The organism is Fulvivirga sp. M361, assembly GCF_007097395.1.
Lineage (GTDB): Bacteria > Bacteroidota > Bacteroidia > Cytophagales > Cyclobacteriaceae > Fulvivirga.
Map to the genome: position 1 here is coordinate 57,672 of NZ_VKDC01000020.1, position 57,671 is coordinate 115,342.

52 protein-coding genes and 1 riboswitch (2 of these 53 cut by a window edge) are annotated in these 57,671 nt (G+C 40.0%); of the genes, 30 read left to right on the top strand and 22 right to left on the bottom strand.

The genetic code is table 11. From position 1 onward, the window contains the following. The 3 genes from ileS to FNH22_RS20270 form a co-directional block, all read left to right on the top strand. A protein-coding gene (ileS, locus tag FNH22_RS20260; protein ID WP_143400263.1) for an isoleucine--tRNA ligase crosses the window boundary here: on the top strand, window positions 1-2,069 show its 3' portion. Its footprint begins 1,231 nt before the window's first position; the window shows 2,069 of its 3,300 coding nt (coding positions 1,232-3,300); its start codon lies off the left edge, out of view; it ends in the stop codon at window positions 2,067-2,069. A 5-nt stretch (window positions 2,070-2,074) separates the two neighbouring features. Next, window positions 2,075-2,725 carry a lipoprotein signal peptidase gene (locus tag FNH22_RS20265; RefSeq protein WP_143400264.1) on the top strand — a complete coding sequence of 217 codons (651 nt, stop codon included), beginning with the start codon at window positions 2,075-2,077 and terminating at the stop codon, window positions 2,723-2,725. A gap of 97 nt (window positions 2,726-2,822) precedes the next feature. After that, on the top strand, window positions 2,823-5,639 hold the full coding sequence (locus FNH22_RS20270) for a pitrilysin family protein (RefSeq protein ID WP_143400265.1): 2,817 nt from the start codon (window positions 2,823-2,825) through the stop codon (window positions 5,637-5,639). Between the two features lie 111 nt (window positions 5,640-5,750). On the opposite strand, the gene FNH22_RS20275 is transcribed toward FNH22_RS20270, so the two are convergent. The 12 genes from FNH22_RS20275 to recQ form a co-directional block, all read right to left on the bottom strand. Then, a complete protein-coding gene (locus tag FNH22_RS20275; RefSeq protein WP_143400266.1) occupies window positions 5,751-6,515 on the bottom strand; it encodes a lipocalin family protein in 765 nt (254 codons plus the stop codon). A 48-nt stretch (window positions 6,516-6,563) separates the two neighbouring features. Continuing rightward, window positions 6,564-8,327, bottom strand: coding sequence for a M4 family metallopeptidase (locus tag FNH22_RS20280; protein WP_143400267.1), 1,764 nt, complete (start codon window positions 8,325-8,327; stop codon window positions 6,564-6,566). Window positions 8,328-8,570: 243 nt separating this feature from the next. Then, window positions 8,571-9,206 (bottom strand): hypothetical protein, encoded by a 636-nt coding sequence (locus FNH22_RS20285; RefSeq protein WP_143400268.1) that lies wholly within the window; start codon window positions 9,204-9,206, stop codon window positions 8,571-8,573. Next, the gene (locus tag FNH22_RS20290; RefSeq protein WP_185154326.1) at window positions 9,203-10,075 is read right to left on the bottom strand and encodes a DUF4097 family beta strand repeat-containing protein; all 873 of its coding nucleotides are present in this window, start codon (window positions 10,073-10,075) and stop codon (window positions 9,203-9,205) included. Before FNH22_RS20290 ends, FNH22_RS20285 begins: the two co-directional genes overlap by 4 nt. A gap of 23 nt (window positions 10,076-10,098) precedes the next feature. Further along, window positions 10,099-10,788: a hypothetical protein gene (locus FNH22_RS20295; RefSeq protein WP_143400270.1), complete on the bottom strand. Its 690-nt coding sequence runs from the start codon at window positions 10,786-10,788 to the stop codon at window positions 10,099-10,101. A 20-nt stretch (window positions 10,789-10,808) separates the two neighbouring features. Next, a complete protein-coding gene (locus FNH22_RS20300; RefSeq protein ID WP_143400271.1) occupies window positions 10,809-11,345 on the bottom strand; it encodes an RNA polymerase sigma factor in 537 nt (178 codons plus the stop codon). A gap of 214 nt (window positions 11,346-11,559) precedes the next feature. Continuing rightward, window positions 11,560-13,014 carry a TrkH family potassium uptake protein gene (locus FNH22_RS20305; protein ID WP_143400272.1) on the bottom strand — a complete coding sequence of 485 codons (1,455 nt, stop codon included), beginning with the start codon at window positions 13,012-13,014 and terminating at the stop codon, window positions 11,560-11,562. Then, window positions 13,014-14,354 carry a Trk system potassium transporter TrkA gene (gene trkA / locus FNH22_RS20310; RefSeq protein ID WP_143400273.1) on the bottom strand — a complete coding sequence of 447 codons (1,341 nt, stop codon included), beginning with the start codon at window positions 14,352-14,354 and terminating at the stop codon, window positions 13,014-13,016. Before trkA ends, FNH22_RS20305 begins: the two co-directional genes overlap by 1 nt. Window positions 14,355-14,431: 77 nt before the next feature. After that, on the bottom strand, window positions 14,432-14,914 hold the full coding sequence (locus FNH22_RS20315; RefSeq protein ID WP_143400274.1) for a gliding motility lipoprotein GldH: 483 nt from the start codon (window positions 14,912-14,914) through the stop codon (window positions 14,432-14,434). Continuing rightward, a complete protein-coding gene (locus FNH22_RS20320; RefSeq protein ID WP_143400275.1) occupies window positions 14,915-16,063 on the bottom strand; it encodes a regulatory iron-sulfur-containing complex subunit RicT in 1,149 nt (382 codons plus the stop codon). A gap of 134 nt (window positions 16,064-16,197) precedes the next feature. Further along, window positions 16,198-17,487 carry a phosphoribosylamine--glycine ligase gene (gene purD / locus FNH22_RS20325; protein WP_143400276.1) on the bottom strand — a complete coding sequence of 430 codons (1,290 nt, stop codon included), beginning with the start codon at window positions 17,485-17,487 and terminating at the stop codon, window positions 16,198-16,200. Window positions 17,488-17,678: 191 nt separating this feature from the next. Beyond that, the gene (gene recQ, locus FNH22_RS20330; RefSeq protein WP_143400277.1) at window positions 17,679-19,877 is read right to left on the bottom strand and encodes a DNA helicase RecQ; all 2,199 of its coding nucleotides are present in this window, start codon (window positions 19,875-19,877) and stop codon (window positions 17,679-17,681) included. A 132-nt stretch (window positions 19,878-20,009) separates the two neighbouring features. Between recQ and FNH22_RS20335 the strand changes: the two genes are divergently transcribed. Together FNH22_RS20335 and FNH22_RS20340 are read left to right on the top strand one after the other, a co-directional pair. After that, window positions 20,010-20,975, top strand: a complete 966-nt coding sequence (locus FNH22_RS20335) for an SIS domain-containing protein (RefSeq protein WP_143400278.1) — start codon at window positions 20,010-20,012, stop codon at window positions 20,973-20,975. 69 nt (window positions 20,976-21,044) lie between these two features. Next, the gene (locus FNH22_RS20340; RefSeq protein WP_255518114.1) at window positions 21,045-22,121 is read left to right on the top strand and encodes a mannose-1-phosphate guanylyltransferase; all 1,077 of its coding nucleotides are present in this window, start codon (window positions 21,045-21,047) and stop codon (window positions 22,119-22,121) included. Between the two features lie 13 nt (window positions 22,122-22,134). Here FNH22_RS20340 and rlmB read toward each other — a convergent pair whose 3' ends face one another. Then, window positions 22,135-22,884 (bottom strand): 23S rRNA (guanosine(2251)-2'-O)-methyltransferase RlmB, encoded by a 750-nt coding sequence (rlmB, locus tag FNH22_RS20345; protein ID WP_143400279.1) that lies wholly within the window; start codon window positions 22,882-22,884, stop codon window positions 22,135-22,137. Continuing rightward, window positions 22,884-24,077, bottom strand: a complete 1,194-nt coding sequence (locus FNH22_RS20350) for a GWxTD domain-containing protein (RefSeq protein ID WP_143400280.1) — start codon at window positions 24,075-24,077, stop codon at window positions 22,884-22,886. The genes rlmB and FNH22_RS20350 overlap by 1 nt, the downstream gene beginning before the upstream one ends. A 92-nt stretch (window positions 24,078-24,169) precedes the next feature. On the opposite strand from FNH22_RS20350, the gene FNH22_RS20355 reads away from it, so the two are divergent. Continuing rightward, window positions 24,170-24,949, top strand: coding sequence for a bifunctional 2-polyprenyl-6-hydroxyphenol methylase/3-demethylubiquinol 3-O-methyltransferase UbiG (locus tag FNH22_RS20355; RefSeq protein ID WP_143400281.1), 780 nt, complete (start codon window positions 24,170-24,172; stop codon window positions 24,947-24,949). Here FNH22_RS20355 and FNH22_RS20360 read toward each other — a convergent pair whose 3' ends face one another. Further along, entirely contained in the window at window positions 24,950-25,486 is a 537-nt protein-coding gene (locus FNH22_RS20360) for a hypothetical protein (protein WP_143400282.1), read from the bottom strand. A gap of 454 nt (window positions 25,487-25,940) precedes the next feature. Here FNH22_RS20360 and FNH22_RS20365 point away from each other — a divergent pair, with 454 nt between their 5' ends. Then, a complete protein-coding gene (locus FNH22_RS20365; protein ID WP_143400283.1) occupies window positions 25,941-27,647 on the top strand; it encodes a sodium:alanine symporter family protein in 1,707 nt (568 codons plus the stop codon). Between the two features lie 4 nt (window positions 27,648-27,651). Here the strand turns inward: FNH22_RS20365 and FNH22_RS20370 are convergent, their stop codons facing one another. Both FNH22_RS20370 and FNH22_RS20375 read right to left on the bottom strand, forming a co-directional pair. Beyond that, a complete protein-coding gene (locus tag FNH22_RS20370; RefSeq protein WP_143400284.1) occupies window positions 27,652-29,043 on the bottom strand; it encodes a carboxypeptidase-like regulatory domain-containing protein in 1,392 nt (463 codons plus the stop codon). Beyond that, on the bottom strand, window positions 29,040-29,615 hold the full coding sequence (locus tag FNH22_RS20375) for an RNA polymerase sigma factor (protein ID WP_143400285.1): 576 nt from the start codon (window positions 29,613-29,615) through the stop codon (window positions 29,040-29,042). Before FNH22_RS20375 ends, FNH22_RS20370 begins: the two co-directional genes overlap by 4 nt. Window positions 29,616-29,704: 89 nt before the next feature. Between FNH22_RS20375 and FNH22_RS20380 the strand changes: the two genes are divergently transcribed. The 3 genes from FNH22_RS20380 (at window position 29,705) to FNH22_RS20390 (ending at window position 33,274) form a co-directional block, all read left to right on the top strand. Next, window positions 29,705-31,576 (top strand): VWA domain-containing protein, encoded by a 1,872-nt coding sequence (locus FNH22_RS20380; RefSeq protein WP_143400286.1) that lies wholly within the window; start codon window positions 29,705-29,707, stop codon window positions 31,574-31,576. Window positions 31,577-31,773: 197 nt separating this feature from the next. After that, window positions 31,774-32,253 carry a hypothetical protein gene (locus tag FNH22_RS20385; protein WP_143400287.1) on the top strand — a complete coding sequence of 160 codons (480 nt, stop codon included), beginning with the start codon at window positions 31,774-31,776 and terminating at the stop codon, window positions 32,251-32,253. Window positions 32,254-32,269: 16 nt separating this feature from the next. Next, window positions 32,270-33,274 carry a hypothetical protein gene (locus FNH22_RS20390; RefSeq protein WP_143400288.1) on the top strand — a complete coding sequence of 335 codons (1,005 nt, stop codon included), beginning with the start codon at window positions 32,270-32,272 and terminating at the stop codon, window positions 33,272-33,274. 32 nt (window positions 33,275-33,306) lie between these two features. On the opposite strand, the gene FNH22_RS20395 is transcribed toward FNH22_RS20390, so the two are convergent. Further along, window positions 33,307-34,035 carry a lipopolysaccharide core heptose(II) kinase RfaY gene (locus tag FNH22_RS20395; RefSeq protein WP_143400289.1) on the bottom strand — a complete coding sequence of 243 codons (729 nt, stop codon included), beginning with the start codon at window positions 34,033-34,035 and terminating at the stop codon, window positions 33,307-33,309. Between the two features lie 206 nt (window positions 34,036-34,241). Here FNH22_RS20395 and FNH22_RS20400 point away from each other — a divergent pair, with 206 nt between their 5' ends. The 8 genes from FNH22_RS20400 (at window position 34,242) to FNH22_RS20435 (ending at window position 41,658) form a co-directional block, all read left to right on the top strand. After that, a complete protein-coding gene (locus FNH22_RS20400; protein WP_143400290.1) occupies window positions 34,242-34,823 on the top strand; it encodes a sigma-70 family RNA polymerase sigma factor in 582 nt (193 codons plus the stop codon). Between the two features lie 7 nt (window positions 34,824-34,830). Beyond that, the gene (locus FNH22_RS20405) at window positions 34,831-35,118 is read left to right on the top strand and encodes a hypothetical protein (protein ID WP_143400291.1); all 288 of its coding nucleotides are present in this window, start codon (window positions 34,831-34,833) and stop codon (window positions 35,116-35,118) included. A 1-nt stretch (window position 35,119) separates the two neighbouring features. Next, window positions 35,120-35,695 carry a guanylate kinase gene (gene gmk, locus FNH22_RS20410; protein WP_143400292.1) on the top strand — a complete coding sequence of 192 codons (576 nt, stop codon included), beginning with the start codon at window positions 35,120-35,122 and terminating at the stop codon, window positions 35,693-35,695. Between the two features lie 35 nt (window positions 35,696-35,730). Beyond that, the gene (locus tag FNH22_RS20415) at window positions 35,731-36,420 is read left to right on the top strand and encodes a hypothetical protein (RefSeq protein ID WP_143400293.1); all 690 of its coding nucleotides are present in this window, start codon (window positions 35,731-35,733) and stop codon (window positions 36,418-36,420) included. A 32-nt stretch (window positions 36,421-36,452) separates the two neighbouring features. Beyond that, window positions 36,453-37,025: a nicotinate (nicotinamide) nucleotide adenylyltransferase gene (gene nadD, locus FNH22_RS20420; RefSeq protein ID WP_143400294.1), complete on the top strand. Its 573-nt coding sequence runs from the start codon at window positions 36,453-36,455 to the stop codon at window positions 37,023-37,025. 39 nt (window positions 37,026-37,064) lie between these two features. Further along, a complete protein-coding gene (locus tag FNH22_RS20425; protein WP_185154327.1) occupies window positions 37,065-39,671 on the top strand; it encodes a DUF5686 and carboxypeptidase regulatory-like domain-containing protein in 2,607 nt (868 codons plus the stop codon). Window positions 39,672-40,030: 359 nt separating this feature from the next. Beyond that, a complete protein-coding gene (locus FNH22_RS20430; RefSeq protein ID WP_143400296.1) occupies window positions 40,031-41,137 on the top strand; it encodes a hypothetical protein in 1,107 nt (368 codons plus the stop codon). 11 nt (window positions 41,138-41,148) lie between these two features. Further along, window positions 41,149-41,658: a YfiR family protein gene (locus tag FNH22_RS20435; RefSeq protein ID WP_143400297.1), complete on the top strand. Its 510-nt coding sequence runs from the start codon at window positions 41,149-41,151 to the stop codon at window positions 41,656-41,658. Window positions 41,659-41,754: 96 nt separating this feature from the next. On the opposite strand, the gene frr is transcribed toward FNH22_RS20435, so the two are convergent. The 3 genes from frr to FNH22_RS20450 form a co-directional block, all read right to left on the bottom strand. Next, entirely contained in the window at window positions 41,755-42,315 is a 561-nt protein-coding gene (gene frr, locus FNH22_RS20440) for a ribosome recycling factor (RefSeq protein ID WP_143400298.1), read from the bottom strand. 39 nt (window positions 42,316-42,354) lie between these two features. Continuing rightward, window positions 42,355-43,059, bottom strand: a complete 705-nt coding sequence (gene pyrH / locus FNH22_RS20445; RefSeq protein ID WP_143400299.1) for a UMP kinase — start codon at window positions 43,057-43,059, stop codon at window positions 42,355-42,357. Between the two features lie 73 nt (window positions 43,060-43,132). Then, window positions 43,133-43,627, bottom strand: a complete 495-nt coding sequence (locus FNH22_RS20450; protein WP_143400300.1) for a biotin/lipoyl-containing protein — start codon at window positions 43,625-43,627, stop codon at window positions 43,133-43,135. Window positions 43,628-43,746: 119 nt separating this feature from the next. Next, a riboswitch (TPP riboswitch) is annotated at window positions 43,747-43,877 on the top strand. A 43-nt stretch (window positions 43,878-43,920) separates the two neighbouring features. On the opposite strand from FNH22_RS20450, the gene FNH22_RS20455 reads away from it, so the two are divergent. From FNH22_RS20455 to rodA, 9 genes are all read left to right on the top strand, one after another. Beyond that, complete coding sequence (locus FNH22_RS20455; protein WP_143400301.1) at window positions 43,921-46,371, top strand: TonB-dependent receptor; 2,451 nt, start codon at window positions 43,921-43,923, stop codon at window positions 46,369-46,371. A gap of 122 nt (window positions 46,372-46,493) precedes the next feature. Next, window positions 46,494-47,372, top strand: coding sequence for a geranylgeranylglycerol-phosphate geranylgeranyltransferase (locus FNH22_RS20460; protein ID WP_255518115.1), 879 nt, complete (start codon window positions 46,494-46,496; stop codon window positions 47,370-47,372). 125 nt (window positions 47,373-47,497) lie between these two features. Then, on the top strand, window positions 47,498-48,091 hold the full coding sequence (gene purN, locus FNH22_RS20465; RefSeq protein WP_143400302.1) for a phosphoribosylglycinamide formyltransferase: 594 nt from the start codon (window positions 47,498-47,500) through the stop codon (window positions 48,089-48,091). A 95-nt stretch (window positions 48,092-48,186) separates the two neighbouring features. Next, window positions 48,187-49,710: a bifunctional phosphoribosylaminoimidazolecarboxamide formyltransferase/IMP cyclohydrolase gene (purH, locus tag FNH22_RS20470; RefSeq protein ID WP_143400303.1), complete on the top strand. Its 1,524-nt coding sequence runs from the start codon at window positions 48,187-48,189 to the stop codon at window positions 49,708-49,710. An 85-nt stretch (window positions 49,711-49,795) separates the two neighbouring features. Continuing rightward, window positions 49,796-50,821 (top strand): rod shape-determining protein, encoded by a 1,026-nt coding sequence (locus FNH22_RS20475; RefSeq protein WP_143400304.1) that lies wholly within the window; start codon window positions 49,796-49,798, stop codon window positions 50,819-50,821. Between the two features lie 48 nt (window positions 50,822-50,869). Continuing rightward, window positions 50,870-51,697, top strand: coding sequence for a rod shape-determining protein MreC (gene mreC / locus FNH22_RS20480; RefSeq protein ID WP_143400305.1), 828 nt, complete (start codon window positions 50,870-50,872; stop codon window positions 51,695-51,697). Next, window positions 51,694-52,209 carry a Rod shape-determining protein MreD gene (locus FNH22_RS20485; protein WP_255518116.1) on the top strand — a complete coding sequence of 172 codons (516 nt, stop codon included), beginning with the start codon at window positions 51,694-51,696 and terminating at the stop codon, window positions 52,207-52,209. Before mreC ends, FNH22_RS20485 begins: the two co-directional genes overlap by 4 nt. Next, window positions 52,206-54,020, top strand: coding sequence for a penicillin-binding protein 2 (gene mrdA, locus FNH22_RS20490; protein ID WP_143400306.1), 1,815 nt, complete (start codon window positions 52,206-52,208; stop codon window positions 54,018-54,020). The genes FNH22_RS20485 and mrdA overlap by 4 nt, the downstream gene beginning before the upstream one ends. Continuing rightward, on the top strand, window positions 54,017-55,288 hold the full coding sequence (rodA, locus tag FNH22_RS20495; protein ID WP_143400307.1) for a rod shape-determining protein RodA: 1,272 nt from the start codon (window positions 54,017-54,019) through the stop codon (window positions 55,286-55,288). The genes mrdA and rodA overlap by 4 nt, the downstream gene beginning before the upstream one ends. A gap of 43 nt (window positions 55,289-55,331) precedes the next feature. Here rodA and FNH22_RS20500 read toward each other — a convergent pair whose 3' ends face one another. Then, window positions 55,332-56,354: a hypothetical protein gene (locus tag FNH22_RS20500; RefSeq protein WP_143400308.1), complete on the bottom strand. Its 1,023-nt coding sequence runs from the start codon at window positions 56,352-56,354 to the stop codon at window positions 55,332-55,334. A 60-nt stretch (window positions 56,355-56,414) separates the two neighbouring features. Between FNH22_RS20500 and FNH22_RS20505 the strand changes: the two genes are divergently transcribed. The 3 genes from FNH22_RS20505 to FNH22_RS20515 form a co-directional block, all read left to right on the top strand. Beyond that, the gene (locus FNH22_RS20505; RefSeq protein ID WP_143400309.1) at window positions 56,415-56,738 is read left to right on the top strand and encodes a 2Fe-2S iron-sulfur cluster-binding protein; all 324 of its coding nucleotides are present in this window, start codon (window positions 56,415-56,417) and stop codon (window positions 56,736-56,738) included. Between the two features lie 62 nt (window positions 56,739-56,800). Continuing rightward, a complete protein-coding gene (locus FNH22_RS20510) occupies window positions 56,801-57,391 on the top strand; it encodes a thymidine kinase (RefSeq protein WP_143400310.1) in 591 nt (196 codons plus the stop codon). Further along, window positions 57,388-57,671, top strand: the beginning of a protein-coding gene (locus FNH22_RS20515) for a two-component regulator propeller domain-containing protein (RefSeq protein WP_143400311.1). 1,957 nt of this gene lie beyond the right edge of the window; the window shows 284 of its 2,241 coding nt (coding positions 1-284); its start codon is at window positions 57,388-57,390; its stop codon lies beyond the right edge, outside the window. The genes FNH22_RS20510 and FNH22_RS20515 overlap by 4 nt, the downstream gene beginning before the upstream one ends.

Genomic DNA, 57,671 nt, shown 5'->3' on the forward strand with positions numbered 1-57,671 from the left:
TACTAATAGCCATTAAGCTCAAAGAGGAAAACCGGGCCTTTAAAGTCGAAAAATATGAACACTCGTATCCACACTGCTGGAGAACGGACAAGCCTATACTTTATTATCCTTTGGATTCGTGGTTCATCAAAACTACAGCTCTGAAAGATAGACTAGTGGAGTTGAATAATACCATTAACTGGAAACCTGGCTCGACTGGCACCGGTCGTTTTGGCAACTGGCTGGAAAACCTGGTGGACTGGAACCTTTCCCGTTCACGTTTTTGGGGCACTCCATTGCCTATATGGGTGTCAGAAGATGGGAGTGAGCTGAAATGTGTTGGTTCTTTGAAGGAACTTAATGATGAAGTGCAACTGTCTATTGAAGCTGGCTTTATGATGGAGCCACTACCCAAGGATTTTGACCTTCATCGACCATTTGTAGATGATGTCGTGTTGGTGAGTGCCACAGGTAAGAAAATGTACCGTGAGCCGGATCTGGTAGATGTTTGGTTTGATTCCGGGGCTATGCCTTATGCCCAGTGGCATTATCCTTTCGAGAATAAAGACATATTTGAATCAAACTTCCCGGCTGATTTTATAGCGGAAGGCGTGGATCAAACCAGAGGTTGGTTTTTTACACTCCATGCCCTGGGCGTTATGTTACATGATAGTGTGGCATTCAAAAATGTAATTGCCAACGGGCTGGTACTGGATAAGAACGGGAATAAGATGTCCAAGCGACTGGGCAATGCGGTGGACCCTTTTAAAACCCTGGCTAAGCACGGTCCGGATGCCACACGTTGGTATATGATATCCAATGCTAACCCCTGGGACAACCTCAAATTTAATGTTGACGGTATTGTAGAGGTACAGCGCCGGTTTTTTGGAACATTACATAATACCTATTCTTTCTTTGCCCTGTATGCTAACCTGGATGGGTTCGATTATTCCGGGGAAAACATAGCTATGGCCAAAAGAACAGAAAGTGACCGATGGATACTTTCTAAATTAAATACTGTGGTAGAAAAAGTAGGAACGGCCTTTGAAGACTATGAACCTACCCGAGCAGCCCGATTGATACAAGACTTTACCATCGATGATCTTAGCAACTGGTATGTACGTTTGAACAGAAAACGTTTCTGGAAGGGAGAATACAATGAAGATAAAGAAGCTGCCTACCAGACCTTGTATACCTGTTTGATGACTATTGCCAAGTTAAGTTCACCGATAGCGCCTTTTTATACGGACCAGCTTTATCATGACCTGAATACTGTGACAAACCTAGAAGAACAGGTGTCTGTTCATTTAACAGATTTTCCTGAACCCGATCGTGCTATTATTGATCAGGAGTTAGAGGAGCGGATGGCTTCGGCACAAAATATTTCATCATTAGTGCATTCACTTCGCAAAAAACATATGATCAAAGTACGTCAGCCATTATCAAAGATTTTGGTACCTGTACTTAATGATCATTTTAAAGCCCAGGTAGAAGCGGTGGAAGACCTGATCCTGTCTGAGGTAAATATCAAGCAAATAGAATTTGTGGATGATCAATCTGGTGTATTGGTAAAAAACATTAAGCCTAACTTTCGTAAGCTGGGACAGCAGTACGGGCCTAAGTTAAAGGAAATAACGTCCGTCATCAATACGTTTAGTGAAGACCAGATAGCCATTTTGGAGAAAGAAGAAAAACTTGCTATACAGATCGCTTCGGGAGAGATAGTACTAACCCTTGAAGACGTCGAGGTAACCTATCAGGACATTCCCGGTTGGTCGGTTGCTTCAGAAGGAAGGCTTACGGTGGCATTGGACGTAACTATTTCTGAAGAGCTGAAGAAAGAAGGGATAGCCCGTGATCTGGTAAACAGGGTGCAAAACATGCGTAAAGATATGGGGCTGGAGGTACAAGATCGTATCACGATCAACATCGAAAAAAATACAGAACTCGTTAACGCCGCATTAAAGGCAAATAAGGAATATATTTGTCAGGAAACCCAGGCCCTTTCCCTGGAAATACCGGACCAGCTCGCGGACGGTATTCTTCTGGAAATGGATGAGCATAAATTGAAAGTAAAGATAGAAGCCTAGTATTCGTGAAGTTATATAAATATTTTCTGTTGGCATTAGGAGTAATTGTAATCGACCAAACCTCCAAACTTCTGGTGTATTACAATATGGACATGGGCACAGCAGGTGAGATAGAAGTTATTGGGGACTGGTTCAAACTTCATTACTTGCTTAATCCGGGTATGGCATTTGGCCTTAAGTGGAGTCATGAATTTGGCAAACTATTACTTACACTATTCAGGCTTGGAGCTATGGTAGGTATTGGTTATTACATCATTTACCTATACCGACAAAATGCGAAAACGGGCCTTTTATGGTGTATGGGTCTCATATTGGGGGGAGCAGTAGGTAACGTCATCGACAGTACTTTTTACGGAGTGTTTCTGGACAACGCGCCAGCGGATTCACCGACACCCTGGTTTCATGGACAAGTGATAGATATGCTTTTCTTTCCTTTGTTTGATGGCTATTATCCTGAATGGGTCCCGGTGATAGGGGGAGATTATTTTCTGTTTTTTAGCCCTGTCTTCAATATTGCGGATTCATCTATTTTTATAGGTGTGGTATTGATATTGATATTCCAAAAGAGGTATTTTAAGCATAAAGAGGATGTAAAAAGTTCAGCGCCTGATGTACCGGTTTCCAAGGAAAACTCTGATTCCCTTATTACATCATAACATTGTAAATTACTTCTGGTTTTCTTGTATTCCAGTATGCTAAGTTGCTATTTTCGAGCGCCTTAACATGAAAGTCAAATTTAAACCAACACCTGCCATGAGAACGATCCGTATATTATGTATCCTCTTTTTTTCCTTTTTCATTACCTCTATACAGGCGCAGAAAATTGCTGTAGAGCTTGATCTTAATATACCACTTCCTGTTGATAGTAATGTCCGCATAGGAAAACTTGATAACGGTCTTACGTACTACATCCGTAAAAATGCTAAGCCTGAAAACAAAGTGGAGTTACGATTAGTGTTGGATGCAGGGTCTATGCTCGAAGATGAAAGTCAACGTGGATTAGCACATTTTCTGGAGCACATGGCGTTTAATGGTACTAAGAATTTTGAAAAGAATGAGCTGGTGAATTACCTCCAGTCCGTCGGTGTGAAGTTTGGAGCAGATCTGAATGCTTACACCAGCTTTGACGAGACTGTATATATCCTGCCAATACCTTCAGATGATGAAGAGATCCTCAATAAAGGTTTAACAGTATTGGAAGATTGGGCTCAGAATATGCTGTTGGATGAGGAAGAGATTGACAAAGAACGTGGAGTAGTCATTGAAGAGTGGAGGTTAGGTCAGGGGGCCGACCAGCGGATGAGAGATCAATGGTTCCCGGTAATGTTTAAAGATTCGCGTTATGCAGATCGTCTGCCTATTGGTACGAAAGAAACGCTGGAAACTTTCAAGTATAACACCTTGCGTCAGTTTTATAAAGACTGGTATCGTCCGAATTTGATGGCTGTAATCGCTGTGGGAGATATTGATCCGGATGTTATGGAGCAAAAGATAAAAGAACGCTTTGGCAGACTTACTAACCCGAAAAAACCAAAAGAAAGGACTTTTTATAAAGTTCCTGATCATGATGAGACACTAACCAGTGTAGTTACGGATAAGGAAGCAGCTTTTACCAGGATACAACTGGTGTATAAGAAAGACAATAAGCCTACTGAAACATTGGCAGATTTTAAGCGTGATATGACCTATTTATTATATACAGGTATGCTCAACCAACGTCTGGATGAACTGAAGCGTGCAGCAGAACCACCGTTTATTTATGCTAATACCGGTTTTGGTAGTATGGTCAGGACCAAAGATAATTATACCTCATTTGCTGTGGTGGGTGCTGATGGTATCAAAAAAGGGCTTATGACATTGGTCATAGAAAATGAGCGTGCCAAACGTTTTGGATTTACGAAAGGTGAATTGGAAAGATTCAAAAAGATTGTGATCAATAGCCTGGAAAAAGCGATGAAAGAAGCAGATAAAACAGAATCTGAAGACTATGCAGATGAGTATATCAGAAATTTTTTATCAGCTGAACCGATACCCGGAATTGATTTTGAATATAATTTCTATAAAGATGTGTTGCCCTCGATCTCACTTAATGAGGTAAACCAGTTAGGAAAGCAATGGATAGGTAAAACCAACCGTGTAGTGGTGATCACTGGCCCGGAAAAAGAAGGTATAACCATGCCTACCGAGGAACAAGTCAATAAAATGATAAGAGAAGCTACTTTGGCCCACATCGAACCTTATGAAGACAAGCTAATACCTACGTCATTAATGGAAGCGCAGCCTCAGCCTGGCAAGGTGACAGAGACTAAAACATTAAAAACAGTAGAGGCCACCGAATTAATACTGTCTAATGGGTTGAAAGTAGTACTTAAATCCACTGATTTTAAAAACGACGAAATATTCATGGAGGCCTTTAGCTACGGGGGTGAATCACTTTATGAGTTAACTGATGAGCAAACTGCTGCCAATGCAGCCAGCGTAATCGCTGAGGGCGGAGTGAAAGACTTATCACCTACTGATATCCGTAAGGTACTCTCTGGTAAAACAGTAAATGCAGGCCCCTATATTAACAGGTTATCAGAGGGAGTGAGCGGAAGTACCTCGCCGGAGGATATCGAAATTATGCTTCAATTGGTGCACCTTTATTTCACTTCTCCCCGGAAAGATCGGGAGTCTTTTGAATCCTTCAAGTCTAAAAATGCTATGTTGTTGCAGAACCTGATGGCCAACCCCCAGTTTTTCTATACCGATCAACTTAGTAAAATAATGACGGATGATCACCCGAGAGGGGAAAGGTTCCCTACGCCGGAAGACCTGGAAAAGATAGATTTCAACAGAGCCCATGAGATCTATAAAGAACGTTTTCAAGATGCCGCAGATTTTACCTTCTTTTTTGTCGGCAGCTTTGATCAGGAAAAGCTTGTGCCGTTGTTGGAGGCTTATTTGGGTAGCTTACCTTCTATCGGATCAAAAGAAGAATGGAGAGATTTGGGCGTGAGGCCTCCGAAGGGAGTAGTAAATAAAGTTCTGAATAAAGGTACAGATCAAAAGAGTGATGTCACAGTTGTGTTTACAGGTGAGAAAACCTATGCAAAAAAAGAAAACTATCATTTACGATCTCTGGGAGAACACCTCACGAATCGGTTAATAGAAGTATTAAGAGAGGACAAGTCCGGTGTATATGGAGTCAATGCCCAAGGTAGTGCTTCTAAATATCCCTATGAAAATTATTCATTTGTAGTCAGTTTCTCATGTGGCCCGGAAAACGTTGATGAGCTCGTTAAAGCTGTATTTGATGAAATCGATAAGATCAAAGAGGATGGAATATCAGCAGAAGACCTTACCAAGATCACAGAAACTCAAAAGAGGGACCGAAAAGACCGTTTAAAAGAAAATAAATTCTGGATAAGCGCTTTGAAGTCCTATTATTTTAATGGTACTGATCTGGATACCTTCTATGAATATGAGGAGCAAATGAAAAAGCTGGCAGCTAAAGATATACAAAATGCAGCCAGAGAATACCTGAAAGAAGATGCCTATATAAAGGTAATCCTGATGCCTGAGGAATGATACGCCCTGTGGATTTTTCGGCAATTCATAGAACGTTAAAAAATTGAACGTCATACTGTATTGAGATACTAAAGCATCCAAAAGCAATTGCTTTTGGATGCTTTTTAGAAACTATTCAATGGGGTTTAGTACAAATAAAACATCTGAAGGTACTCCTTCAATATCAAGTTCTAAGATTAAACCAAGGGTGTTCGGATTGATACTTTCAACAGTAAATTCTTGTTTTGAGCCATCTTCGTTTGTAAGCGTTAAATTTTTTTCGGAGTTACTTAAGCTCCATTGAAACAAAAATTGGCCTAATGTCTCACCGGGACATAACTCACGTCCTACATCTTCTAACCCCAACTGTTCATCGCGTTGAAATAAAAGAATGTCATCCTTCTCACACTCGTCTAAGGCCGGGAAAATACTAAATCCATCTACCAGGGCGTCTTTGATAATCCAGCTTTTCTCAGTTTTGCCGGTCAAATGATTTCCAACAGAAGAAATAACTGAGATTTCAGATTTATTTAGTTTGTTTTCCTCCAGCTCAGTAAGACTAACTTCTGTGTGCCAATTAGTGGTATCCCCTTTAAAGACATCTACATAATACACAACAGGAGATAAGTCTTCATTAAAAATTACTTCTCCTGTAGCGTCTGTTTCATCAGAAGCCACTGGATTTTGACCAGTTAACCAATCTTGTTGAGAACTGTACAGCACTACATTTATAGCATTTACCGGTATGCCATTTTGAGTCACCGTAAGCGTTAGGCTGGTGGGTATTATTTTTGGATCGTCGTCGTTACAGGAGTAAAGCAACAAGGAAAAGAATAGCATCTTCAACATTAATTTTTTCGTTGTCACGAAATATCCATGTGTTTTTAATAATCGCATAGCTTATTAGATTTTAATGATAAAATTTAGTCTGTCAATTGTGGGTACCTATCGCTTATATATTTTGATAGGATCAGTGATTTGATTGTTTCTTCTTAGGATGTAGATTCCGGCAGGCAGGCCTGTAAGATCTAATGAAATGACACCTTGACCACCTGACTGAATTCTGCCTTTGGTATTTACCTTACTTCCTAAGGTCGAGTAAATAGTTATGTCCGGATCGTTACCTTGTGCGGGTACATCTTCTATGTCTATTTGTACCCGTTCTCCATCTTGAACCGGATTTGGAAAAGCTCGTGAGGCTGTTCTTGATAAGCTCGTTTCATCAACGTTGGTGATAACCTGTTTTCTTATACCTACGGCATCCCACGCCTTTATGACCTGTCTAAGTTCTTGAGAATCTTTCCCAAACAGATCTGTGGTAGCTTGTATCGAGCCTGACCTGGCATCCATGAATTTAGCCGTAGAGTTGAGATAATAATTAAGTGTTCGGTAAGCTATCTGCTCTGCTTTGCCCAGGCCCAGGGCTGATATATTGTAGTCATCCCCATTGTCGTTTATTCCCTCACCTCCCATAGTAAGCAGGTAAAACCAGTAGTTTATAGGGCCATTGTTTTGATGTGCAAATATGTCACGTTCCTGGCCTGAATACCAGTTTTCACCTTTGTAGGTATCGGGCTGACCTTTTGCTTTAGGGTCTGACAGGTCCCTGAAACCCCCCAGTTGCTCTGCCAAAACCCAGAGATCTTTTAAGCCATTGACGCTACGATAAAATTTCACAGAGGTGCCGAAAATATCGGCAAAAGCCTCGTCAAGTGAGGCCGTTTCTCCAATATAGAGTAGTTGAGCGGAATAAAAAACCACAGCATGTGCCATCTCATGCGCTACTACGTCCAGCGTAGCATTTGGACCCAATGGCCCTCCGTCACCATAGCCCATGAAGTTAAAAGGAGGTGCCAGGTAAAATGCCTCATCCCAATCGTCGCCTAAATGAACAATACTGTTTATATCACCACCCTCATTATCTATACTATTGCGTTTATGTACATCCAGAAAATAATCAAATGTAACTTCAGATGCCCAGTGAATATCTGTTGCTATTTCATCAAGTCGTTCATTCCGTAAATCCCATAAGTTATCTTCGTCTTGAAAATTAGTGACTGTATCAAGCAGTGGGGCCTGGCCAAAATTTTCTGTGAACTGTTCAATAGTTTGATTTTCAGCGTTAAGCGTTCTGATAAGTACTCCCTGACGTTCTTCTTGTAAAATAAACCCTCCTGCTTGTTTATACGCAGTGATATCTACTTCACCATGATATCTGGTAATAGCTTTACCGGGAGAGTTTACTCCTCGATATTGAGGAACAGTGAGGGTAGTGTGTCCGTCTACTGCGTCAACGAAATTTAGCAAACCCGATTCTGAGGTACACTCAGTCAGATAAAAATCGTTATCTTCTTTGATCAGATAATGATTTTTATCTGGCTGTGATATTTTTCCCAGACGGGCAGCATGCCCCTCATTCATTTTGATTGTTTGGACAGAATGGTCCTGGATGGACTTAAGTCTGTTGTTATCAAAGTGAGCAATTACTTCTCCTCCCAGCACTTTGACACCATGGTGATATTGCTGCAAGCGAACATGTATCATTCCCAGCTTGTCCTGTTTGAGGTTGACAACCGACAGAGAGTCCGCAGAAGACAGGTGTACTTGTTTGTAGACCTGGTATAGATATGATGCCGGTATATCGATTGTCTGACCATAGGACCGGACAACAAAAACTAAGATCAATAATGGGTATACGAAACGATTCATCCTTCTTTAATTTGAGTCGACTTAAAGTGGCATGTCCGTATACTTTAGTTGTATGCAGTTGAAAATAAACTGATATTTTTCCTGGAAATAACGGTTCGACAGGTAGAGACATCTAAGTAAAAAGTCAATTATAGTTTATTATATCAGGTGTAAGGATTGGCAATAAGAACTTTGCCGGTTTGCCTGGAGGTTGACAACCCTCTTAACAAGGTGTATTTAAATGCTACAAGAGGAATGATAACCCTAAAACGAAATGCCCCATTTACCCGTAAAGATAAAATCGATACCTGTTTCACGGTTCTCAAAGGCTTTGAAGATATTTTCAAGCCCAAAATTAATATCAAAAAAGAAGTGCTTTCCCAGTCTTCTTTGAATACCATATAATAGATTGATAGTAGCGTGATCATCATTTTTGCTGAAACGGTGACCATAAGTGGATACAGCGCTGAAATAATTTCCGGAAAAATTATTAGCGCTCTTACCTCTTAACATCCGTTTGTTCATGAAGTAGTAATAGCGAATACCACCCAGTATTTGTACTTCTTGAAAATCATCCCGGTCAGACCGCAGATAAGATTCTACTATCCATGACCAATTGGGGTTTACTTTTTGTTCAAAGGCCAGGTTGATCACTTTGTTTCGAGCAGCATCTTTATCTTCCCAATTTGATACCAGGAACAGGTAAGGCCCTACCAGGTCTATTTTGAATAGACTTAACTTTTCCTCTTGTGCTCGAATGATTTTGTTGTAAGCACGTAGCAATTGAGAATACTGAACCGTATCCATTGTTTCCGTACTGGTTTCCACCTTGATTTTTTCTTGCCCATAACTGGCACAAGTACAACCTATAAGATAAAATACTAAAACTACTTTTTTCATTTGACAGATAGGCTGATGACACCAAAGCTGGTCTCGGCGTTAATCCTGGATTTTCCATTGCCCAAATAACGCCAGGAGCTTACGTTATTTTTTTGATCCATTTTCCCTGTTAAATGGTGCGGTACCTTTATTTTTCCAAAATTTGATTTTAACTTAATTTGAAACTCGTCCCAATTTGCCAATACTTCCAGGTTAATATCAGACTTATCTGCTTCAATATTCAGCGCTGCCTGACGCTGTACATTACTTATGGTAATATCCCCTAGTCGGGAGTTTATAGATAATATACCTGAGAGGTGGTCTATAGTGGTTTTAGTTTTATTAAAATCAAGTGTGTGATTTCCCGAAAAGTTCTTGGACGTGAAATCTCCGAAATAGCTCTCTATTTTTCCTGTTCCTCCTACATGATTCAGGGTGATGTTACCAAATTTGTTAGTAACAATATGTTTACCATATATGCCTGAAATGTCAATGTTACCGTATTCATTGTTGATCGTGAGCTGTATGCTGGCCGGAACCCAAATTTCATACTCCACAAGTAGTATAGCTTGCAGTTCTTTTACGTTATTGGGGAATTCCAGCTGATTTGCTAAGTTGATGATGTTCTTACGTTTGTTCATGGTATATTTCTGGTATTCCAACTCTTTTCTTGCTACTTCTGATAACACAGCCTTAGCTATGAGTTTTAATGTTACTTTGACTGCATTTTTTTCCCAGGTATTTACAGCTATTGACGACTTCTCTCCACGAATGAGTAAGGCATCACCTGCTTGATAGTCAAAACTTCTTTCAATGGTTTTGGTGATCACTTTCACCTGGATCTGGGCTGACCCAACAGTAAAAGCCGACAGAAAGAGGATAAATGTCAAACAATATGATAAAATTTTTACGCTCATCCGATGATCATCTGTATCAATTGCTTTCCTACCTCGTTTTTTTCTTTTTCAACTCTCACCAGGTAATCCACAAGATGTAACTGGGATTTATGGTTGTTCATGGTTGTGATCAACTCTTGTTTTGATGTATCCAGTTCAAGATAGTATTCGAATAGCCCTTTAAACTCTGGTGATTGACACTGCAAAGCTATTTTTGAGCAATGTGCTTTTATGACTTCTAAAAGTTCATCATCCTGGTTTAATTCTCCGATGGCCACTTTTAAAATTTCGTTTGGTGCTGTAATTTCTTCCGTGGTGTTGGAGATCATTATATGCTCATTCGGTTCCTGCAAAAAGTAAAGTCCAAAAATAATAAGCAGGCTCGCAGCAATACCCGTTGTCCATGCTATTGACAGTTGCCGATTGGTTTTCTCCTTATCTAAAGCCAGGTTTTCAAACCTTACTGGCGCCTCGTAACAGGGTAATGTTTCGATGGCCCTTCTCATAGGGGCCTCTTTTGAGGCAACTTCAAGTTTTTGTTCCAGATCATCCCATACATGACCAGGAGCACTTTTTAGCTCGATGTATTGTAATAGGGCATTGTCCAGGTTTGATAATCCAACTTCCATATCAAGCTCTTCCGATATTTTTCCCCAGATCTGATCAGGTGCCCTGTGTACGGGTAACTGTCTAATAGCTTTTGTCATATGGTCTTTACTGTCAGGCATCAGTCCATCATTGAGGCAAGTGTTTTTTGCAGGCTTTTCTTGGCATAATATAACTGCGATTTAGAAGTGCCTTCAGAAATCCCTACCAACTCAGCTACTTCTCTGTGGGTATATCCTTCAACTTCTATCAATAAAAACACGTTTTTATAGCCGTTGGGTAGTTGTGCTATCGCTTTTTCCAAGTATTCGCCTGTAAGGTCAGAGTCCCATATAATCGGTTCCAGTGCTTGTCTTTCTTCATTGATTTCCTCGAAAATCAAGTGTTTTTTCTGCTTTTCTAATCCAGCTCGTATGACTATGGTTTTAATCCAGGCCCCTAAGGAAGATTCTTTTTTGAAACCTTTTAAACTCCTGAAAATCCTGATAAATGCCTCTTGAAGCGCATCTGCGGCATCGTATTCATTATTCAGCATCCGTAATAGGATGGTATACATAGCATCTTTGTAACGGTCATAAAGTAACTTTTGAGCCACCCGGTCATGGGTCAGACACCTATCTGCCAGTTCGGCCTCATACGGATCAATGGAATAACTCAATAGTTAAGGTTCTGAAATTCAAGTTAAAGTGGGTTAGTAGATATAAAAGGTTGTATGGATCAGAAAGTTTTTTTTAATATTCACCACAGGTGGTCACCGGCTGCATTTATGACTAAAGGGCTGGTTTCAAGTTTTTGAAAACCATTGAGAAATGACTCTAAAGCATATTGATATGGAAATAGCTGTCAACCAGTAAACAGGGTCGCTTTTATCGTTAATACTTCTGCCAGAAATTGGGATTGAAGAGCATTAGAACGGTAAATAATTCCAGTCGTCCTAATAGCATGAGAGTGGCAAGTAGCCATTTGCCAAACGGAGTGATGGATGAGAAGTTATTGACAGGCCCCACTTGCCCCAGGCCCGGACCTATGTTTCCAAGACTAGTTGCTACTGCGCCTAAAGCGGTGTCAAAGTCTACCCCGGTAAATGAAATGAGAAAAACGCCAACTACGTACACCAATAAATAGATCATTACGAATGCCAGTACATTATAGGTGATGTCCCTGCTCACGGCAGAGTTGTTCAATCTTACGGGTATTACCGCTGACGGGTGAAGCTGCCTTTTCATTTCCAGGAAGCTGTTCTTAAATAGTAAAGTATGGCGCACTACTTTGATTCCTCCTGCCGTAGACCCTGCCGAAGCGCCTAAAAACATGAGCATGAAAAAAACAATGGTCAAAAATGGTGTCCATGAAGTATAGTCTGCTGTTACGAAGCCTGTGGTGGTGATCAGAGAGACGACTTGAAAAAGTGAGTCTCTGAAAGACTTTTCGAAGCCTGTCCAACTGGAAGAGAAAACAAAAAATGAAATACATATCGATAGTACAGCGACTAGTATGAAATACATACGAAATTCTTCGTTAGCCCAGGCTTTCTTTAGTCTTCCCTTCAGGCAGTAATATGTGATAGTGAAGTTTGTTCCGGCTAAAAACATGAATGCAATGATCACGTATTGGATATATGCAGAATCATAGTGCGCCACGCTTTTGTTTTTTGTTGAAAACCCTCCGGTAGCCATAGTGGTGAGTGAGTGATTCAAGGCATCAAAAAAGGTCATCCCCCCAAGTAGCAGCAGAACGGTTTCAGTGACTGTTAGCCCAAGATAAATGAACCACAAACGTTTCGCGACATCTTTTATTCGCGGTTTCATCTTGTCAGGGCTGATACCGGGAGCCTCAGCAATAAATAGTTGCATACCACCAATTCCCAGGATGGGTAGAATAGCAACAGCCAATACAATAATCCCCATACCACCGATCCATTGGGTGAGGCTACGCCAGAATAAAATGCCTTTTGGTACACCTTCTATATTGTTAAGAACAGAAGCTCCTGTGGTCGTAAAACCAGAAATGGTCTCAAAAAAAGCATCTGTAAAGTTCGGTATGGCCCCGGATAAAATAAACGGTAATGTACCAAAGAGTGACATGAAAAACCAGCCTAACGTCACGATCAGGTATCCATCTTTTTTCTTCAGTTCTTTACTCTTATGGTTTTTGGTGAGCAGCCAGGTAGTTGAGCCACATACAATGGTGATCAACCCGGAAATTAAAATATAAAACCAATCCTCTCCATAGTAAACAGAAAACGGCATGCATAGCAACATGAAGGAGCCATTTAGGAAAAGCAACAAGCCAAGTATGTTTGTGATTAATGGAAAGTTAAACCTCATTACATAAAGTAGCTCTCAACAGCATGAATACAATGAGGGCGGCAAAGTACCACAGCCCGGTCTTTAGGTCTGAATTGGAAATCCCCCATGGCAGTATAACCTACGCCATTACGAATAACACCGCCTATAACCGCTCCCTTAGGAAACTCCAGGTCACGTACCATGTTTTCGGTGATTTTAGAACCTGCTTTTACAATAAACTCGAGAATCTCTGCATCTACACCATGAATAGTGGTTAGGTTCACTACATCTCCCTGTCGTATGTAACGGAAAATAAAGTTAGCCGCGATCAATTTTTTGTTGATCATGGTATCTACACCAATGTTCTGGGATAAATGGATGTAGTCGATATTTTCTACCAGGGAAATGGTCTTTTTTACATTCCGGTTTTTAGCTACCAGGCAGGATATAATGTTAGTTTCAGAATTTCCGGTAACAGCAATAAAAGCATCCATTTCACTAATTCCTTCTTCTTCTAAAAGCTCTACGTCCCGTGCATCACCGTTAATTATCATAACGTTCTTAAGCTGGTCGGCTAATTCAAAGCACTTGTCCTTTTCAAGTTCTACCAGCTTTACTTTAAACTTACGACTCAATCTCTTAGCTGCATGATAACCCACCTTGCTGCCTCCAAGGATCATTATGTTTTTTATCTCTTGCTTTTCTTTACCTGAAAGCGCTAACACACGGTCCGTTCCATCTGGTTGCGTAATAAAATACACATGGTCTTCAGGCTCAAACTGGGTATCTCCCCGGGGAATAATAGTTTCATTATTTCGTAGAATAGCAACGGTTACAAAATTGAAGTCCGGATTAAGGTGTGCTGTTTCGATGAGCGATTTGCCTGCTATTGGACTATTGTCATCTACCTGTATACCAATAAGAGAGAGTTTGCCTTCATCGAAATCAAAAGTATCAGTGAGTGCGATCCCCTTAAGCAGGCGTTTGATCTCTTTGGCGGCTAAAGATTCGGGAGATATGATTTCATCTATTCCCAGTTCTTTCAGGTCGAGCTTTTCCTTATTCAGAAGGTATTCTACATTCTGAATACGTGCTACAGTTTTCTTGGCTCCCAGGTGCTTGCCAATAATTGCGGTGGTGAGGTTAGTCTCCTCTGAAGAGGTGACCGCTATGAGTAGGTCTGCATTTGAAATGTCTGCTTCATCTAATATTCTGTAGGAAGTGGAGTTGCCTTTGATGGTGCCAACGTCAAGTGTGTTAGCTGCTTGTTTTAGCGTGCTTCCATCGCGATCAATCAAAATGATATCCTGCTCCTCGTAAGCTAGAAGTTTAGCCAGGTGGTAACCCACGTCTCCGGCACCGGCAATGATGATTCTCATAATCTCGAACTAGGAAATAAATATACTAGTGAAATTGCTATTTGCAAACAGACCAAATGGAAATACTAAAACTCTTTTTACTCACTTATTTCCTGTGCTTCTTCCAGCCTCATCCCGACTGATATAATTTCTTTCAAAGTGTCAGGTCTCATATAGTGCTGTAAACTAAATTGATATACACCCACCTGATCAAATTTATGGTTCTTCAGTATAGTGAATTGATGATCAAAAATATCCCCTAACCCTGAACCATACGGTTTTCCCGTTTTTGGGTCGAAAAGATCCTGGTTTATTAATTCTTTGCTCACCAGGTTGCCCAATGTGTCGTTTAAATTATAACGCACGTAAATGTTTTGAAATGGATAAGATCGGGTATTCCTTATGTTGTAATAAAGGTTATACCTTTTCTGTGAGCTTGCTAACTTAAATTCAAAGTGGATAGCACTATCAGCAAGCCATAATTTTTTCGGCAGTTCAATATTTTTCTCATAGATCCTGTCCGTGTCACAGGAGGTGAGTTGCAAAGCCAGCATCATTAAGCAAAGGGTGATCGTCCTCATTTAATTACTATTGCCCTGATTTTTGTTATTCCTAAAATTTCGTCTTTTTTTCCTGCGTTTTTTCTTCTGCCCTGTTTTTTGTTTGTACTTTTTGTCCATCCTCTCCAGGTCACTATTCAATGAGGAGAACTCATTTTTGTCCGGCACATCATTTTCAAGCAAAGAAACAGGTTTTTGACCTTTCTCATTAAGAGAGATGATTTCATTTACTCTGGTTACAGGAATAGGGTGCCATGCGTTTTCATCGTCATAGCCAAACCACATGATCTTTCGGAAGATATCGGTTTTTTGAAGCTTTGCACGTCCTTTTTCAGTGACTAAGGGCTTTTCCAGGTCAGGAATATCTTTCAAAGCATCCATATAGGTTTCTAACTCATAATTCAGGCAGCACTTTAGTCGGCCACACTGACCTGAAAGCTTACTTGGATTAAGTGAAAGGTTTTGATAACGGGCAGCGCTGGTAGATACACTTTTAAAGTCAGACAGCCAGGTAGAACAACACAGTTCTCTACCGCATGAACCAATCCCTCCTAAACGGCCAGCTTCCTGCCGAAGGCTTATTTGACGCATTTCTACCCTGATTTTGAATTCAGAGGCCAGCACTTTTATCAACTCCCGGAAGTCTACCCTGTCATCAGCTGAATAATAGAAGGTAGCTTTTGAGTTATCCGCCTGATACTCAATATCGGAAAGTTTCATTCCAAGTTTAAGGTTCTGGATGATCTCACGGGTACGGTATAGTGTAGGTAATTCCCTTTTCTTTACCTCTTCGTATTTTTCCAGGTCTTTGTGATGAGCTATGCGATATATCTTGCGGATCTCCTCATCGTCCTTGAGCTTCTTTTTTTGCATTTGAAGCCGAACCAATTCTCCCTGCAAAGACACATGTCCTAAATGATGACCATTGGGCACATCTACGACTACCGCATCACCAGTAGTAAGGTCAAGACCCTCGGCATTTTTGAAAAACTCTTTTCTGCCGCCCTTAAACCTTACTTCTACAATATTAAATTTATCTATAACAGGCAGATCCATATTGGAAAGCCAGTCAAAAACATTCATTTTGTTGCATCCTCCGGTCAGGCATCCCCCGTTATTATTACACCCTGCTACTTCACCCCCTCCGGAGTTGCACGTACTACAACCCATGCCTTAATGTTTCAATTCCGTATCGCTAAAGATAGCAATTCGTGTATTTAATGTTTCATATAAGCAACATTAAAGATAACAATTCGTGCATTTAATGTTCCACCACTGAAATAGTAAAGATGGTAATTCATATATTAATCCAGCTGCAACCTTAAAATATCTTTGCCAATGTCTTTTCTATAATACATGTCGTCCCATCGGATGTTTTTTACACCGTGGTACGATACTTCCAATGCCTTTTCCAGGCTGTCTCCCATACCGGTAATGGCCAGCACTCTACCACCATTTGTCAGAACCTCATAGTCCTCTTGTCTGGTTCCGGCATGCACAACAAGTGCATTTGTAACATCAGCTAATCCCTGTATGGATTTATTCTTTTCATAACTGCCAGGATATCCTCCTGAAACTAATACCACGGTAGTTGCGAAATTTGGACTAACTTCCAGCTGATAGTCTTTAAGTTTTCCATCTGCAGCCTTTACCAATAACTCTACGAGGTCATTCTTAATACGCGGGAGCACTACTTGTGTCTCAGGGTCACCCATCCGTACGTTATATTCGATGACAAAAGGAGCGCCATCAACGTTCATTAACCCGATGAAGATAAAACCTTTATAATCTATTTTATCATTTTGGAGGCCTGTGATAGTGGGTTTTACCACTTCACTTTCAACCCGTTCCATAAATACCTTAGTGGCAAATTTAACCGGTGATACAGCCCCCATACCACCCGTATTTGGTCCTGTGTCGTTATCTCCTATACGTTTATAATCCTTGGCTTCCGGTAAGATAACATAGTTCTCACCATCTGTAAGCACAAATACAGAAAGCTCTATACCGTCGAGAAATTCTTCAATGAGTACTTTATTACTGGCTTCCCCGAATTGCTTATCCAGTAACATAGCTTTCAGCGTACGTTGCGCTTCTTCCAGTGTTTTAGCGATCACGACACCCTTACCTGCGGCCAGTCCATCTGCTTTCAATACGATTGGAAGATTACATTCTTGTAAATAGACTAATCCATCTTCTATGCTATCTGCCGTAAATGTTCTGGACTTTGCAGTTGGCACACCATGTTTTTCCATAAATACTTTGGAAAAATCTTTACTACCTTCTAACTGAGCTCCTATTTTATCCGGTCCTACCAAAGCTATTTTAATAAGCGTCTCATCCGCCTCAAAATAGTCGCGGATGCCTTTTACCAATGGGTCTTCCGGGCCAACCACTACTAACTCTACATCATTGTCAATTACGAATTGTCCGATGCCTTCGAAATCATCAACTGCCAAGTCTACATTTTCACCAATTAGTTCTGTGCCTGCATTACCGGGTGCAATGTAAAGCTGATCGCAATGAAAGCTTTGTGCTATTTTCCACGCGAAGGTGTATTCTCTTCCTCCGCTACCTATTATAAGTATATTCATTCCTGATTTTTTGAAGCCTCAAAGCTAATGAATGATCGCCTGCTATGCCATTACGCGTTTAACAAGTTGTCCAAGGGGAACAATATGATTATCCATCATGAAAGTGATCTTTGGAAATTGATATTGTTTTTGGCAGATGATCTTATGATAGGCTTTGCTACTGCTATGACTGTTGTAAGCTGTTGATAAAACTAATTGGCGTATTCTGACATAAACTTAATACGCATTAGCCGAATATCTTCTTCAGAATAATCGGCATTGGCCTCATCTTCCAAGGCTTGGCTTATGCTATCTGTTTCAGCGTTTAAGAAATAGTCATACAGATCATCCTGCTTCTCTCCGTCCAGAACTTCATCAATGTAGTAATCCAGGTTCAATTTCGTGCCTGAATAGATGATATGTTCTATTTCATTCAATAGGCTTTCGAAGCTTATACTTTTTGTTTCCGCTATTTCATCCAGGTCAACTTTTCTATCAATCTGCTGAATGATGAAAATTTTCATTTTAGACTTATTGACAGATGATTTAACTACTACTTCGGAGGCCGGTACAATATCATGTTCATCTACATAATTTGTGATCAATTGAATAAAATCCCGTCCGAATTTCTGTACTTTCCCCTGACCTACACCATTGATCTGTGCCAATTCTTCTGTAGTTGTGGGGTAGGTAGTGGCCATTTCTTCCAGGGATGGGTCCTGAAAAATAACATAAGGGGGGATATCTTTTTGGTGTGCTATTTTCTTTCGAAGACTTTTAAGCATACCGTATAGCTTTTCATCATAAGCTTTTGTACTGGCCGGTATTCTTTCACTGTCCTCTTCTTCTTCACTGGTGGAATCATATTCATGGTCTTTGGCAAGCATAACCGGATATGGGTCTTTTAGAAAATTTCGTCCTTTTTCCGATACTTTTAAAACTCCAATATTATCAATGTCTTTTGACAGAAATTCATGGATCAGCGCTTGTCTTATCGCAGACTTCCAGAGGTCTTCACTCTGGTCCATCCCGGTACCATATACTGCTAATTCGTAGTGACGGTATGAATTGACATATTCGTTTTTAATGCCACGTATTACATGTACCAAATGATTAAGTCCAAAGCGTTCCTTTGTTTGTAGAGCTGATTCAATGACCGTTTTTAGAAGTTCCTGTCCTTCAAATTGTTCTTTTGGATGGAGACAGTTATCGCATCCCTGACAGTTATCCACGGTATATTCTTCTCCGAAATAATGCAGGAGTTGTTTTCTGCGGCATACAGGAGATTCCGCATAATAGGACATTTCCTGTAGTAATACCCTGCTATTCTCACGTTCCTGGACAGGCTTGTCTTTGTTAAACTTTTCTAGTTTGTTGATGTCATTATGACTGTAGAACATCAAACAATTACCTTCTAATCCATCTCTTCCTGCTCTGCCCGTTTCCTGATAATAGCCCTCCAGAGATTTGGGGACATCATAGTGAACTACAAAACGAACATCAGGTTTGTCAATTCCCATTCCGAAAGCGATTGTGGCTACGATGATGTCCATATCTTCATTTAGGAAATCGTCCTGGTTCTTTTCGCGAATAGCCGGGTCCAGTCCGGCGTGATACGGCGCTGCATTGAAACCGTTTACTTTTAACAGCTCCGCGATCTCTTCTACTTTTTTTCGGCTCAAACAGTAAATGACCCCACTTTTGCCTTTGTGCTCGCGCATAAATTGGATCAACTGTTTCTTGGCATGTTTCTTCTGACGTACTTCGTAAAATAAGTTAGTTCTGTTAAAAGATGATTTGAATACATGAGCTTCCTCCATATTCAAGTTCTTCTGAATGTCCGTTTGAACTTTAGGCGTAGCAGTAGCAGTTAACGCTATTATTGGCAGATTGCCTAACTGACCAATGATTTCTTTGATTCTCCGGTATTCGGGTCTGAAATCATGCCCCCATTCAGAGATACAATGAGCCTCATCCACGGCCACAAAGGAGATATTTACCTGCTTTAAAAAATCTACATTTTCTTCCTTTGTGAGTGATTCAGGGGCCACGTAGAGTAGCTTAATTTCTCCAGCCAGGCTTTCCCGTTTCACTTTATTCATTTCTGTCTTCGTCAGTGTAGAATTCAGAAACTGAGCATTGATTCCCAGGGCATTCATCTGGTCTACCTGATTTTTCATGAGTGCTATGAGAGGAGAAATAACGATCGCCAGTCCATCGTTAATCAATGACGGTAATTGATAGCAAAGAGATTTGCCCGCTCCGGTGGGCATGATCACAAAAGTATTTTTGTCATCCAGAATGTTACGAATGATTACCTCCTGGTTACCTCTGAACTGATTATAGCCAAAGACTTGTTTTAGCTTGTTTTTGAGGAGGTCGTTTTCAGTTACCAATAGATTATCGATCATATCAGATATTCATTAATCCAAAAAATTAAAAAAGATGCAGTGTTACATTCGTAACGAAACGGTCGTTTATTGGCGTTCATCACCTTTTAATTATATTTGGCCCGACTCGATTAGAACATTACTTTAGGGACATTGAAGGTAATAAAAAATATTCAAAATATTGCGAAAAAGGTACTCGCAAATGAGGCAGATGCCATTCATAAAGTGGCTGGTTTTATAGATGAAGGTTTTGAGCGTTGTATTAAGGAAATTTTTAACGCTAAAGGCCGGGTGGTCGTCACGGGTATTGGGAAAAGTGCGATAGTAGCGAATAAGATAGTAGCCACTTTAAATAGTACAGGTACGCCGTCTTTATTCATGCATGCAGCAGATGCAATCCATGGAGATCTTGGCATGATCCAGTCTGATGATATTGTGATCTGCATTTCTAAAAGTGGAAATACGCCTGAAATAAAAGTGCTGGTACCACTTTTAAAACGGACTGGTTCCAGGCTTATTGCTCTTGTAAGTAATGTGGATTCTTACCTTGCAAAACAGTCTGACTATGTGATCAATGCTACCATTGAAGAAGAAGCCTGCTCAAATAACCTTGCTCCAACAACCAGCACTACAGTACATCAGGCGTTGGGAGATGCAATCGCGGTTTGTTTACTTGAATTGAGGGATTTTACCAGTGAAGATTTTGCCCGCTTTCATCCGGGAGGTTCATTAGGTAAGCAGCTCTACCTCAAAGTGAGTGATATTTATATTAACAACGAAAACCCCCGGGTCAAAGAATCAGATTCTATCCGCGACGTGATCGTAGAAATATCATCCAAAAGGCTGGGATGTACTGCTGTGATAGATGGAGAAAATAAATTGTTGGGAATTATTACTGACGGGGATCTCAGGCGAGGAATGGAAAAAGGTATACTGGATGGAAAGGCAAAAGACATTATGTCTCCGGGACCAAAAACAGTTTTGGAAGATGATTTTGCTGTACGGGCGCTAAACATTATGCAACAAAATAACATTAGTCAGGTGATTGTAGTTAATACATCTGACCACGTAAAAGGCTTCGTTCATTTGCACGACCTGCTTAGAGAAGGATTGGTATAGGTATCCAATTAAAAAATAAACCTAACAAGCAAAACGCTACAGATTTTAGCACTTCAATCAAAGAATAAAATGACACAACCGGAGAATCACTATGTAGTTATCATGGCTGGGGGCATAGGCAGCAGATTCTGGCCATACAGCAGGCAGGACAGACCCAAACAATTTCTGGATATTTTAAATACGGGCCGCTCACTACTGCAAATGACCTATGATCGGTTTACGGCTAATACCTCATCGGCCAATGTTTACGTAGTGACCAATGATAGGTATGGTCCGGCGGTAAAAGAACAATTACCGGCCCTTACGGATGACCAAATACTGTGTGAACCTTCACGTAAAAATACAGCTCCCTGCATTGCCTATGCGGCCTACAAGATAGCTAAAATTAACTCCGAAGCAGTTATCACGGTAACTCCTTCAGATCACGTTATATTTAATGAGCCGGTTTTTAATGAAGTACTGAATACAGCGGTAATGGCTGCTGATGACCATAAATTATTGACAATTGGCTTAAAACCCAACCGTCCGGAAACCGGATATGGTTATATCCAATACCTGCCGGGAGAAACAGAAGTAAAGAAAGTAAAAACATTTACAGAAAAGCCTGAACGTGAACTAGCTCAGAAGTTTTTGGATAGCGGTGATTTTGTTTGGAATTCTGGCATGTTCATCTGGAGTGCCAAAGCTATCATCGGTGCTTTCGAGAAAATACTACCGGAAATGGCAGAACTTTTTCAGGAAGCAGTTCCGGCATTCAATACACCCGATGAAAAAGGGGCAATCGAAAAAGCCTATTATCAATGTAACAATGTTTCCATTGACTACGGAATAATGGAAAAAGCAAAAGAAGTTTATGTGGTATTAGGTGATTTTGGCTGGTCCGATCTGGGCTCATGGGAGTCACTTCACGAGCTTAGCAATAAAAATGAAGATGGTAATGCAATACAGGGCAATGCACTTCTTTTTGAAACTACAAATTCTATGATCAAGGGCTCTAAGGAGAAACTGATCGTAGCACAAGGGCTGGATGACTATCTGGTGGCTGAATGCGATAATGTAATACTGATTTGTAAAAAAAGTGAGGAGCATAAATTTAGAGAATACGTGGCGGGCGTGAAGGATAAAAAAGGCCCTGAATATCTATAGCAATGGCAGGTGTCTAACGCATAGTTCTTTGGCGAATGGCCTCATAAACAATGATGGCAGCAGACACGGAAACGTTGAGAGAGTCAATATTACCTGTGAGTGGTATCCTTCCTTTTTCATCACATAGGCGAAGGTATTCGCCGGATATGCCGTCCTCTTCCGAACCCAGGATCAGGCATACGGGTTGACGATAATCGACGGAGTAAATATTGGTATCCGTTTTTTCCGTGCAGCCGATGACTTTGATGCCACTATCTTTCAGATATCGAATAGTATTTTTCAGATTGTCCTCCCGGCATACCGGAATGTAATTTAAAGCTCCGGCAGATGTTTTCATGGCATCGCTATTAATTGCAGCTCCACCACGAGCAGGTACTATAATGGCATCTACTCCGGCACATTCCGCAGTTCGGGCAATGGCCCCGAAATTCCTTACATCCGTAATACGATCCAGCAATAGCAACAGGGGTTCTTTACCACGTTGAAAAGCTTCACTGATCACATTGTCCAACGATCCATATTGGATAGAAGAAATAAAGGCAATGGCTCCCTGGTGGTTTTTACGAGTGATCCGATTCAGTTTTTCGATAGGTACTTGCTGAAAAGGAATACGATATTTCCGGGCGGTATCCACTAACTCTTTGATCAATGGATTGGAGAGGTTCTTTTGTATGAAAAGCTTATCTATTTCTTTATCAGACTGGATCGTCTCTATAATGGCACGTATGCCAAACACAAATTCTTTGTTCGAGTGCTTGTTCATTAAAATCTTACTTTTCTCAGTGTATTTACCCCTCTAAACCATGCGTTAGCATATTTCTTTTCGCGAATAAGCACATAATGTTGAGCAGAAAAAACACTATTGACCCGTAAAAATTCAAATTCGAGCATAGGCCCTTCCTGGCTATCATCATACCTCCATATTTCTTTATCACCTATTCGGGTTATCTGATCAGGAAGGCCGAACACGATATAAATAAGTCCTTTGTCAGTTTTCCAGCCCTCTTTATAGGTGGTAAAAAACTGGTTGGCTTCTTCTACCCGGTCATAATATACTTTGATGATCTTTTTTGCCCGCGTCTGGGATTTGGTCATATCCATCCAGAATTTGTCGAAATCTTTTTTTTCAACGTTACCACTGGCGAGTTTGATCCATTCCTCTTTTGTTGTAATGTAAATCAGAGGCGCTATCAATTGGTCCAGTTTAGCTGCTTTAGGAAAATATTTGTCTACCGATAATATAGTCAACCCACTTACGTCACTGGTATCTTTTTGCAAGAGATTTAGCCCGGGTTTGCGAAGTGCAAATCTATTTGAGGGAACAATTGAAAACATAGAATCAATTTTTAACTCTTTTCCAGGGGCTGGATTACGTGTCACCATAGGAGGTAAGGCAGGCTTAAAATCATGAGCATAATATAAGGCTGTACCTGGGCGTTGTGAAATACAAAATTCGTCAGGTTGCAGCCAGCTTTTTACAATGGGTACTTTTGACTGATCGGCTAATCGGATAGGTGAGATCTCACTTGATATAATATCATAGTAATACCGGATCTGACTTAAGCTGCTTACTATTTCCAACACTAATATTTTTGAAGGTTCTACAGCGGCGAACGAAAAACTCCAAAAGTGGCTGTTCCCTCTGCTACCAATGAATGAACTGTTAACAGGCACCTGATTCACCAACTTTTCCTTATAGCTGCTCGCCTGATACACAGAAAAATGATAATTGGTTACAGAGGCCTTGGCATCATTGAGGACTAACTGGCAGATCAGCTCCAGACTATCCGTATTTGCCTTATTAGAAATACGATAATTGACGAACAGCTCACCTTTAGGGTCATATTGGTAGACAAAATTGACTGAGCTCAGGTCACTTTGAGCACTAACCTTACTCAGGCTCACATTCAAAAAAAACAGTGAGAGGAGTGTTATAATGTGGAAATGCTTTTTCACTGTAAAGAGATTAAGGTTTTCGGTTTTTAAATTAAAAAGAACCTGACAGGATATTTAATTTACATTAATCTATTTTTGCCAAAAATTGTGCCATGAGTGTTTACACTACTGAAATAGCTTCTGACAAAATAGCTTCTGATAATCCAATCCATCAACGCTTACTAAAAGCATACTATCTGGCAGATGAATATCTGCACGGAGACCTGCTGGAAATAGGGTGCGGAGAGGGAAGAGGCCTGGAGTTATTCAAAGACAAGGTAAGTTCATTTACGGCAGTAGATAAGATTCACACGGTAATCGACACTCTCAAAAGCAAATATCCTGCCTACCATTTCATTCAGGATAATATCCCTCCCTTTGCGAAATTGGAGAGTGACAAGTACGATGTCATTGTAAGCTTTCAGGTAATCGAGCACATCAAAGCAGACAGATATTATCTGGAAGAAATGAAAAGGGTATTGAAGCCCGGCGGTGTCGCTTTAATTACTACGCCCAATATTAAGATGACACTTACCAGGAATCCGTGGCACATCCGTGAATATACAGCCGACCAGTTACAGCAACTTGCCGGGTCAATCTTCGATGAAACTGAAGTCAAGGGTATTGCTGGTAATGAAAACGTAATGACGTATTATGAGATGAATAAAAGATCAGTACAAAAGATCACACGTTTTGACATTCTTAACTTACAATATCGATTACCCGCACCCTTGTTACGAATACCTTATGACTTGCTAAACAGGTTAAATCGTAACAAATTAAAGTCAAGTAATGACGCGTTAGTAAACGAGATCGTACACGAGGATTTTTTCTTAACGGATAAAGTGGATGAGGCGCTGGATCTTTTTTGTATTATGAAAAAAAGCAGTTGATCAATCGTTAACTATGCCGGCTTTCAATGTTTTACTTTCCTTATCAATAATCGTTTGCCTCATGAAAGAAAGAATATAATCGGAAATATCTTTTTCAATATTCAGATCTTTTACAATAGCCACATTTTTGATCAATATATCCCAGTCTTTCTCAGTGCTTTTTTTGTATCCAATATACTGAGGGATATTTGTTTCTATATAAAATCTCAGGAAACGAATTTCCAGGTTATTCGTATCCATTCTGACCGCTTCTGCCATTAATTTTTGCAGGTTATTTAAAGCATTTATCTTGGTGACCGGGTTCCAGGAATATTTAGCTATTAAAGCTTTTGCAGCTCCCTGATATGCCAGCATAAGAGGTGTACGTAACTTGGTGTCAACAATTTTGTCGTAAAAAGCCATGCTCTTCTCGAGGTCAAACTCTGAGTAAAACAATTCTTTTCTCAGTTTATCAATTATATCTGAATGTTGCGCTTTAAGAACTGATGGGCCAATAAAAATTAAAGCAATTAAGGTGATGATTTTTCTCGTATACATTTACTTAATGGGAATAGGATTATGAACGCTTTCTGCACCAAAAAGTTGATTGGAATACATGGATTTTACCTGTAGCCGGTTAATTATTAGTTCAGTATGGTGAATTTGTTTAAAAGTCAGGTTCAGTTCATGAGAAATGAACCTGTGTTTATTATCAATTCTGAAGACCAGAGTGCCTGAAATCTTTGTTTTCTGACTTTTAGGCTCAGTTCTAACAATGAAGTTTGAGACGATGTAATTGCCAACAGTCAGCTGTATGACAAAGTATCATCTAAATTTGAAGAAAGGACTTTATTATATCTGGCTTTTGTATCGGCCAATCATATTGAAGGGTATGAGTCCGGTTCATTTGACTGTTAATTATTGGACAGTTCCACTTATCAATTGCCTTTTTTGCTGACTGGATTAATTTACTAGATTTGTCCTTTCGTGCTAAAATCAACTAACCTAACTTATGGAGCAAGTAAATGATGTTTTATCCCTGATCGATGGAATGATTGGCGGGGCTTGGTGGTTTCCGTATGTACTATTGGGAACCGGACTATTTTTTACTTTCTATCTTGGTTTCCCTCAAATACGCTATTTCGGACATGCGTTAAAAGTAGTTAAAGGTAAGTTTGATAAAAAAGATGATGAAGGCGATGCTTCTCACTTTCAGGCATTGGCCACAGCGCTTTCGGGTACGGTGGGTACAGGAAATATCGGTGGTGTTGCTCTTGCTCTGCATGTCGGAGGGCCTGCAGCACTGTTTTGGATGTTAATGACGGCGTTTTTTGGTATGACTACCAAATTTGTGGAGGTGACGCTGTCCCATAAATACCGTGAAAAGGACGAGTCTGGGTTAATAGCCGGTGGCCCCATGTACTATATGAAGAACGCTCAGTTCAACATATTCGGCAAAAAAATGCATTTAGGATGGTTAGGTGCCATTTTCGCTTTTGCCACCATTATGTCTTCTTTCGGCACTGGTAATATGCCACAGGTCAATAATATTGCAGCGTCTGTACAATCCACTTTTGGCGTTAAACCTATGGTTACAGGTGCTGTACTGGCTGTTATTCTGGCTCTGGTTATCTTGGGAGGTATCAAGAGAATTGTCAAAGTCACTGAGAAATTAGTACCGGGCATGGCCATACTTTATTTTTTAGGAGCATTGGCTGTGATCTTCACCCATTATGAGAATATTATTCCATCTTTTATATCCATATTCTCAAGTGTATTTACCGGGAGTGCTGCTATCGGAGGTTTCATGGGGGCCAACTTTGCATTTGCATTTAACCGGGGGGTAGCACGTGGTCTTTTTTCCAATGAAGCAGGTCAGGGTTCAGCACCAATAGCGCATGCCGCTGCTAAAGCGCATGAACCGGTGTCAGAAGGAATGGTGGCTATATTAGAACCATTTATTGACACAATAATTATATGTACACTGACTGGATTAGTATTACTATCATCAGGAGCCTGGAATCAAAAATTTGATAACGAGTTCCAATATTCTGACCTGACTATTTTAGGAGAGGTCTATAGCGATACAGATGCCACCGATCAGAAAAAGCTTTATCAGCATCTTGTGGGAGCTGAGACTGATCCGGTAAGTCTTTTTACCGGAGAACTTGATGTTCAGGATGGCTCAATAAAGACCGTAGTGACTGTACTTCACGCCCGTTCAATAGCCGAAAATGTAAAGATTCTGCTGGATGGGGAACCGTTTTCAGGCCAGCTTACTATTAAAGATGGACAGGTTGATTCAAAAGATCGTAATGTCACATTTACCGGTAAATCATTGGTACATAGCTCCACATTGACCACTGAAGCTTTTAGAATGAGCTTTTTGGGAGACAATGGTAAATATATTGTGACCATTGGACTATTACTTTTTGCTTTTTCAACCGCCATTTCATGGTCCTATTACGGAGACCGTGCTACCACTTATTTGTTTGGTACCAAATACATTGTTGTTTACCGAATGTTTTATGTGGCAGGGTTTTTCCTGGCTTCATTTGCTGATACCACAGTCATTTGGATACTGGCTAACATTACTATTGCGATTATGACATTACCTAATTTGCTCGGTATTATTCTCTTGCATAAAGAAGTGCGTTCTACAGTACAGAAGTATTGGGTGGATTTTAAAAATGACTGGCCTGACGAAAAAACACCTTAGGCGATCATTTAAACCTTACTTTGACTTGTGTTTTGGAAAGTACCGGCCTGTCGTTTTCGGTGGCAGGTGTCCAGTTGGGTCCCTCTTTTATGAGTCGTATGGCTTCCAGGTCATATTCGGTTTTAAGTCCTTTTTTGATGGTGAAATTGGATAAGTCCCCGTTAGGACGTACGTCAAATTCTACGATCACTCTGCCTTTCAGTGAGTCAGCGGGAATGCGTATATTATTTTCCAGGTATCTTTTATAGTCAGACCTACCGTGAACAGGTTTTGCTCCGATACGTACAGGAGGAGGGGTAGTGCTGCCATTGTTGCTTCCAACCACGACTACTTCGGATAGACTTGCATTATCTACATATAAAGATGCATCCAATGTTTCATTGTCATTTACTTCTTTTTCTATGGAGGAATAGCCGATATAGTTAAAAGATAAGACCGCTTCTTCCAGGGCAGGGATGGTAATGGTATAATTCCCTTCAATATCAGTGACAGTTCCTTTGTTAGTACCTTTTAAGATCACATTGACCCCTGGTATACCTGCTCCATCACTTTCCGATACTACTTGTCCACGTATCACTCTGCCGGAAGATGTCTTGTTTTTTTCTTTCTTGTACAACGCTTGCTTTCTAGCTGAAGATGTCCTGGCAGGCGCTGCTTGTTTCAACTCATTTGAGGTCTCACTAGAAAGGTTTGAAGGTTCCGCTGTTGTTTCCATTATTTCATCGGCTTCAGCTTGTGTGTCTGCAATTTCTGAATCATCGGCTTTTGAAATCTCCAACCCGGCTACTTCTTCTGATATTCTGTTTAATGCCAGCTTATCAACTTTTTTGACATCCGCCACCATTATCTCTTCCTCCTCTACCGCTTCGATTTTTGGACCATCAGGTAAGGAGGCCGTCTGTTCAGGGGGTGATAACGGATTTTGGGTCTCTTCTTCAGTGGCTATTGTCTCATTTAGGGCGATTAAGGAGTCATCTCTCAGGCTTTTACTCACCATCTCAGGCAACTCCTTACTCTCTTCCTCAGCCGGAATTTTGTTTTCAACCCTATCCGTATCTTTTTGTACGAGCTGTTCATTGTCAGATTGAAAATCCCAGGTAAATACAATTACTGCGCTTATGGCAAGGATAGCGATGGAAGCGGCAATTTTGAACCAGGCTGGAAAAATTTTCTTTTCAGAATGAATACGTTCTTCCAATCTACTGTTGAGGTCAGCCAGATCATTTTTTAAGTTTATCCCTGATCCTTCAAAACCTTCCATGGCTTCTGATTCAAAATCTGAATCAAGCATGAGTTTTTCCATACGGTGCATCTCTTTATCAGATAGCTCACCGTTCAGGTATTTACTCATTTGCTCCGCAGAAAGCGGGTCCATATGGTTTTCGTTATCACTCATTTACTCTTTTCCATGCAGATCTTCAGGTTGCGTTTGCCATTTTGCACATGGCTTTTTACTTTTTTTAATTCAAAGGAAGTGTTTTCCACAATCTCTTTATACGACTTTTTTTGAAGATAAAACAATTCAACACAGGTCTTCTGTTCATTTTGAAGCTGTTCTATACATAACTCCAGCTTGCTCAGGTCATCTTCTAACACAGATGTCTCATCTTCATGATGCAGCATCATACCATTTTCCATATCCACACGATCAATATCCTTCGTTTGTGTATGAATTTTGTTTTGTTTACTACGCAGTTGCATCAGGCAAAAGTTCTTGCTCACCACATAAAGCCAGCTTTTGAAGTTACTTACCTCATGTGTTTTAAGGCTTTCTGCCACCTTTTCAAACAATTGCATTACTGCGTCCTGACTATCTTCCTTATGCTTAAGGTATTTGAGACAAAGCCCATAGACAAGGTGCATATACTTTTTATACAGCATCCCGGCTATGACCATATCACCTGTACTTTTGTACCGGTCGATTAGCGCCAGCTCTTCGTTAATTTCTTCCTGTGACCGGGGCTTCATGTTTCGAAACTAAAAAAAAAATTGCAACGATTTATGGAATCTGTATTTCACTGACATCCTGTTAGTGAGTTTCATCAAAAAATAGCATTATGAAAAGGATAATAACCATGATTTTATTGGTAGCGTCACTTACTTCCATGGTCGGAAGGCAAGGACGTCAGATTACCGGAAAAGTGACTTCTGCCTCAGATGGCGGTCCTATATTAGGGGTTAACGTAATACTGGAAGGAACCAGTATAGGCACTGTCACTGATATAAATGGAGAATACAGCCTTAAAATCCCTGCTTCAGGAGGTGTTGTGGTATTTCAGTTTATTGGTTTTAAAAGTCATAAAGTAGTGGTGAGAAAGGAGTCAGTGATTGATGTAGTGTTACATGAAAGTGTTGCTGAGTTGAGTGAAATAGTAGTGGTGGGAGGAACAAGAAGTGGGCGTCGTAAGGAAAGGAAGAAATCACGGGTGATGTATGATTCAGAAAACTCCTTTAATGTTACATCTCCATCCGTATCTCCTGTTTACAGAAGAGTGCTTACACCATCGCAGCCGAACACAGAAGATTATGCTGCTATAGAAGAGAACACTTTCCGTAATCCTCTCAACAATCCGTTATCGACCTTCTCTATAGATGTAGATGCAGCCTCATATAGTAATGTACGTAGGTTTTTGACACAGGGTCAGCAACCTCCTAAAGATGCGGTGCGGATAGAGGAGATGGTGAATTATTTTACATATGATTATAAGCAACCAAAAGGAAATGATCCCTTTTCTATTACTACGGAAATATCGAGCGCTCCCTGGAATAAAGATCATAGACTCATCCATATAGGTTTACAAGGGAAGAATATTCCGACGAAAGATCTACCTCCGTCTAACTTGGTTTTTCTTGTCGATGTGTCTGGTTCTATGAATTCACCCAACAAGCTGCCATTGCTAAAATCAGCATTTCGGTTATTGGTAGATAAGCTGCGCCCTGAAGATCATGTAGCCATAGTAGTATATGCCGGAGCTGCAGGTGAGGTATTACCCGCTACGACAGGATCAGAAAAAGATAAAATACTGAATGCCATGGATCAGCTTTCTGCAGGCGGTTCTACTGCAGGTGGGGCTGGCATAACGTTAGCTTATAACATCGCCAGGCAGAACTTCAAAAAGAATGGTAATAACAGAGTGATTTTGGCAACAGATGGAGATTTCAATGTGGGGGCGTCCAGTAACCAATCTATGGAAGATTTGATAAAAGACAAACGAGATGAAGGAGTGTTCCTTACGGTACTTGGATTTGGTATGGGGAATTATAAAGACTCCAAAATGGAGATCCTGGCGGATAAGGGCAATGGTAATTATGCTTATGTGGACAACATTCTGGAAGCGCAAAAAGTATTTGTGAATGAGTTTGGTGGTACTCTTTTTACCATTGCAAAAGACGTAAAGATCCAGGTGGAGTTTAACCCCACTAAAATAAAAGCATATCGATTGGTAGGGTATGAGAACAGATTGTTGAAAGATGAAGATTTTAACAATGACAAGAAAGATGCTGGTGAGTTAGGATCAGGACATACTGTTACAGCATTGTATGAAGTCATTCCGGTTGGCATAAAAAGCCAGTTTTTGGTAGACGATCTGAAATATCAAAAGACACAGGTAGCTGAAGAAGCTCATAGCTCAGATGAATTGATGACAGTAAAGCTAAGGTATAAGAAGCCCAACGAAGATCAAAGTAGCTTGATTGTTAAAGAGTTAAAAGATGAAGGCAATAGATTGGATAAAACTTCTGACAACTTCCGTTGGTCTGCGGCAGTGGCTGCCTTTGGTATGGAATTGAGAGACTCTGATTATAAGGGGAGTATAACACACAAAGATATACTGGAACTTGCTAAAAATGCCAGAGGAGAAGATAAAGAAGGATATCGTGCCGAATTCATTCGCCTGATCCATTCAAATGAATTACTTGTAAAGAGGTAAACGCAGTGCCCATATTAATGGCTCATTTTGTCCATCATACCTCAAATGTGTGACAGGGTAAAATGAGCTATTCTTTTGCATACACCAATTGTTCGTCGTTTATTTATGATAAATATCAAAGTGAGATTTTATTCAGCCATTTAACGGCTTTATACACCCTGTTCAAAGTACCTCCTACAGCAAGCACTCCAAACCATATGTTACATCGATTATACGAAAAGGCTTTTTCGACAAAAATTGTTAATGTCTTATTACTACTAGTTTTATTGGTATTTGCGTTTTCACTCTATCATCGGGAAATACAACAGGATGAACCCTGGTTTGGAGAGCAAGCCTACTGGCTGGTAGAAGAAGGCAATGTGAAACTTAAAAGTATGCCAGGAGTATTTGATTGGACTGATAATATGCTGATCTATCATAAATTGTTTGTGTGGGTTTGTGCCGCGCTCATACTTACTTTTGGTTGGAGTGTTTATATATTTAAGACGTTCATACTAGGTTTATTCTTATGCTTAGCTTATTATTTATTTAAATTTACGAGCCGGAGTTATCCGGGACGTAGGGAGCTTCCATGGCTGGTTTTACTGCTTTTGTTTATTACTCCCGAACTCATACACCGCGGCTTTATGTTCCGTCCGGGTTATGGTAATGACATTGGGTTTTCTGTCATTTTATAATCTGAGAAAATTTGTTTTGGATAAAGCCTGGATTAGCGTGGTTTTAGCGGGTTTGTTCTCAGGTTTGGCATTTCTTACCCATCTTAACGCTGTTGTTTTTGCTGTTTCAGCATTTTTATTTCTTGTTTTTTATCGGGAGTGGCGTGGAATGTTCGTTTTTTCGATGATCACAGTACCTATATGCCTTATATATAGCGATGGGCTTTGGAGCAATGAGGCCATCGAGACTTATATGTTCCAACTACGAAACTGGCCGACACATCAAAGTACTTTTGGAGAGAAAATTGACGGAGGTGGCATACTTGGAACCATAGGCAACAATTTGCTACGACTGGCAGGTGAGCATAAACGCTATTTTTGGGACCACGATGTTTGGGGAATCAGTGGTCTGTTTCTCTTCTCATTAATAGCTCGCTTTAAATACCTTAAAAAACAATGCCCGTACTTATTGACCTATACACTTATTTTGATGTTGGTACTTGGCGTACTTTCAAGTAGTCATTCTCCGCGTTATCTCACTTATTTAATGCCTTTTATGATCGTAATTATATCGATGGTCATTGTCAGCTTGAAGTTGGAAACACGGAAGGGGTTTAAAGTTTTTTTTTTAGTAGGGGTTACTGCTCAATTGGTATTTGCGTCTATTTCATTTGTAACCGTGTTCAAGCGTAACAGAGATCATGTTTTAATGCATTCGGAGGCGCTTTCTGCCATTGAAAAAGGTACTAAGGTGCTTGGTCCGTGGGGGATGATCTACAATAACATTGATGATTATCATATCTTCTCATACAAAACATATGAATACATTGAGGATATGGAAAATAGAAAGCTGACTCAGCAAGAATTACTGCAATTAGCCGCTGAAAGGTTTGATATAGACTATATTGTTATAGATCACCAGCGTAAGATAGATAAAGAATTCAAATGGTTTAGAGATTGGGAAATAGAAGAGAATGATTATTTTGAGGCCTACAAGGCAATAGAAGATTATTTAGTGTTGAAGCGAAAACAATCTATTTGATTGAAAAGTGAGAAAGTACGCTTTTATAAAGGTCAATTTTTTGATTTATTACCACTGATTATGGCTTTCAGTGTTTTTTTTATGCTTGTTATACGTTGGTTATAAAGGTCATACTTTATTGCAATGCGGTAGTAAAAGGAGTTGATGTAGTCTCCAAAATATTTTTCTATATCGGGTGCACTTTTCCTGAGATAAGCAAACTCATAGCGTTTTTTAAATTTCGATCCTGACCTTTTTGGACTTGCATCAATGATATATAGTTGGTCGCCTTTAACGAGGAAATTCCTGATCTGGGGGTCACCATGGAGCAGGTTGCTTTGATGTAGATCTGAAAGTAACTTTACCACGTCCGGATAAGTTTCTTCATGCCCAAGACATGAAGAGCCAGGGAGGTATTCATACAGTAACCATGAATCCATTACCATGCCTTTTTTTCTATACTCACAGGCCAATATGGGCTTTATTGATTGAAATCCTTCTTTTTCCAACAGCACCATTCCCTGAATGTTCTTAAAGGCCTCGCCACTTCTAAATAAAGTGAGGAAACGTATCCAATGCCGTGAGTTCTTTTCATGAGGAATTTTGTAAATGAGGTCCATTTTACCTACAGCGATACGATATACCGTACTTCTTGAAGTATCTTTTAATATCTCTGTTACCGTAAAATCTTTGCCTTCAATACGTTTTACAAGGTCACGTGCTACTTGCTCTGTCACGGCCGGACCTGCCAATATTTTCTTATGATTATCGTTAAATACCAAGGGAAAAAATTAAAGCCGCAATTTAAACCTTTTTGGTCCTGGAAGGGTCTTTAGTCAGGAAAGATGTCAATTTACTGACAACAGGCATCCTTTTAACTGTTTTATGTCGTATATATTGATATCCAGTTGGCTTTAACTTCGTATACACAGGAAGTCAGATAGTCTGACGAACTAAAAACTAAAAATATTACTATTTTTTGAACCAAATGTCTAACCTTCCTCGGAAAAAGTACCCAAAAAAAGAGAAAGAACTGATTTTTGAGTCAGAGTTTCTTCCTCATGTCGACTCTATGTATAATTTTGCATATCGTTTGACTTTTGACGAGGATGATTCAAAAGACCTGGTGCAGGATACCTTTCTAAAGGCTTACCGGTTCATAGAATCATTTGAGCAAGGAACTAATGCCAAGGCTTGGTTGTTTCGGATATTGAAGAATAGCTTCATTAACGACTTCAGAAAAAAGAGCAAACAACCTTCGAAGGTAGATTACCAGGAGGTAGAAGCTGTTTATAACTCTGATGAAGTAGATGAGGTTATTACTACTGACCTGAGGGTGGAAACAGTGCAGGATATGATCGGAGACGAGATATCCAATGCACTAAATGCTTTGGAAGTAGATTTTCGAACGGTGATTATACTTTGTGACCTTGAAGGTTTTAAGTACGATGAAATGGCTAAAATACTGGATATACCTATTGGTACGGTAAGGTCCAGATTGCATAGAGCCAGAAATCTATTGAAAGACAGGCTTCAAGGTTACGCGTTGACAAGAGGTTACAGAAAATAGGTAATATATGGGATTAAACTCTACTCACCCATTCGATGACAATAATCCGTGCAATGGGAAACTTAGCGGAGATTGTCTCGAACTCCTTAATTTGGTACTTGATCAGGAGGCGAGCCCTGGACAATACAAACATTTCAATGAACATCTAAAGAATTGTATGCCATGCTATGAGAAATATAATATTGATGTGGCTATTAAAAAGATGATCAGAGAGAAATGTGCGGATAGAAGAGTACCTAATGGATTAGTGGAAACTATTCGCGCTAAGGTGCTGAACAACACGAGCACCGAATAATATGCACAGCGGTAAAGCTTTTATATTTTCTGCCCCGTCAGGGTCAGGGAAAACTACTATTGTCAGGCACCTGCTTAATACACGTAGTGATTTGGGATTTTCTATATCTGCCAGTACCAGGGATAAACGAGGACGTACGGAAGAGAATGGCAAAGACTATTACTTTCTTACCCCGGAAGAATTTAGATCTAAAATTGATCATAATGAATTTATAGAATGGGAGGAGGTATATGCCGGTAATTTTTATGGTACCCTTAAGTCTGAGATCGAGCGTATTTGGGCAGAAGGTAAGCATGTTATTTTTGATGTGGATGTAAAAGGCGGGTTAAATCTGAAAAACTATTTTGGAGATAAGGCCCTGGCTATTTTTGTAAAAGTTCCATCACTTGAAGAATTGAAATGCAGGCTGACAGACAGAAATACAGAATCTGAAAGTAGTTTATCACAACGAGTTTTTAAGGCAAAATTTGAAATGGGCTTTGAAGATAAGTTTGATGTTACGCTGTTAAATGAAGAACTGGACCAATCACTACTGAAGGCTGAACGTCTGATTGATAATTTTGCAATACAGGAGTAACTTTCTTTACAGCAGTAAAATAAGTATATTTAGTTATGAGATATCTGCTTGCCACCTTAGCTGTAATGTCAATGAATGGAGTGGTTGCCCAAACACCTAAGGTTATAGGTTTAAATTTTAATTCTTTTGGCGCGGTAAAACACTTTAGAGATAATATAACCCGTAACCCGCTGGGCGTATCCATCAATTTTTTCTGGGCTCCCGAAGACAAAAAATTTCAATATGGGCTGGAGTATGGAATAGCTATGTATTCCGCAAAAGAATACGATTATGAACTTCTTGCAGAAGGCCGTCCCGGAACGTTCATACCCGTCTATGAAGAAGATTGCTTCATGAAGTATCACCTTGTAGGCCGTTATTTACCATTTGGTTATAAAACCATCACCACATATATAGAAGCTCGTGTTGGACTTACTACTTTTTTTAGTTCCAGAACAGCACAGACTGAGACTCATCTGTATGATGATTCATTCGATTTTCATGGTACAGCTTTTAATACCGCATTAGGTGTGGGTGCTCTATTGGATATCGGACAGATCATAAAAAATGAGGCCTGGTCTACTCCTTTCTACCTTGACATAGGCGCTACATTTAACAGTGGCTCCCGGTCTGATTACAGGAATATGGACGAAGGTGAAGTAGCTTCAAGTTTGGAACATGGTAATTATCGTTCCGTGACACATACCACTAACTATAAAGTTGGCCTGGCGTTGGGTTTCAACTAATTCATTATTCCCTATTTTGAAGCTGCATTAATATGAATATTGGCTTGTTTTTTGGCTCGTTTAATCCTATTCACTCAGGCCATCTCATCATAGCTAACATTATGGCGGAAACCACAGACCTGGATCAGGTGTGGTTTGTCGTTTCCCCTCAAAACCCTTTTAAGAAGAGTGCTTCTTTGTTACATGAATTTGATCGCCTCGACATGGTAAATGCTGCGATCTATGATAACTATAGCCTGAAGGCATCGGATGTTGAATTTAATATGCCCAAACCCAGCTATACGGTAGATACACTTACCTATTTATTTGAAAAGTACCCGGACAAAAAGTTTAGTCTAATTATTGGAGAAGACAATCTTAAAAGTTTTCCTAAGTGGAAAAACTCGCACTTCATACTTGAAAACTATCAGCTATACGTATACCCACGGCCCGATGTGCAACCTTCCGATCTTTTTTCGCATCCTAACGTGAAAATGGTAGATGCACCGATGATCGACATATCAGCTACATTCATTAGAAAATGCATTAAAAAGGGCCTTTCTATTAAATATCTCGTACACGACAGCGTTGCTGAAATGATCCAGTCAAAGAAATACTATTTCTAAAATCAATTTATATCAATAAAGCATAAATTTTGAATGTCTATGATTAGGTGGACAACCTTTTTTTTCTGTTTTGTTTCTTGTTCTGTGATTTATGCCTCTGGAGTTCGAGGTACTATCAAAAGTGATGATGATCAGCTACTTGCATTTGCCACTGTTTATGTACAAGAACTGGGAACTGGTACTGCTTCCAATGCAGAAGGGTATTACGAGATCGCACTGGACCCGGGTAAGTATACACTGGTATTTCAGTATATCGGTTTTGGTTCCTTAACAAAGACTTTAGAAGTCTCAAATCAGTGGATTGATTTAGATGTTCTGCTTAGTACGCAAGTGGTCGTACTGAAGGATGTAGAAGTCAGGGCGGGTAAGGAAGACCCTGCTTATACAATCATGCGGAAAGCCATTGCTAAAAGTAAGTTCCACACGCAGCAAGTGGACCGTTATACCGCCAAAGTATATATAAAAGGTACGGGGCAGCTAATAGATGCCCCGTTTTTCATACGAAAAAAACTTGAAAAAGAAGGTATTGATAAAGACCGTGTTTTTATCTCAGAGTCTGTAAGCGAAGTAGAATATATTCGACCTAATACCTACAATGAAAAGGTAATCTCTATTCGTAGCAGTGGAGAAGATCAGAATGGGGAACCTAATGGATATGTTTATGGGTCTTTTTATGAACCCGAAATAGGAAATGCCATATCTCCATTATCCCCTAAAGCATTTTCATATTACAGGTTCATATATGATGGTACATATACGGACAGAGGCTATGCCGTGAGTCGCATCAGGGTAGTGCCGCGTTCTCGTGGCGACCAGGTTTTTGAAGGAGTTCTTGAAATAGTAGAAGACTACTGGAGTATATATAGCCTGGATTTAAAAACTACTACACTTGGTGTTGATATTGACATAAAACAGATTTATGAACCTGTAGTGGAAAAAGTATGGCTGCCTGTAACTCACGACTTTAATGTGGATGGCAAGATACTGGGTTTTAAATTTGAGGCTAAATACCTTGCTACTGTAAGTGACTACCAGGTAGAAACAAACCCTGAACTGGATGTTGAGTTTGAGATAATTGACGAAAAGCTGGAAATAGAACAGGCTGAACAGCTTCAAGGCCAGTTTAAAGATAGTGAAACCACGGAGTTGCAGGAGATGCTTTCCTCAGGAAAAGAAGTTACCCGAAAGCAACTGCGAAAACTCGTGAGAGAATATGAAAAAGCGGAGCTTAAGCAGTCAAAGGAGCCACAAGTTATAGAGAACCGTTCGTTTGAGGTGGATTCAACCGCACATAATAGTGATTCGATTTACTGGGCGGATATACGTCCGGTGCCATTAACTAAGTTGGAAGTATTAGGCTATGCTAAGACGGACAGTATTTCAGCCGCCGAGCGTAAGCTGGAGGAGGGCGATACGCTGAAAACAGGTAGAAATAAGGGCGCACGTATTTTTGACCCGATTTTTGGTAATACTTACAAGTTGGCCGATAAAACTCACCTGAAGTTGCATGGTTTGTCGGGTTGGTTTAATACAGTGGATGGGTTTGATATAAAGACAAGGTTGTCATTTACAAAGACGATGAATGATAAAAACCGGAGCTGGCTTCGGATTGGAACCACAGGACGATATATTTTTGAGCGAGATCAGTTTGATGGATTTGCTGATGTTCGCTATGATTTTGGAAAACGGTCTGGTAGGTCAAGTTTAAAACTAGAAGCAGGAAGGTATATCAGTCAGTTTAATGCCGATGAACCCATTCATGTTGCAGTCAACACAATAATGACACTCTTTTTGGAGCGCAATTATATGAAGGTCTATGAAAAGGATTACTTTTCGCTAATCTACAAACAAGACCTTGGGAGTCGGCTAAGATTAACAATATCACCAGAATTAGCCCATAGAAGTGAGTTGTTCAATGGTACGCGTTACAGATTTATAGATAGATCAGGGGAAGGGTTTACCGCTAATGCTCCGGTCAGTGAAGAACTTCCGGACACGTCATTCCCATCTCATGATGCTTTTACGGTAAGTAGTTCGCTGGAGTATCGACCATGGCTGAAGTTTGGGATTAGAAATGGAAAAAAATATGAGATACAAAATTCTTCTCCATTATTTCGATTGTATTACAAGAAGGGGATATCTTCTGTTTTTAATAGCGCTGTCGATTTTGATCTGTTGGAACTGGTGTACAGACATACTTTTAAAATAGGTATTCGTGGCCTGGTTGATGTCTCATTGAAAACGGGAAAGTTTTTGAACGATGACAACTTGTTCTTTATGGATTACAAACATTTTTTGGGTAATCAGACTCCTTTCTCCACTACTGATCCTGTGGGAAGCTTCAGGCTATTGGATTATTACAGGTTCAGTACCAGTAATGAATACCTTTCAGGAAGTGCACACTATCAATTTAGAAAATTTCTTATCACACGTATGCCATTGGTAAGGCTTTCCGGGGTCAGGGAAAGTTTTTTTCTGAACTATCTTGCTACAGATCGTTCAAATAACTACACTGAAATAGGTTATGGCATTAACTATATCTTGCGTGTATTTCGGGTGGAGGCAGTCACCTCATTTGAAAATGGTAAATACAAGGACTTTGGTGTAAGAATAGGTATAGCGACTAACCTGGATGAAATATTCTGAGTATACCATTCTAAAGTGAATATGCCGGCCTCAAAATTGGTCTATTATCTTGTTTTGACCAAGAACCATGGATGCAAGATTTCGAGTAAGACCTTAATTTATGAACTACTTGTTTAGGTACAATTACTTACCGATTTTTTGATGTTATTATTCCGTTTATCGTATCCCTAAACCCATTGTAAGACATTTTTTACAACTCTGTGCTAAATGTAATAGGCATTATAGCGTGCTACGGAAGGTAAGTTGAATTACTTAATGTTTCATCCGCCCTTAATGGGAGAAGATTTTACGATAATCACCTGATTGTAAGGGCATAACGAATCCATCATCTTTGTGTCACAATCATTAAAACAAAGATTATGGAAAAGAAAATGTTATTTGCAGTATTGAGCTACTTTCTGGCCATTGCTGCTTCGTATGCCCAGGAGCAAGATGAGTTTGATGTGACGATTGAAGAGGAAAAACAGATTCTTTTTGATCGTGGTGGTGTAGGGACTTATGGTACGGCCCTTTCAAAAATAGCCAGTTTTGTTAGTCTGAATGGTTTTGCTAACAATGAGTTTATAGCGACTGAAGATGAGAGCTCTTTTGATCAAAGTGAAATAAATCTATTTGTTTCGGCAGAGCTTTCAAAGCGGATTACCACTGAATTTAATGTAGGTTTTAGTTTTACTGAAGTAGAAATAGAATACGCATTTCTGGATTATGAATTTGATCCAAGAGCAGTTTTAAGAGTAGGTAAGTTTTTATTACCTACAAGTGATTTCAATGAATACAATGGTTTTGCGTACTTGAACCGAGGAATAGGTTCACCACTTACAGCATTAGTTTCACCTGATAAGTGGTCCAGTGTAGGGCTACAATTAAGAGGAAAATTTGGTGACAATGATAGTGACTTAAGGCCTTATTATGGGGTTTACATAGTGAATGGGCTTGCGACTCCCGGAGAAGGTGAGGAAGAAGAAGAGGAAGAAGAAGGTGAATTGAGAGAGCTTGTAGAAGGCGGCGAAGTCACTGATAACAACCAAAATAAAGGTATCGGTGGTCAAATAGGCATTGAGTACAAGAAAGACCTGTTTGCTTCTTTATCTTATCACACCAGTAAGTACGACAGTGCAGACCAGCTTAATGCCAATGTATTTGGTATTTCCACAGGTTACGACAATGGTAAGCTGCACCTCTCCGCTGAATTCCACAGTACATTGCTTGAAGAAAGAGATGGTGAAGAGATTGAAGAGGAAGATATGAATGGCTTTTTCGTAACGGCTGCCTACAAGGTAAATAAGTTTGAGCCGGTTTTACGATACGACAGTTTTTCCCTGGAAAATACTTCTATCGATAGAGTGACTGTAGGCTTTAACTATTATTTCCTCGAGACAGGTTTGTTAAAGGTGAACTATATGAATCAAAGTGGGGATACCGATGACGAGAATGTCTTTGGAGCCGGAGTTGTATTCACATTTTAAGAGCAAGGTATATGTTATTCAGGAGAATATATTGTACCATCCTGTTGGGTAGTCTTATGATGCTCATATCAGTGAGTAATGCGACGGCTCAGGATGTATCAAAATACCAGGCTTTGTTCATGACCAAGTTTATGGAGTATGTACAGTGGCCTGAGGGGAATGACAGTTTTGTCATAGGTGTAGTAGGGAATTCGAGGGTTTTAACCGAGTTGCAAGCTCTTATAAAGTCAAAAGGAAGGGATGCTACTGTGAAGAAAATAGCAAATGCAAGTTCCGTCAAAGGCTGTCACATTGTGTTCATACCAGCTGATCAGGCCAAGCTTTTTCAAACAATCAAGGAGGCTAGTAGTGGCACCAGTACCATGATTATAAGTGAAACGCAAGAGCTTGCGGCCAAGGGCTCAATCATCACCTTTTATGTAGAAGGAGGAAAGCTAAAATTTATTATAAATAGAAAAGAAGCAGAATCCAGGAAATTATTGATGAGCAGTAGCTTGCTTAACCTGGCTAAGGTAATTTGATGGGTTAAAATTGAAAAAATTGTAGTCAAAAGATAAAGGCTGTTTTTAAAAAACAGCCTTTATCTTTTTATCGCTTAACCTCGTGTGCCGATAGACTCACACTGTCATAATTTCTTCTTCCTTCTTGCTTAGTATCTCGTCGATCTTTTTTGTGTGTTCATCAGTAAGACTTTGCACTTGATCTTCAGCCCTTTTTACTTCGTCTTCTGAAGCGCCTTCTTTCTGAAGCTGTTTGAGACCGTCATTAGTTTCTTTACGGGCATTTCGAATGCTGATTTTGCCGAGCTCACCTTCATGCTTCACTTGTTTTACCAAGGCTTGTCTGCGTTCTTCGGTGAGTATGGGTACATTAACGATCACCTGCTCACCATCATTCTGTGGATTCAGTCCAAGGTCGCTATTGATAATGGCCTTTTCTATTTCATTTATAAGGCTTTTTTCCCATGGTTTTATCATGATTGACCTGGCATCCGGCGTAGTGATGGAAGCGGTTTGATTTAGAGGAGTAGGACTACCATAATAATCTACCATAATGCTATCCAGCATATTGGGAGAAGCTTTCCCAGCTCTGATCTTAAGCAATTCACTACTTAAATGGCCAATGGCTTTACCCATCAAATCCTTGGCCTCATCCAGGTACATTTTAATTTCTTCCATCTCTAAATAATTGTGAAAACTAAAATTAGGCTAAATACTTTACTTTATTAATGTGCCGGCCGTTTCACCATGTATGATATTTGCCAGGTTTCCGGGTTTGTTCATGTCGAAAACAATGATCGGCAAATTATTTTCCTGGCATAAAGTGAAAGCCGTCATGTCCATGATGTTCAGATTTTTTTCATAAGCTTCCTGAAATGATAGTTCATCATAGCGGGTGGCTGTAGGTTCCTTTTCGGGGTCGGCAGTATACACACCATCGACGCGGGTTCCTTTTAACACGACATCTGCCTGTACTTCAATAGCTCTTAAACTAGCCGTAGAATCTGTAGTGAAATAGGGGTTTCCTATACCTGCACCAAAAATTACGATCCTTCCCTTTTCAAGGTGCCGTATGGCTCTGCGCCGTATAAAGGGCTCGCAAACCTGCTCCATTTTTATCCCTGACATTAGCCTGGTATAAAGACCAGCACCTTCCAGCGCACTTTGAAGGGCCATTCCATTGATAACCGTAGCTAACATACCCATATAGTCGCCTTGTACACGCTCTATACCGGCACCCTCAGCCTGAATGCCCCGGAAGATATTACCACCGCCTATGACGATGGCGATTTCCACTCCTGCTTCTTTTACAGTGCGTATTTCATCCGTATATTGTTTGAGTCGTTTAGGGTCTATGCCATACTGACCGGACCCCATAAGTGATTCACCACTTAGTTTGAGAAGAATGCGACTATACTTCATTGAATGGGAGAATGTTTAATATGAAATTCCACAAATATAGAAGGGTTGTTGAAATAATCAGGATCACACTCTGTCAAAATTGAATGATTACTTCATTTTTCTCTACACTATCTGCCACTTTAGCTTTGATTTGCTTCACTTCACCATCCCCGGGGGCTTTTATAACATTTTCCATCTTCATAGCTTCTAATATCAGCAGAGGGTCACCTTTCTTAACCAGATCTCCTTCTTTAACATTAATAGCCAATATAAGCCCTGGCATGGGTGCCTTAATTTCGTTTAGCTCCGATCCGGCTACTTTATCCATACCCAACTTTTCCAGTAATACATCAAGCTTGTCTTTGACAGAAATCTCATACTTTTTTCCGTTAACGCTCAGTACTACCATCTTACTTTCATAATCTATCTTGATCACTTCCATAGTGTAGGACCTGTCATCCTTGATCACATGGAATTGTGAATCATCTATTTGTGAAATATCCCAGTCAAATAGAGTCCCGTCCAGTGTGACAGCTCCGTCTTTGAAGTTTACCTCAACTTGTTTGTTCCTAGTCGTTACTTTATACATATCTGAAAGGTTATACTCAAATATAACCGCTTTCCACTAAGTGCCAAATTGTGATCTTCTAAATGGAAGTACCTGTTTTGAGACAGTGTGCCGCTGTTTTACCAGAGTTTGTAGTTAATTTGCATCTAAGGGGGTGCCTTACCATCTGAGATGGTGTAAGATAAGGCTGAGAGTATACCCATAGTTCTAATCTGAGTAACTGTAACCTGATCCAGGTAATGCTGGCGTAGGAATGGTATGTTAATTTATTCGGGGGCTTTCCCCGGTAGGGCCTGACATGAACGATTACGAAAATGAAAATTTTGAAATTAGCAACGGTAATGTTGTTTATTGGTACGGCTGCTTTCGGGCAATATCAAATTACAGGAAAGGTAATAGATAGTGCTACAAGTGAACCTCTGCCAGGAGCCAATGTGACCCTGGATGGCGCTACAAGTGCGAGTTCATCTGATCTTGATGGACTATTTCAGATCGTTGTAGCTACTTCTGGTAATTATACATTAAAATTCAGTTTTGTTGGTTACACATCACTAGATAAAGTAGTACAGGTTTTAGGTGACATGAATTTAGGTGAGGTTCCATTATCCTCAGAACCATATTTGGCGGATGAAGTAATTGTCAGTGCTACGCGTGCAGATGAAAACAGTCCAATTACATTTACCACATTGAATAAGGAGCAGATTAGTAAGCAGGATTTTGGGCAGGACCTGCCTTTTCTGTTGAATTTTATGCCATCATTGGTCACTACCTCCGATGCAGGAGCGGGTGTAGGATATACCGGATTACGTATTAGAGGATCCGATGCTACCAGAATCAATGTAACTATTAATGGCATTCCCATTAATGACAGCGAGTCACAAGGTGTATTTTGGGTTAATACGCCGGATTTGGCTTCGTCTACCGAAAGTATTCAGGTTCAGCGTGGTGTAGGTACAAGTACAAATGGCGCAGGTGCTTTTGGAGCTACCGTTAATCTACAGACTAATGCCCGCAAAGAAAAAGCCTATTCAGATATCATCAATGCAGTTGGGTCATATAATACGAGGCGCCATACCGTGAGCTTTGGGAGTGGATTAATAGATGATCAATGGACTTTTGATGGAAGGCTTTCAAAAATAGCCTCTGACGGTTATATAGACCGTGCAACTTCTGATTTGCAGAGTTATTATCTGTCCGGAGGATACTACGGAAAAAATACACTGATCAAAGCGATTATTTTTGGAGGTGAAGAACGTACCTATCAGGCTTGGTATGGTACACCTGAGGCCGTACTGGAAAATGACAGTGAAGGCATAGAGGCCGTAATAGCTAATAACAGTCTTTCAAACGAGCAAGCAGATAACATGCGAACAGCGGGACGTACGTTTAACTGGTATCTTTATGATAATGAAGTAGATAACTATCAACAAGATCATTATCAACTTCACATTTCTCAACAAATTACAGGGAATATGGTGGGTAATGTGGCATTGCACTACACTTATGGTCGGGGGTTTTTTGAGCAGTTCCGAGAAGATGACAGCTTCTCTGACTATCGGTTACCTAACCTTACTATCGGCAATGAGCTGATAGAAGAGTCTGATTTTATAAGGAGAAGATGGTTGGATAATCATTTTTACGGATTAACTTATTCCTTGAATTATAGTCCGCATAATTGGAATGTTACCCTTGGAGGGGCATACAATGAATACGATGGTGCTCATTTTGGAGAAATTATCTGGGCTGAATTTGGTCAAAACACATTCATTGGAAACCGGTATTATGATAACCTGGGGACTAAGACAGATTTCAATAGCTTTTTGAAAATCAGCCATCAATTTTCTAAGCCTCTTAATGTTTTTATGGACCTTCAATATCGCAATATTGATTACAAAATAGATGGAATCGATAACGATTTAAGAGCGCTTTCTGTTTCTCAGGATTACGATTTTTTTAACCCTAAAGTAGGTTTCACATATCGTTTTAACAAGGGTACGATCTACAGTTCTTATAGCATAGGCAACAGAGAACCTGTTAGGTCAGACTTTGTAGACTCTCAGGTCCCTCCTAAAAGAGAGAAAATGAAGAACCGGGAAATTGGCTACAGATTTTTGACAAAAAAAATACAGTTCTCAACTAATTTTTATCTGATGGATTATGAAGACCAATTGGTTCTTACAGGGGATGTAAATGATGTTGGGTCTTCATTGAGAATGAATGTCAGTGAGAGCTATAGAGTGGGAATTGAGCTGGAGGGAGCTATTAAATGGTCTGATAAAATACAATGGAATGCTAATTTGACCTTAAGTAGGAATAAAATTAGAGATTTCACCGAGATACTCATAGATTACGGAGAGGCTTTCGATGAGTTTAGTGTTATTGAGAACGTTTATCAAGATACGGACATAGCCTTTTCTCCAAATATTATTGCGGGTTCACAATTGACCTACAGCCTTTTTGAGAATTTTGAAATGGGGGTACTTACAAAATATGTGGGAGACCAGTTTTTGGATAATACTTCTAATGACGAGCGTAAACTGGAGGCTTACTTTGTAAATGATCTCAGACTGAATTATTCAATTAAAAATAAATTAGCCAAGGAATTAGGGGTTAATTTATTGATTAATAATATCTTAAGTGAGCAATACTCGTCGAATGGATACACATTTGGTTATTTTGGAGGAACTGAATTCGAGGTACGGGAAAATTACTTTTATCCGCAGGCACCACGGAATTTCCTTTTATCACTTGTGTTAAAATTCTAGTTCTGCATATTATCGGATGCTGTATCAGGTGATGTAACGTTCAACAAAGTGCTTCAAAGGTTCAGATAGAGGTTTTGTAATACTTGCCATGAGAATATACCTTTGTACCAAACGTGATCCTGATGGTAAGTTCGTTTCGTCCCAATATTAGCTCTTTTTCATTATCAGGGTTTATACAGATTACCCGGTTTTGGAACTTGCTGATAATTGTTTTTACCCAGTATTTTACTGCATTGTTTTTGGTAGACTCGGGAGAAGGGCCTTATTATTATCTGACCCATAGCAAGTTGTTTTTACTTTGCCTTTCTTCGGTGTTTATAGCTGCTGCAGGTTATATAATTAACGACTATTATGATGTCAAGATTGACTTGATCAATAAACCTCAACGTGTTATCGTAGGTAAAATGATGAAAAGAAGGGTGGCTATGGTGTCGCATGTTGTTATCAGCGGTTTAGGAATAATATTGGGAGGTCTTTTATCCCCTGAGATTGGTTTTATCAACCTTTTTGCTGTAGGGTTTTTATGGTTGTATTCAAACCAACTCAAACGCATGCCTCTTGTGGGCAATTTTGTAGTGGCTGCACTCACCGGATTGGCCGTTTATATCGTTGATGTGTTGTTTGGCACTCACAATATCATGATACTGGCTTTCGCTGTTTTTGCCTTTTCTTTTAGTCTTATACGAGAAGTTATTAAGGACATAGAAGATGTAAAAGGAGATGCTACGTTTGGTTGCAAAACATTACCGGTTTTGTACGGTGTACGTAAAACAAAAAATATGTTATACATCTTTTCCATTTTGTTCTTAATGGGGATGTGTTTTCTTGCATACACTTTTGTCGGTACAGAACTCACCCTATTTTGTTCAGGCCTGGTGTTCCCATTAGGATTTATCGCATTTAAGTTAAAAAGAGCAGACACTGTACGACATTATTACCAATTAAGTAAGTATTGTAAGCTGATCATGCTAATAGGGATATTCAGTATGGTTTTTTTTTAAAACTGCGTAATTTCTTCTCATAGAAGTGCCTGATAACAGTTTCTTTTTAATTTTGGCCCTTGTAGAAATTTCAACACATTATCTATAGCTAATCCATCATTAGCTATAGATTAAAATCGTCTTACTTGAATAGCACTACCTTCAAAATAGCCATTTTCGCATCAGGCAACGGAACCAATGCCGAAAAAATAGCGAAATACTTCAAAAACAGACAAGACATAAAAATTGTCCTGATACTTTCTAATAAACCCGATGCATATGTGCATACACGGGCTGAAAATCTGGATATACCGTCGATAACCTTTAACAAAGTTGATTTCTTACAGTCTGACCATGTGCTTGATATGCTCCGAAAAGCCGAGGTTGATTTGGTTGTATTAGCTGGGTTTCTTTGGTTAATTCCTGACAACCTCATTAAAGCCTTTCCTAACCGCATTGTTAACATTCATCCTGCACTGCTGCCAAAGTACGGAGGAAAAGGTATGTATGGTGAAAATGTGCATCGGGCGGTGAAAGCTGCCGATGAAAAAGAAACAGGCATTACTATTCACTATGTGAATCAAAATTATGATGAAGGGCGGATAATTTTTCAAGGTAAGTGTGAGTTGATTGCTGAAGATACTGTTGAAACCATTGCGTCTAAAGTTCATCAGTTAGAGTACAAGCACTATCCCGAAGTGATTGAGGAACTAATCATGAAATATCATAAAAATTCATAGCTTTGCGCCTTAATTTTAAATAATCGTCTCTTCACGACACAAACTCAGTATTACGACAAATATATGCTGCCGGGAGGTAGTCCCATTTCTTAACTATGTCATCAAAAAAAATTCAATCAGCCCTCATCTCTGTTTTTTATAAAGATGGATTAGAGCCAATTGTCAAACTTCTTTCAAAACAAGGGGTGCAGATTTTTTCAACGGGTGGTACTCAAAAATTCATAGAAGATTTGGGCATATCTGTTACTCCGGTAGAAGAACTTACCGGTTATCCTTCCGTATTTGGTGGTAGAGTAAAAACACTGCATCCTAAAATTTTTGGAGGGATACTTCATAGGCGCGAGTTAGAAAACGACCAAAAGCAGGCGGAAGAATTTAAGATACCTGCCATAGATCTTGTAATTGTAGACCTGTATCCTTTTGAGGAAACAGTCGCTTCCGGAGCGGTGGAAGAAGATATCATTGAAAAAATTGATATTGGTGGTATATCCCTTATTCGAGCGGCAGCCAAGAATTTTAAGGATGTTTGGATAGTGTCGTCCCGTGAACAATACAGTGCGGTGGAAACTATTTTAGATGAAAAAGGTGCGGTAACAGAGCTTTCGGACAGACGACATTTTGCTGCTCAGGCTTTTGATATAAGCTCTCATTACGATACTGCCATTTTTAACTATTTTAATCCAACAGAAGAAGTGGGCAGTTTTAAGCATAGCCTTCGTGAAAAAAAATCTCTTCGCTATGGAGAAAACCCACATCAGCAAGGTGCTTATTATGGAAACCTGGCTGACATGTTGGAGCAACTGAACGGGAAAGAACTTTCTTATAACAACCTGGTAGATGTAGATGCAGCCGTCAGTCTTATGGATGAATTCGATGAAACAGCATTTGCTATATTAAAACATACTAATGCCTGTGGAGTAGCTACAGCGTCAAATGTAAAAGAAGCCTACCAGAAAGCTTTGGCAGCTGATACAGTCTCAGCCTTTGGAGGGGTATTGATCACCAATAAAACAATAGACGAGGAAGCGGCGCAGGAAATGAGCTCGTTGTTTTTTGAGATATTGATAGCTCCTGATTTTGATCTAAAGGCTCTGGAAATACTAAAACAAAAGAAAAATCGCATATTAATTCGGCAAACACAATCGCTCAAAACTCAAAAGCAGTTTAAAAGCCTGCTTAATGGAGTCATTGAGCAGGACCGGGACCTTGAAACTGATAGCATAGGTGATTTTAAAACTGTCACGAAGGTTGCTCCTTCTGTTGATCAGAAAAGTGCGCTTGTATTTGCCAGTAAAGTGTGTAAGCATACAAAATCAAATACTATAGTACTTGCCCGTGACGGTCAACTTCTGTCCAGTGGAGTGGGACAAACGTCACGTGTAGATGCTTTAAAGCAGGCAATTGCCAAAGCAAAAGAGTTTGGTTTTCAGTTGGAAGGGGCAGTAATGGCATCGGATGCCTTCTTTCCGTTTCCTGATTGTGTAGAAATTGCACGTGGGGCAGGCATCAAATCAGTGGTCCAGCCAGGTGGGTCTATTAAGGATCAGGATTCGATTGACTTTTGCGATAAACATGACATGGCTATGGTATTTACAGGAATACGCCATTTCAAACATTAAAAAAAACTTTATTTGGTGGTTCATTAAAAAAACTAATTTGTAAATTTCCAAATGATCATAACCCAAAACTTTTTGACAGCATAACATGGGATTGTTTGATTTTTTCTCCAGTGACATCGCTATAGACCTTGGCACTGCCAATACCCTCATCATTAGTAAAGACAAAATTGTTGTAGACGAACCGTCTATTATTGCCATCGACAAGAATACCAGTAAGGTATTGGCAATAGGTAGGGAAGCCATGCAAATGCATGAAAAAACCCACGAAAACATCAAAACAATAAGGCCTTTAAAAGATGGTGTAATCGCTGATTTCCACGCTGCAGAGCATATGATACGTGGAATGATAAAGATGATAGACAGCGGAAATAAATTTTTCCCGGCTTCTCATAGAATGGTGATTTGCATACCTTCAGGCATTACAGAAGTTGAGAAAAGGGCAGTACGTGACTCGGCTGAACATGCCGGGGCCAAGGAGGTGTACATGATACATGAGCCTATAGCAGCGGCTATAGGTATAGGTATTGATATTGAACAGCCGGTAGGTTCAATGATTGTGGATATAGGAGGTGGAACCACGGAAATTGCCGTGATCGCCCTCTCCGGAATAGTTTGCGATCAGTCTATAAGAGTGGCCGGAGATACTTTCAATCGTGATATTCTTGATTACATGCGGAGGCAGCATAATCTGTTAATAGGAGAGCGTTCCGCAGAGAAGGTGAAAATAGAAGTAGGTTCAGCCCTCACAGAACTTGATGATGGGCCGGAAGACTATGAAATTCGTGGGCGTGACTTGATGACAGGTATTCCTAAAATTATTAAGATTTCATATTCTGAAATAGCTTTTGCACTTGATAAATCGGTTTCTAAAATTGAAGAAGCCGTACTTAAAGCACTTGAAATATCACCACCTGAATTATCAGCAGATATCTATGATAACGGAATACATCTGACAGGTGGAGGAGCATTGCTTCGGGGGCTTGATAAACGACTTGCTTTAAAAACAAAATTACCAATTCATGTAGCGGAAGACCCATTAAGAGCTGTGGTCAGAGGTACTGGTAATTCATTAAAGAATGTGAATTCGTTCAAGGCTGTGCTGATGACTTAGCGGGGGCGTCTGCCTGATTTTTTACGGTTAGTTCAACTTACGGCATAAATGCAACGATTATTTCTGTTTTTATTCCAATATCGGGCTTTTATAACATTCCTGTTCCTTGAATTATTTTGTATTTGGCTTATTGTTAATAATAACCCGTACCAGGGGGCCAAATTTTTTAATTCATCCAATCGTTACGCAGGAGGTGTTATGCAATTCTCCAGAGGGATATCCGATTATTTCGGCCTTAAGCGGGTAAATATTGAACTTGCTCGTGAAAATGCGCAGCTCAAAAAACAGGTGAGCCAGCTCAATCAGAACTTTTACAATCTTGAGGTTAGAGAAAACAAAGATTTTGACATAATCAATCAGTACCACTATATCAGTGCCAAAGTCATTAAGAACTCTGTCAGACAACTGGAAAACTATATCACCATTAACAAGGGAAAAGCAGATGGCATTGAGCCAGGTATGGCCGTGACAGACCACTTGGGCGTAGTAGGCAAAGTGAAGACCGTTTCCACTCACTTTGCACTGATTACATCAATACTTCATAAAGATGTACTTGTATCTGCCAAAATACGTCGTACGGGCGATTTGTGTACAGTTAGGTGGGATGGCCTGAACCCTTATGAAGCCAGGGTATGGTATGTATCCCGGCATATTAGCTTGGAGAAAGGAGATACCATAGTCACATCAGGATATAACGCTGTATTTCCCCAGGACCTGCCTGTTGGTATCATCAAAGACTACGAACTTACGGATGACTCTCCTTTTTATGACATAAAAATAGAATTGGCCAATGACCTTAATAGTCTTTCCCATGTCTATCTTATCAAAAATAACCTGAAAGTAGAGTTAGATTCCATACAAGTATCAACAGAATGAGCGGGAGAATAATCATACAAGTTTTTTCTTTTTTTGCCTACTTGCTAATTCAGGCGCTTGTTGTTAAAAATTTCGTACTTTTTGATCGTGCCTTTTGTTTCGTATATATTGGTTTTTTATTACTTCTTCCGATAGAGACAGGATTGTTGCCGTTACTCTTTTTAGGGTTTATCACAGGTATCGGTGCTGATATTTTTTACGATAGCCTTGGCATACATGCTTCTGCATGTGTTTTAATAATGTTTTTAAGAAACTACTGGATTAACTTACTTACCCCTCAAGGGGGGTATGACACAGGTGCCCTTCCTTCACTTTCATTAGATGGGTGGCAATGGTTCAGTTCATATGCTCTGCCAATGGTGTTTATGCATCATTTGGTGCTTTTTTATGTTGAAGCAGCAGGTTTTGGGTTATTTACATTTACCTTAACAAAGGTATTTGCCAGTACACTTTTTACTTTTGTTTTGCTATTCACTCTGCAGTATCTCTTTTATAACAAAAGAAGAGGATGAATGAATCAAGGAAATATATCATCCAACTGATAGTTGTTTCAGTAGCTATTTTGTTTCTGGGAAAATTGTTTTCCATTCAAGTACTGGATGGAACCTATGCAGAGGCGGCCTCGAGTAACGTAATTCATAGTGTGGTGGAGTATCCGTACCGAGGGTTGATTTATGACCGCAATGGGAAATTGCTCGTTTATAATACCCCTCAATTTGATCTTACAGTTACACCTAAAGAGGTTATCAGTTTAGATACTTTGAAGTTTTGTGAGCTTTTTGAAATAACAAAGGATGAATTTAAAGAGAGCTACCAAAGTATTAGACGTAAGAAAGGATTTTCTTATGTGAGACCCAATGTACTCATAAAACAGTTATCGGAAAGAGACTTGGCCAGAGTACAGGATTTTCTCGTTGATTTCCCGGGATTCGGTATCCAGGTCAGAACCACCAGAGCTTATACCTCTCCGGTGATGGCAAATGCGCTTGGCTATGTGAGTGAGATCAGTGCCAGACGTTTGAGTCTGGACACTTTAAGGTATTACCACCAAGGAGATTATATTGGTCAAAGCGGCATAGAAGCATACTACGAAGAGCAGCTTAGAGGAAAAAGAGGAGTGAAACGCGTGCTTAAAAACGTTAGAGGTATTGAGAAAGGAAGCTTCGAGAATGGTAAATATGATACACTTGCCGTACCAGGTCAAAATTTAATTTCTACTATTGATATCGAGCTACAGAAATACGGGGAATACCTGCTTGAGAATAAATCAGGTAGTATTGTGGCTATTGAGCCATCAAGTGGAGAGATACTTTCTATAGTGTCAGGTCCTTCATATGATCCCAACTTGCTCACGGGCAGGAACTACAGTGAGAATTTTTCAAGGATCAGCAGTGATACGCTAAAGCCATTGTTCAACAGACCGTTAATGGCTCAATATCGCCCGGGGTCTATCTTTAAGATCATACAGTCGCTGGTAGCCTTAAACGAGGGTATTATTAATAGGAATACATATATACCTTGTGTAATGGTGCCAATGAAATGTCACTATCATGGCCCCGGAGAGACATTGGTGGGAGCTATTACCAACTCTTGTAACCCTTATTTCTATAACGTAATGAAACGGGTGGTGAACCGGGGTGCTTCTGAAGATCCTTATGAAGACACACGGATCGGGTTGATAAAATGGCACGAGTATGTTGGATCTTTCGGGCTGGGTTCACGACTGGGTATCGATCTTCCCAATGAAAAAAGTGGTTTGGTGCCCAGTACGGCATATTATGATCGGGCTTATAATAATCGACCATGGAAATATTCAAATATTTATTCTATTGCTATCGGCGAAGGTGAGAACCTCGTGGTCCCTCTCCAAATGGCGAATTTTGCAGCAATAGTTGCTAACAGAGGGTATTATTATCCGCCTCATTTAGTCAAATCGGTTGGACAAACCGGAGAACCTCTACCTCAGTATAAAGAGAAACATTATACCATGGTAGCACCTGAACACTTTGATATTGCTGTTGAGGCTATGGCAGAAGTAGTTCGTTCAGGAACTGGTCAGTATAGAGCTAAACTTAGGGATATTGAGGTTTGTGGTAAAACCGGTACTGTCCAAAATGATCCTTTGCCGGATCACTCTGTTTTTATAGCATTTGCTCCAAAAGATAACCCTAAGATAGCGGTATCAGTGTATGTAGAAGATGCAGGGCAAGGCGCACGGGCGGCAGCTTCTATTGCCAGCCTGATGATAGAAAAGTACTTGATAGGAGAAACACAACGTCCTAACATTGAAGAATTTGTGAAACGAGGAGAATTTCTGTATTGACCAGAGCTGATAACATATCAGGTAACCTTGACTGGCTGACCGTCCTGCTTTTTTTCCTGATCGCATTGTTAGGGTGGCTGAATATTTTCGCTGCTGTCTACGATGATACCACGTACCAGAATATTTTTGACCTTTCATTGAATAGTGGTAAACAACTGATATTTATTGGGGCATCCGTATTGCTAATCATAATCATTATGGTAATGGACTTTCGGTTTTACGATACGTTTGCCTATATCATATATGGTGTAATCATATTTTTATTGATTGTGGTATTGCTTTTTGGTAGGGAGGTAGCAGGTTCGAGGTCATGGTTTGAGTTGGGTCCTTTCCGCCTTCAACCTTCTGAATTGGCCAAATTTGCCACTGGATTAGCACTTGCCAAATACATTGGTACCTCCGGTTTTAGAATGGACAAGGTGATGGATCAGGTGGTAACATTTGCCATCATAGGCCTTCCGGCTGTTCTTATCGTACTACAAGGTGACGCAGGTACTGCCATAGTTTATGCAGTACTGCTTCTGGTATTGTTTCGCGAAGGATTGTCACCGGTCCTACTCATTGTAGGAGCATTTTCAGCGATAATATTTGTACTTACATTACTGGTGGAAAATCATGTTTATCTTTACATGGGTATTCTGTCAGCTGCGACACTAGCTATTTTCTTTAATAAGAAACGAATAAAACGCATTGTTTTTATTATAGCCGGAGCTCTGGTGGTGTCGGGGGTGATACGAAGTGTTGATTATGTTATCAACGACGTACTTAAACCACACCAGCAAAATCGTATCAAAGCATTTATCAACCCGGATTCCGATCCCTTGGGGTTTGGCTGGAATGTTACCCAATCCAAGATTGCTATTGGCAGCGGGGGACCTTGGGGAAAAGGATTTTTGAAGGGGACACAGACAAAATTCGATTTTGTACCCGAACAAAGTACGGACTTTATTTTCTGTACAATAGGAGAAGAGCATGGTTGGATAGGAAGCTTTATTACCATAATGTTATTCGTGGTGTTAATCTTACGATTGATCTTCCTGGCTGAAAGACAAAAATGGCGCTTTGCCAGGGTATACGGATATACAGTGGCATGTATTTTTTTCTTTCATTTTGCCATCAATATCGGGATGACCATTGGCCTTTTTCCTGTGATAGGTATTCCGTTGCCTTTGTTCAGTTATGGAGGGTCATCGTTTTTCGGATTCACCCTGCTCCTTTTCATATTCCTGAAACTTGACGCACATAGAACCCAGGTACTGGTTCACTAATTGACCAAGTGAGGGCCCTTTTGGTGCCAAATGCTTATGGGTCTTAATATCTTTTTCCAATGATCTCTATAAATTCCTGTACCTCTTCCGCTTCCATATCCCAGTTAGGAAACTCATCACCTAAATATTGAATGGCCTCCTGGTAACTCAGCAATTGTTCCAGTACATTTAAGACCTCACTAAATAGGGAATCATCACCATTAAAAAGGGTGTTGATGAACATAAACCGCTGATTCAGTGTGATGTTTTCGTTTATATTACTGATCTTTTGCTTTGCATGAATGTCGGCAATAGTTGTAGATTGTTTTACAGCCAGCTCATCATGAAGTGTTTTTGAAGTGTTCTCCACTTCCCAGGTCACTGTATCAACATCGGTCACAGAAGTTGGGTCATCGACAGACTCTGATTCTATAGATGTTGGGGAAATACCACTATCTTCCGTATAGATATCATTTTCGGTCAGAGGTACTACAGCTGTAAATTCGCGCAGGTATTCTTCAATGTCCTCAGGAGTATCATCAATGCTGGCAAATACATCATCCAGTAATTGCGGTAGATTATTTTGATCAATGGAAACAATATTTTGTTCTTCTACCTTTTCAATCAGCGCCTGCCACAGGTGGCGATTAACTTTCACATATTTTAACACCCTTTTCAGGTCTTCCATGTTCATGGAATCATCATTACGTTTTAATATATGGGTGTAAAAATCATAGGGGGAAAAGATGAGCAACACTGTTTCCTCAGTAGCGCTTTGATAAAGTGGTATGAAGTCCTTTTTATCTATTGAAATATGCCTTGAAAGAATATTCATAAATTCTTTTAAGGCAGCGTTTACCTCGGTGTTTTGATAATCGAAATACTGACTCTTTAGTTTTCCGGTTTCCTTTTGCCATTCCTTAAACAGGTTTTTAATGACAAAAAGATTGATCTGTCGAATGGGCTCCAACTCCAGGATCTCCTGTCCTGATATTTGTTGTTTATCTTTAAAGTATGCTTTGGCAATAGTGCGTGTGAAACGTTCACTGTATTTTTTTATACCTTCGCGATTCAGTCTGTTCTCCATGCAGTTATATAATCTAGCTTTATCGGGGTTCACGTTATCTCGATTTTAAAGTTACTTATTATGCCCAAAATCATCGTCAAAAATATGTCCAACCTTCAGGTAAAAACGGAAGGTAACACAACAATTTTGACAGCCCTTCAACACAGTCAGGTAGATTGGATGCATGCTTGTGGTGCTAAAGGACGATGTACCACTTGTAAGGCGATCATATTGAAGGGGATGAATAATCTGAATGCTCCCAATTTGCATGAAAAAAGATTCAGTCAATTAGGTCGACTGCGAAAGAATGAAAGGCTGAGTTGTCAGGCAGAATTAGGAGAAGGGGAGTTGGAAATTGAAGTCCCGAATAGTTCGAAATTACCTCATATAAGTTATTCATATTAACCTCTGTAATTACTTGCTTTTGTCAGGTGGATGAAGCGGTGCGGATTATTTATTTTTGAAAAATGTTTGTTGAACCCAATTTTGGAAAGGCGAAGAAAACCGGCTGGATAGAGGTGATCTGCGGATGTATGTTTTCCGGAAAAACGGAAGAACTCATTCGCCGTTTGAATCGGGCCCTTATAGCGAAACAGCGAGTAGAAATATTTAAGCCATCTGTAGATACACGATATCATGAAGTGGACGTTGTATCTCATAATGAAACATCAATAAGATCTACCCCCGTGGATTTTGCACATGATATCCTATTATTGGCGGGTGAATGTGATGTGGTGGGGATAGATGAGGCCCAGTTTTTCGATGAAACCATAGTAGAAGTTTGTAATAAACTTGCTAACAGTGGAAAAAGAGTGGTCATTGCCGGGTTAGACATGGACTTTGAAGGAAAACCGTTCGGTCCAATGCCTAACTTGCTGGCTACAGCAGAATTTGTAACTAAAGTACATGCCATATGTGCGCAAAGTGGTGAGCTGGCTTCGTTTTCATACCGGCTTACTGAGAACGAGGACAAAGTAATGCTGGGAGAAAAACATAAATACGAGGCCAGGAGCCGTGGTAGTTTCATAGAAGGTATAAAACAAAGGAAAAAGAAGTGAAAAAATTTTGCGCTTTAATAATAGGTCTGGCGTTTTGTAATATAGCTGGAAGCCAGGATATTCCTATAGGTACCTGGCGTACTCACTTTTCCTACAATTCAATCATTAATCTGGCTGATGCAGGCAACAAAACATTTGCTTCATCACCCTTAGGGATAATGGTCTTCGATAGTGAGGATAATAGTCTGACAACGATCGCTAAAATAAACGGACTGCAGGAAGGGGATATATCGGCGTTACACTATAATGATAATGGAGGACAGCTCTACGTTGGTTACCG

Bases quoted from the DNA above. Each gene is read 5' to 3' on its own strand.
- FNH22_RS20430 (WP_143400296.1), top strand. From the start codon at position 40,031: ATGGAAAAGAAAATGTTATTTGCAGTATTGAGCTACTTTCTGGCCATT.
- FNH22_RS20365 (WP_143400283.1), top strand. From the start codon at position 25,941: ATGGAGCAAGTAAATGATGTTTTATCCCTGATCGATGGAATGATTGGC.
- FNH22_RS20360 (WP_143400282.1), bottom strand. From the start codon at position 25,486: ATGTATACGAGAAAAATCATCACCTTAATTGCTTTAATTTTTATTGGC.
- FNH22_RS20485 (WP_255518116.1), top strand. From the start codon at position 51,694: ATGAGCGGGAGAATAATCATACAAGTTTTTTCTTTTTTTGCCTACTTG.
- FNH22_RS20400 (WP_143400290.1), top strand. From the start codon at position 34,242: ATGTCTAACCTTCCTCGGAAAAAGTACCCAAAAAAAGAGAAAGAACTG.
- FNH22_RS20285 (WP_143400268.1), bottom strand. From the start codon at position 9,206: ATGAAAAAAGTAGTTTTAGTATTTTATCTTATAGGTTGTACTTGTGCC.
- FNH22_RS20320 (WP_143400275.1), bottom strand. From the start codon at position 16,063: ATGGGTTGTAGTACGTGCAACTCCGGAGGGGGTGAAGTAGCAGGGTGT.
- purH (WP_143400303.1), top strand. From the start codon at position 48,187: ATGTCATCAAAAAAAATTCAATCAGCCCTCATCTCTGTTTTTTATAAA.
- mreC (WP_143400305.1), top strand. From the start codon at position 50,870: ATGCAACGATTATTTCTGTTTTTATTCCAATATCGGGCTTTTATAACA.
- FNH22_RS20385 (WP_143400287.1), top strand. From the start codon at position 31,774: ATGTTACATCGATTATACGAAAAGGCTTTTTCGACAAAAATTGTTAAT.
- FNH22_RS20270 (WP_143400265.1), top strand. From the start codon at position 2,823: ATGAGAACGATCCGTATATTATGTATCCTCTTTTTTTCCTTTTTCATT.
- frr (WP_143400298.1), bottom strand. From the start codon at position 42,315: ATGGAAGAAATTAAAATGTACCTGGATGAGGCCAAGGATTTGATGGGT.
- FNH22_RS20405 (WP_143400291.1), top strand. From the start codon at position 34,831: ATGGGATTAAACTCTACTCACCCATTCGATGACAATAATCCGTGCAAT.
- FNH22_RS20275 (WP_143400266.1), bottom strand. From the start codon at position 6,515: ATGCGATTATTAAAAACACATGGATATTTCGTGACAACGAAAAAATTA.
- FNH22_RS20415 (WP_143400293.1), top strand. From the start codon at position 35,731: ATGAGATATCTGCTTGCCACCTTAGCTGTAATGTCAATGAATGGAGTG.
- FNH22_RS20380 (WP_143400286.1), top strand. From the start codon at position 29,705: ATGAAAAGGATAATAACCATGATTTTATTGGTAGCGTCACTTACTTCC.
- trkA (WP_143400273.1), bottom strand. From the start codon at position 14,354: ATGAGAATCATCATTGCCGGTGCCGGAGACGTGGGTTACCACCTGGCT.
- FNH22_RS20280 (WP_143400267.1), bottom strand. From the start codon at position 8,327: ATGAATCGTTTCGTATACCCATTATTGATCTTAGTTTTTGTTGTCCGG.
- FNH22_RS20455 (WP_143400301.1), top strand. From the start codon at position 43,921: ATGAAAATTTTGAAATTAGCAACGGTAATGTTGTTTATTGGTACGGCT.
- FNH22_RS20510 (WP_143400310.1), top strand. From the start codon at position 56,801: ATGTTTGTTGAACCCAATTTTGGAAAGGCGAAGAAAACCGGCTGGATA.
- mrdA (WP_143400306.1), top strand. From the start codon at position 52,206: ATGAATGAATCAAGGAAATATATCATCCAACTGATAGTTGTTTCAGTA.
- FNH22_RS20475 (WP_143400304.1), top strand. From the start codon at position 49,796: ATGGGATTGTTTGATTTTTTCTCCAGTGACATCGCTATAGACCTTGGC.
- nadD (WP_143400294.1), top strand. From the start codon at position 36,453: ATGAATATTGGCTTGTTTTTTGGCTCGTTTAATCCTATTCACTCAGGC.
- pyrH (WP_143400299.1), bottom strand. From the start codon at position 43,059: ATGAAGTATAGTCGCATTCTTCTCAAACTAAGTGGTGAATCACTTATG.
- recQ (WP_143400277.1), bottom strand. From the start codon at position 19,877: ATGATCGATAATCTATTGGTAACTGAAAACGACCTCCTCAAAAACAAG.
- FNH22_RS20340 (WP_255518114.1), top strand. From the start codon at position 21,045: ATGACACAACCGGAGAATCACTATGTAGTTATCATGGCTGGGGGCATA.
- FNH22_RS20435 (WP_143400297.1), top strand. From the start codon at position 41,149: ATGTTATTCAGGAGAATATATTGTACCATCCTGTTGGGTAGTCTTATG.
- FNH22_RS20450 (WP_143400300.1), bottom strand. From the start codon at position 43,627: ATGTATAAAGTAACGACTAGGAACAAACAAGTTGAGGTAAACTTCAAA.
- gmk (WP_143400292.1), top strand. From the start codon at position 35,120: ATGCACAGCGGTAAAGCTTTTATATTTTCTGCCCCGTCAGGGTCAGGG.
- FNH22_RS20305 (WP_143400272.1), bottom strand. From the start codon at position 13,014: ATGAGGTTTAACTTTCCATTAATCACAAACATACTTGGCTTGTTGCTT.
- rlmB (WP_143400279.1), bottom strand. From the start codon at position 22,884: ATGAACAAGCACTCGAACAAAGAATTTGTGTTTGGCATACGTGCCATT.
- FNH22_RS20460 (WP_255518115.1), top strand. From the start codon at position 46,494: ATGGTAAGTTCGTTTCGTCCCAATATTAGCTCTTTTTCATTATCAGGG.
- FNH22_RS20355 (WP_143400281.1), top strand. From the start codon at position 24,170: ATGAGTGTTTACACTACTGAAATAGCTTCTGACAAAATAGCTTCTGAT.
- FNH22_RS20315 (WP_143400274.1), bottom strand. From the start codon at position 14,914: ATGAGGACGATCACCCTTTGCTTAATGATGCTGGCTTTGCAACTCACC.
- purD (WP_143400276.1), bottom strand. From the start codon at position 17,487: ATGAATATACTTATAATAGGTAGCGGAGGAAGAGAATACACCTTCGCG.
- FNH22_RS20425 (WP_185154327.1), top strand. From the start codon at position 37,065: ATGATTAGGTGGACAACCTTTTTTTTCTGTTTTGTTTCTTGTTCTGTG.
- FNH22_RS20295 (WP_143400270.1), bottom strand. From the start codon at position 10,788: ATGACAAAAGCTATTAGACAGTTACCCGTACACAGGGCACCTGATCAG.
- FNH22_RS20505 (WP_143400309.1), top strand. From the start codon at position 56,415: ATGCCCAAAATCATCGTCAAAAATATGTCCAACCTTCAGGTAAAAACG.
- FNH22_RS20370 (WP_143400284.1), bottom strand. From the start codon at position 29,043: ATGAGTGATAACGAAAACCATATGGACCCGCTTTCTGCGGAGCAAATG.
- FNH22_RS20375 (WP_143400285.1), bottom strand. From the start codon at position 29,615: ATGAAGCCCCGGTCACAGGAAGAAATTAACGAAGAGCTGGCGCTAATC.
- FNH22_RS20500 (WP_143400308.1), bottom strand. From the start codon at position 56,354: ATGGAGAACAGACTGAATCGCGAAGGTATAAAAAAATACAGTGAACGT.